At 71.9% G+C, this 42,596-nt stretch carries 35 protein-coding genes and 2 tRNA genes; 22 read left to right on the top strand and 15 right to left on the bottom strand.

Annotated elements, in window-relative coordinates:
• Nucleotides 1–48: 48 nt before the first annotated feature.
• Nucleotides 49–4,740 carry a glutamate synthase large subunit gene (gene gltB / locus A5481_RS06585; protein ID WP_048435308.1) on the bottom strand — a complete coding sequence of 1,564 codons (4,692 nt, stop codon included), beginning with the start codon at nucleotides 4,738–4,740 and terminating at the stop codon, nucleotides 49–51.
• Nucleotides 4,741–5,488: 748 nt separating this feature from the next.
• Here gltB and A5481_RS06580 point away from each other — a divergent pair.
• Nucleotides 5,489–6,550, top strand: coding sequence for a threonine aldolase family protein (locus A5481_RS06580; protein WP_048435323.1), 1,062 nt, complete (start codon nucleotides 5,489–5,491; stop codon nucleotides 6,548–6,550).
• A gap of 229 nt (nucleotides 6,551–6,779) precedes the next feature.
• On the opposite strand, the gene A5481_RS06575 is transcribed toward A5481_RS06580, so the two are convergent.
• The gene (locus A5481_RS06575; RefSeq protein ID WP_048435309.1) at nucleotides 6,780–7,394 is read right to left on the bottom strand and encodes a carboxymuconolactone decarboxylase family protein; all 615 of its coding nucleotides are present in this window, start codon (nucleotides 7,392–7,394) and stop codon (nucleotides 6,780–6,782) included.
• Between the two features lie 219 nt (nucleotides 7,395–7,613).
• Between A5481_RS06575 and A5481_RS06570 the strand changes: the two genes are divergently transcribed.
• The 6 genes from A5481_RS06570 (at nucleotide 7,614) to A5481_RS06545 (ending at nucleotide 14,321) form a co-directional block, all read left to right on the top strand.
• Nucleotides 7,614–8,603 carry a hypothetical protein gene (locus tag A5481_RS06570; protein WP_048435310.1) on the top strand — a complete coding sequence of 330 codons (990 nt, stop codon included), beginning with the start codon at nucleotides 7,614–7,616 and terminating at the stop codon, nucleotides 8,601–8,603.
• Nucleotides 8,604–8,840: 237 nt separating this feature from the next.
• The gene (locus A5481_RS06565; protein ID WP_048435311.1) at nucleotides 8,841–10,055 is read left to right on the top strand and encodes an ABC transporter substrate-binding protein; all 1,215 of its coding nucleotides are present in this window, start codon (nucleotides 8,841–8,843) and stop codon (nucleotides 10,053–10,055) included.
• Nucleotides 10,056–10,117: 62 nt separating this feature from the next.
• Nucleotides 10,118–10,990 (top strand): branched-chain amino acid ABC transporter permease, encoded by an 873-nt coding sequence (locus A5481_RS06560; protein WP_048435312.1) that lies wholly within the window; start codon nucleotides 10,118–10,120, stop codon nucleotides 10,988–10,990.
• A gap of 80 nt (nucleotides 10,991–11,070) precedes the next feature.
• Nucleotides 11,071–13,125 carry a branched-chain amino acid ABC transporter ATP-binding protein/permease gene (locus A5481_RS06555; protein WP_048435313.1) on the top strand — a complete coding sequence of 685 codons (2,055 nt, stop codon included), beginning with the start codon at nucleotides 11,071–11,073 and terminating at the stop codon, nucleotides 13,123–13,125.
• Between the two features lie 4 nt (nucleotides 13,126–13,129).
• Complete coding sequence (locus A5481_RS06550; RefSeq protein WP_048435314.1) at nucleotides 13,130–13,852, top strand: ABC transporter ATP-binding protein; 723 nt, start codon at nucleotides 13,130–13,132, stop codon at nucleotides 13,850–13,852.
• Between the two features lie 88 nt (nucleotides 13,853–13,940).
• Nucleotides 13,941–14,321 carry a putative hemolysin gene (locus A5481_RS06545; RefSeq protein ID WP_064503834.1) on the top strand — a complete coding sequence of 127 codons (381 nt, stop codon included), beginning with the start codon at nucleotides 13,941–13,943 and terminating at the stop codon, nucleotides 14,319–14,321.
• A 60-nt stretch (nucleotides 14,322–14,381) separates the two neighbouring features.
• Here A5481_RS06545 and A5481_RS06540 read toward each other — a convergent pair whose 3' ends face one another.
• Together A5481_RS06540 and A5481_RS06535 are read right to left on the bottom strand one after the other, a co-directional pair.
• On the bottom strand, nucleotides 14,382–15,764 hold the full coding sequence (locus tag A5481_RS06540; protein WP_082173258.1) for an esterase-like activity of phytase family protein: 1,383 nt from the start codon (nucleotides 15,762–15,764) through the stop codon (nucleotides 14,382–14,384).
• A gap of 101 nt (nucleotides 15,765–15,865) precedes the next feature.
• Nucleotides 15,866–17,473 carry a histidine kinase famiy protein gene (locus A5481_RS06535; RefSeq protein ID WP_245238986.1) on the bottom strand — a complete coding sequence of 536 codons (1,608 nt, stop codon included), beginning with the start codon at nucleotides 17,471–17,473 and terminating at the stop codon, nucleotides 15,866–15,868.
• A 323-nt stretch (nucleotides 17,474–17,796) separates the two neighbouring features.
• Here A5481_RS06535 and A5481_RS06530 point away from each other — a divergent pair.
• The 5 genes from A5481_RS06530 to A5481_RS06510 all read left to right on the top strand — a co-directional run bounded on the left by A5481_RS06530 (nucleotide 17,797) and on the right by A5481_RS06510 (nucleotide 22,052).
• A tRNA-Pro gene (locus tag A5481_RS06530) sits at nucleotides 17,797–17,873 on the top strand.
• Nucleotides 17,874–17,958: 85 nt separating this feature from the next.
• A tRNA-Pro gene (locus tag A5481_RS06525) sits at nucleotides 17,959–18,035 on the top strand.
• A gap of 314 nt (nucleotides 18,036–18,349) precedes the next feature.
• On the top strand, nucleotides 18,350–18,844 hold the full coding sequence (locus A5481_RS06520) for a Ros/MucR family transcriptional regulator (protein ID WP_048435328.1): 495 nt from the start codon (nucleotides 18,350–18,352) through the stop codon (nucleotides 18,842–18,844).
• A 109-nt stretch (nucleotides 18,845–18,953) separates the two neighbouring features.
• Nucleotides 18,954–19,784, top strand: coding sequence for a class I SAM-dependent methyltransferase (locus A5481_RS06515; RefSeq protein WP_048435315.1), 831 nt, complete (start codon nucleotides 18,954–18,956; stop codon nucleotides 19,782–19,784).
• Between the two features lie 222 nt (nucleotides 19,785–20,006).
• Nucleotides 20,007–22,052 (top strand): M23 family metallopeptidase, encoded by a 2,046-nt coding sequence (locus A5481_RS06510; protein ID WP_048435316.1) that lies wholly within the window; start codon nucleotides 20,007–20,009, stop codon nucleotides 22,050–22,052.
• 7 nt (nucleotides 22,053–22,059) lie between these two features.
• Here the strand turns inward: A5481_RS06510 and A5481_RS06505 are convergent, their stop codons facing one another.
• Together A5481_RS06505 and gluQRS are read right to left on the bottom strand one after the other, a co-directional pair.
• Nucleotides 22,060–22,728 (bottom strand): DJ-1/PfpI family protein, encoded by a 669-nt coding sequence (locus A5481_RS06505; RefSeq protein ID WP_048435317.1) that lies wholly within the window; start codon nucleotides 22,726–22,728, stop codon nucleotides 22,060–22,062.
• A 59-nt stretch (nucleotides 22,729–22,787) separates the two neighbouring features.
• Nucleotides 22,788–23,630 (bottom strand): tRNA glutamyl-Q(34) synthetase GluQRS, encoded by an 843-nt coding sequence (gene gluQRS / locus A5481_RS06500; RefSeq protein ID WP_048435318.1) that lies wholly within the window; start codon nucleotides 23,628–23,630, stop codon nucleotides 22,788–22,790.
• 6 nt (nucleotides 23,631–23,636) lie between these two features.
• On the opposite strand from gluQRS, the gene A5481_RS06495 reads away from it, so the two are divergent.
• Both A5481_RS06495 and A5481_RS06490 read left to right on the top strand, forming a co-directional pair.
• Nucleotides 23,637–24,335 carry a DNA-3-methyladenine glycosylase family protein gene (locus A5481_RS06495; RefSeq protein WP_048435319.1) on the top strand — a complete coding sequence of 233 codons (699 nt, stop codon included), beginning with the start codon at nucleotides 23,637–23,639 and terminating at the stop codon, nucleotides 24,333–24,335.
• Between the two features lie 53 nt (nucleotides 24,336–24,388).
• Entirely contained in the window at nucleotides 24,389–25,063 is a 675-nt protein-coding gene (locus tag A5481_RS06490) for an alpha/beta hydrolase (RefSeq protein WP_048435320.1), read from the top strand.
• Between the two features lie 97 nt (nucleotides 25,064–25,160).
• On the opposite strand, the gene A5481_RS06485 is transcribed toward A5481_RS06490, so the two are convergent.
• On the bottom strand, nucleotides 25,161–25,943 hold the full coding sequence (locus A5481_RS06485) for an HpcH/HpaI aldolase family protein (protein ID WP_048435329.1): 783 nt from the start codon (nucleotides 25,941–25,943) through the stop codon (nucleotides 25,161–25,163).
• A 378-nt stretch (nucleotides 25,944–26,321) separates the two neighbouring features.
• Here A5481_RS06485 and purC point away from each other — a divergent pair, with 378 nt between their 5' ends.
• On the top strand, nucleotides 26,322–27,116 hold the full coding sequence (purC, locus tag A5481_RS06480; protein ID WP_048429422.1) for a phosphoribosylaminoimidazolesuccinocarboxamide synthase: 795 nt from the start codon (nucleotides 26,322–26,324) through the stop codon (nucleotides 27,114–27,116).
• 296 nt (nucleotides 27,117–27,412) lie between these two features.
• Here purC and A5481_RS06475 read toward each other — a convergent pair whose 3' ends face one another.
• The 4 genes from A5481_RS06475 to A5481_RS06460 are packed head-to-tail and all read right to left on the bottom strand — an operon-like array spanning nucleotide 27,413 to nucleotide 32,155.
• Nucleotides 27,413–29,032, bottom strand: coding sequence for a glycosyltransferase family 2 protein (locus tag A5481_RS06475; protein ID WP_048435321.1), 1,620 nt, complete (start codon nucleotides 29,030–29,032; stop codon nucleotides 27,413–27,415).
• Nucleotides 29,029–31,005, bottom strand: a complete 1,977-nt coding sequence (locus A5481_RS06470) for a glycosyltransferase (RefSeq protein WP_064503833.1) — start codon at nucleotides 31,003–31,005, stop codon at nucleotides 29,029–29,031. Before A5481_RS06470 ends, A5481_RS06475 begins: the two co-directional genes overlap by 4 nt.
• A gap of 2 nt (nucleotides 31,006–31,007) precedes the next feature.
• Entirely contained in the window at nucleotides 31,008–31,619 is a 612-nt protein-coding gene (locus A5481_RS06465; RefSeq protein WP_064503836.1) for a hypothetical protein, read from the bottom strand.
• A gap of 20 nt (nucleotides 31,620–31,639) precedes the next feature.
• Nucleotides 31,640–32,155 carry an invasion associated locus B family protein gene (locus A5481_RS06460; RefSeq protein WP_425350159.1) on the bottom strand — a complete coding sequence of 172 codons (516 nt, stop codon included), beginning with the start codon at nucleotides 32,153–32,155 and terminating at the stop codon, nucleotides 31,640–31,642.
• A 295-nt stretch (nucleotides 32,156–32,450) separates the two neighbouring features.
• Between A5481_RS06460 and A5481_RS06455 the strand changes: the two genes are divergently transcribed.
• Nucleotides 32,451–32,816 carry a hypothetical protein gene (locus A5481_RS06455; RefSeq protein WP_064503832.1) on the top strand — a complete coding sequence of 122 codons (366 nt, stop codon included), beginning with the start codon at nucleotides 32,451–32,453 and terminating at the stop codon, nucleotides 32,814–32,816.
• A 7-nt stretch (nucleotides 32,817–32,823) separates the two neighbouring features.
• On the opposite strand, the gene A5481_RS06450 is transcribed toward A5481_RS06455, so the two are convergent.
• Together A5481_RS06450 and A5481_RS06445 are read right to left on the bottom strand one after the other, a co-directional pair.
• On the bottom strand, nucleotides 32,824–33,567 hold the full coding sequence (locus tag A5481_RS06450; RefSeq protein WP_064503831.1) for a M48 family metallopeptidase: 744 nt from the start codon (nucleotides 33,565–33,567) through the stop codon (nucleotides 32,824–32,826).
• A gap of 155 nt (nucleotides 33,568–33,722) precedes the next feature.
• Nucleotides 33,723–34,994: a polyhydroxyalkanoate depolymerase gene (locus tag A5481_RS06445; protein WP_048436288.1), complete on the bottom strand. Its 1,272-nt coding sequence runs from the start codon at nucleotides 34,992–34,994 to the stop codon at nucleotides 33,723–33,725.
• Between the two features lie 314 nt (nucleotides 34,995–35,308).
• Between A5481_RS06445 and A5481_RS06440 the strand changes: the two genes are divergently transcribed.
• The 4 genes from A5481_RS06440 (at nucleotide 35,309) to A5481_RS35895 (ending at nucleotide 38,162) form a co-directional block, all read left to right on the top strand.
• On the top strand, nucleotides 35,309–36,685 hold the full coding sequence (locus tag A5481_RS06440; protein ID WP_048436289.1) for an ActS/PrrB/RegB family redox-sensitive histidine kinase: 1,377 nt from the start codon (nucleotides 35,309–35,311) through the stop codon (nucleotides 36,683–36,685).
• Between the two features lie 42 nt (nucleotides 36,686–36,727).
• The gene (locus A5481_RS06435; RefSeq protein WP_082173418.1) at nucleotides 36,728–37,327 is read left to right on the top strand and encodes an ActR/PrrA/RegA family redox response regulator transcription factor; all 600 of its coding nucleotides are present in this window, start codon (nucleotides 36,728–36,730) and stop codon (nucleotides 37,325–37,327) included.
• A gap of 219 nt (nucleotides 37,328–37,546) precedes the next feature.
• Nucleotides 37,547–37,846 (top strand): hypothetical protein, encoded by a 300-nt coding sequence (locus A5481_RS06430; protein ID WP_048436291.1) that lies wholly within the window; start codon nucleotides 37,547–37,549, stop codon nucleotides 37,844–37,846.
• Nucleotides 37,815–38,162 (top strand): DUF6883 domain-containing protein, encoded by a 348-nt coding sequence (locus A5481_RS35895; RefSeq protein WP_425339765.1) that lies wholly within the window; start codon nucleotides 37,815–37,817, stop codon nucleotides 38,160–38,162. Before A5481_RS06430 ends, A5481_RS35895 begins: the two co-directional genes overlap by 32 nt.
• Here the strand turns inward: A5481_RS35895 and A5481_RS06425 are convergent.
• Nucleotides 38,150–38,722 (bottom strand): hypothetical protein, encoded by a 573-nt coding sequence (locus tag A5481_RS06425; RefSeq protein WP_048436292.1) that lies wholly within the window; start codon nucleotides 38,720–38,722, stop codon nucleotides 38,150–38,152. The genes A5481_RS35895 and A5481_RS06425 overlap by 13 nt on opposite strands.
• Nucleotides 38,723–38,840: 118 nt before the next feature.
• Nucleotides 38,841–40,439, bottom strand: a complete 1,599-nt coding sequence (locus A5481_RS06420) for a gamma-glutamyltransferase family protein (protein WP_048436293.1) — start codon at nucleotides 40,437–40,439, stop codon at nucleotides 38,841–38,843.
• 221 nt (nucleotides 40,440–40,660) lie between these two features.
• Between A5481_RS06420 and A5481_RS06415 the strand changes: the two genes are divergently transcribed.
• Together A5481_RS06415 and A5481_RS06410 are read left to right on the top strand one after the other, a co-directional pair.
• Nucleotides 40,661–40,840, top strand: coding sequence for a hypothetical protein (locus A5481_RS06415; protein WP_048436295.1), 180 nt, complete (start codon nucleotides 40,661–40,663; stop codon nucleotides 40,838–40,840).
• A 12-nt stretch (nucleotides 40,841–40,852) separates the two neighbouring features.
• Nucleotides 40,853–42,424, top strand: coding sequence for an OpgD/OpgG family glucan biosynthesis protein (locus A5481_RS06410; RefSeq protein WP_048436294.1), 1,572 nt, complete (start codon nucleotides 40,853–40,855; stop codon nucleotides 42,422–42,424).
• The last annotated feature ends 172 nt before the right edge of the window (nucleotides 42,425–42,596 follow it).

The following is a 42,596-nucleotide window of genomic DNA, read 5'->3' as shown; positions in this document are numbered from 1 at the left end:
CCCGCAGAGGGGGGAGGGGTCTGGCGCTCAGCCCTTCGGCCTCCCGGTTTACTCCGCCGCCACCGGCATCCGGGCCCGCTCCATCTCGCGCAAAGCCCGCCGGTACTCGACCGGCATCACCTTCACGAACTTGGTGCGGTAGGTGTCCCAGTTGTCGATGATCGCCTTGGCGCGCACCGAGCCGGTATACTTCAGGTGGTTGTTGATCAGCCCGACGAGGCGCTCCTCGTCGTGGCCCGACATGTCGGCCAGGATGTCGATGCGCCCCTTGGTCTCCAGGTCGCCGTCCTGGTGGAAGCGACGCATGAACTCGTCCTCCTCCTCGACCGGCTCGAGATCGACCATCGACAGGTTGCAGCGCTTGGCGAAGGAGCCGTCCTCGTCGAGCACGTAGGCGATGCCGCCCGACATGCCGGCCGCGAAGTTGCGCCCGGTCTCGCCGATCGACACGACGACGCCGCCGGTCATGTACTCGCAGCCATGGTCGCCCATGCCCTCGACCACCGCGATGGCGCCCGAGTTGCGGACCGCGAACCGCTCGCCGGCCGCGCCCCGGATGTAGGCCTCGCCCGCGATGGCGCCGTACAGCACCGTGTTGCCGACCATGATGGTGCGGTCCGACGGCGAGCCGAGAGCGTCCGAGGGACGGATGATCAGCTTGCCGCCCGACAGGCCCTTGCCGACGTAGTCGTTGGCGTGGCCGGTGAGGCTGAGCGTCACGCCGGCGGCGAGCCAGGCGCCGAAGCTCTGGCCGGCGGTGCCGGTGAGCTTCACCGTCAGGGTGTCGTCCGGCAGCCCCTCGTGGCCGTGCGCCTTGGCAACCATCCCCGAGAGCATCGCGCCCGCAGCCCGGTCGGAGTTGCGGATCACGTCCTCGACGGTCGTCGGCGTGCAGGTCTCGATCGCGTCGCCGATGCCTGCGATGAGGCGACGGTCGAGGACCTGGTCGATCGGGTGCTTCTGGGTCTCGACGTGGCGGAGCGCCACCGTTTCCGGCACGTCCGGCTTGTGGAACAGCCGGGTGAAGTCGAGGCCCTTGGCCTTCCAGTGCGAGATCGCCGCGAGCTTGTCGAGGTACTCGGAGCGCCCGATCAGGTCGTCGAGCTTGGTGACGCCGAGCGACGCCATCAGCTCGCGGACCTCTTCCGCCACGAAGAAGAAGTAGTTGATGACGTGCTCGGGCGTGCCCTTGAAGCGCTTGCGCAGCACCGGGTCCTGGGTCGCGACGCCGACCGGGCAGGTGTTGAGGTGGCACTTGCGCATCATGATGCAGCCGGCCGCGATCAACGGCGCGGTCGAGAAGCCGAACTGGTCGGCGCCGAGCAGGGCCGCGATCAGCACGTCCCGGCCGGTGCGGATGCCGCCGTCGGCCTGGAGCGCGACCCGGCCGCGCAGGTGGTTGAGCACCAGGGTCTGCTGGGTCTCGGCGAGGCCGATCTCCCAGGGACCGCCGGCGTGCTTGATCGAGGTGAGCGGCGCCGCGCCGGTGCCGCCGTCGAAGCCCGAGATCGTGATGTGGTCGGCGCGCGCCTTGGCGACGCCGGCCGCCACCGTGCCGACGCCGACCTCCGCCACCAGCTTGACCGAGACGTCGGCCGCCGGGTTGACGTTCTTGAGGTCGAAGATCAGCTGGGCCAGGTCCTCGATCGAGTAGATGTCGTGGTGCGGCGGCGGCGAGATCAGGCCGACGCCCGGGGTCGAGTGGCGGACCTTGGCGATCTTGGCGTCGACCTTGTGGCCGGGCAGCTGGCCGCCCTCGCCGGGCTTCGCTCCCTGCGCCACCTTGATCTGCATCATGTCGGCGTTGACGAGGTACTCCGCCGTGACGCCGAAGCGGCCCGACGCCACCTGCTTGATCGCCGAGCGCCGCGAGCGGCCGTCCGGCAGCAGCCGGTAGCGCTCGCGCTCCTCGCCGCCCTCGCCCGAGTTCGATCGGCCGCCGAAGGAGTTGACGGCGATCGCCAGGGTCTCGTGCGCCTCCTTGGAGATCGAGCCGTAGGACATCGCACCCGTCGCGAAGCGCTTGACGATCTCGACCGCCGGCTCGACCGCGTCGATCTCGACCGGGGCCCGGCCGATCTCCGCCGCGCTCTTGATCCGGAACAGGCCGCGGATGGTCTTGAGGTGGTTCTCCTGCTCGTTCACCATCTTGGCGTAGGCGCGGTAGCGGTCGGGCAGGTTGAGCCGCACCGCGTGCTGGAGCGTCGCGACGGTGTCGGGCGTCCAGGTATGGGCCTCGCCGCGCAGGCGGTAGGCGTACTCGCCGCCGACGTCGAGGGCGGTGCGGTAGACCGGGGAATCGCCGAAGGCGTCCCGGTGGCGCCGGCCCGTCTCCTCGGCGATCTCGGCCATGCCGATGCCTTCGATGGTCGTCGCCGTGCCGAAGAAGTCGCGCTCGACGAAGGTCGAGTTGAGGCCGATCGCGTCGAAGATCTGCGCGCCGCAATAGGACTGGTAGGTGGAGATGCCCATCTTGGACATCACCTTGAGCAGACCCTTGTCGATCGACTTGATGTAGCGGTAGACGATCTCCTCGTCGGTGAGCTCGGGCGGGAGCTCGTCCTTCATCGCGATCAGCGTCTCGAAGGCGAGGTAGGGGTTGATCGCCTCGGCGCCGTAGCCGGCGAGGCACGCGAAGTGGTGCACCTCGCGCGGCTCACCCGATTCGAGCACGAGGCCGACCGAGGTGCGAAGCCCCTTGCGGATCAGGTAGTTGTGCACCGACGCGGTGGCCAGCAGGGCCGGGATCGGGATCCGGTCCGGGCCGACCGCCCTGTCCGAGAGCACGATGATGTTGTAGCCGCCGCGCACCGCCGCCTCGGCCCGGTCGCAGAGCCGGTCGAGCGCCCCGTCCATCGCCTGGGCGCCGGTCTCGGCCGCGTAGGTGATGTCGAGGGTCTTGGTGTCGAAGCGGTCCTCGAAATGCCCGATGCAGCGGATCTTCTCCAGGTCCGCGTTGGTCAGGATCGGCTGGCGCACCTCGAGGCGCTTCTTGCGCGAGGTGCCCTCGAGGTCGAGGATGTTCGGCCGCGGCCCGATGAACGAGACGAGGCTCATCACGGCCTCCTCGCGGATCGGGTCGATCGGCGGGTTCGTCACCTGCGCGAAGTTCTGCTTGAAGTAGGTGTAGAGGAGCTTCGGCTTGTCGGAGAGCGCCGAGAGCGGCGTGTCCGTGCCCATCGAGCCGACCGCCTCCTGGCCGGTCACGGCCATCGGCTGCATCAGGAGCTTGAGGTCTTCCTGGGTGTAGCCGAAGGCCTGCTGGCGATCGAGCAGCGACACGTCGGTGCGCGACTCGCGCGGCTGCACCGGGCGCAGGTCCTCGAGCACGATCTGGGTGCGCTTCAACCACTCCTTGTAGGGGTGGGCGGCGGCGAGCTCGTTCTTGATCTCCTCGTTGGAGACGATGCGGCCCTTCTCGAGGTCGATGAGCAGCATCCGGCCCGGCTGCAGGCGCCAGGACTCGACGATCTTCTCGTCGGGGATCGGCAGCACGCCCATCTCGGAGGCGAGCACGACGAGCCCGTCGTCGGTGACAAGGTAGCGGGCGGGGCGCAGGCCGTTGCGGTCGAGGGTGGCGCCGATCTGGCGGCCGTCGGTGAAGCAGAGCGCGGCCGGGCCGTCCCACGGCTCCATCAGGGCGGCGTGGTACTCGTAGAAGGCGCGCTGCTCGTCGCTCATCAGCGGGTTGCCGGCCCAGGCCTCGGGCACCAGCATCATCATCGCGTGGGCGAGCGGGTAGCCGCCCTGGACCAGGAACTCGAGCGCGTTGTCGAAGCAGGCGGTGTCGGACTGGCCCTCGTAGGAGATCGGCCAGAGCTTCGAGATGTCGTTGCCGAACAGCTCCGAATCGACGCTGGCCTGGCGCGCCGCCATCCAGTTCACGTTGCCGCGCAGCGTGTTGATCTCGCCGTTATGGGCGACCATCCGGTAGGGGTGCGACAGGCGCCAGGTCGGGAACGTGTTGGTGGCGAAGCGCTGGTGCACCAGCGCGAGCGCCGAGACGAAGCGCTCGTCCTTCAGGTCGAGGTAGTAGTGGCCGAGCTGGTTCACCAGCACCATGCCCTTGTAGACGATGGTGCGCGAGGACAGGGAGACCGGGTAGAACTCCTTCAGCCGCTCGTCCTTGAGCGTGTAGACGGCGTTCGAGATCACCTTGCGGACGAGGAACAGCCGGCGCTCGAAGGCGTCCTGGTCGGCGCTGGAGGCCGGGCGGCCGATGAACACCTGGCGGTGGCGCGGCTCGCTCGCCTTGACGCTCTCGCCGAGGTCGCTCGGGTCGACCGGCACGTCGCGCCAGCCGAGCAGGCCCAACCCCTCGTCGGCGATCGCCTTCTCGACGATCCCCTCGACGAGCTTGAAGCCTTCCTCGTCGCGCGGCATGTAGAGCTGGCCGACGCCGTAATGGCCGGCCTCCGGCAGCTTGATGCCGAGGCGCTCGGCCTCCGCCGCGAAAAAGCCGTGCGGGACCTGCACCAGGATGCCGCAGCCGTCGCCCATCTTCGGGTCGGCGCCGACGGCGCCGCGATGGTCGAGGTTCTCGAGGATCTGCAGGCCCTGCTGGACGATGGCGTGGGTCTGGCGGTTGTGCATGTCGGCGATGAAGCCGACGCCGCAGGCATCCTTCTCGTTGCCCGGGTTGTAGAGGCCCTGGCGCGCCGGCAGGGCCGGGTCGCGCACGACGAGGGCGGGGACCGCCTGCCCGCGGGTGGGGTGCTGGGACTGGTCCGTGCCGCTCATGGTCTGGTCTCCCAAGGTCCGGTCTTCGTCTCGAGGCGCGCGGGCGCGCTCGGTGATGGTCGATAAGGGGCCGGGCGAACCGGCCGCGAAAGGGCAGCCTGCCGCAAGGACAGGCGAACCTGCCTCGGCGGCAGGCTATCCCACCGTCACGGGCGGGCGAAGTGGCGCGGATCGCCGCGAGCGGCGCCGCGGGCGGGCCGAGCCGAGGGCACGGCCGCCGCCTTATCGTTCTTCAGCCGCGGGAGGGTCGGTCGCGTCTCGCGAAGGGAGCGCCCGCACCTCGCGAGCGCCCGGCAGGCCTGGTTTCAGGCCGCGTGCGCCCGCACCGCCCGAATGGCGGCGCGTTTGGTATCTCGTTTGGCCGTCGTGCAAGCCACAAGCCAGCGCCCTTGCGACCCGGGGGCGCGGAGCCCGGCCGGGAAAATGGGACAGCGGTACTGTCCTAACTCGGGGAACCTGCCAGATTTCAATCGGTCCAGCAAGAGGCCATTCCGTCCACCCTTGTGCTTTTCTTGCGTTTCGCCGCAGCCGGCCGCAACGAAATGCCGAATCCGGGTGGGAGCGCGCATCATTCCCCCGCTTCGCCTGCCGCATGATCGTGAGGCGCGGCCGCACGGACAGGGCCGGCGGGATATGACGGGCAAGACATGACGGGCAGGACATGACGGCCATGAGCGGCGACGCCTCGTGCCGACGGCTCCGGCCCGGCACTATGGCCGCACGCCGGATCGAGGAAGCCGAGGGCACGATGAACTTCGCGAGCGACAACGTGGTGGGGGCGAGCGCTCCGGTCCTGGAGGCGATCGTGCGCCACAACGGCGGCGCGATGCCGGCCTACGGCGCCGACCCTCTGACGCTCGGGCTGACCCCGCGCTTCCGGACGCTGTTCGAGCATTCCGACCTCGCGGTCTTCCCGGTCGCGACCGGCACCGCGGCCAACGCGCTCGCCCTCTCCGTGATGGTGCCGCCCTTCGGCCTGTGCCTCTGCCACGAGGAGGCGCACGTGATGGAGGACGAGTGCGGCGCGCCGGAATTCTACACCCACGGCGCCAAGCTGCACGGCCTGCCCGGCCCCGGCGGCAAGATCGCGCCGGACACCCTCGACGGCTTCCTCGGCGGCCTGACCCGGCACGTGAAGCAGATGCCGCCCCGCGCGCTGACCCTGTCGCAGCTCACCGAGAGCGGGCAGGTCTACACGGTCGACGAGATCGCGACCCTGAGCCGGATCGCCCATGCCCACGGCCTCGCCGTCCACATGGACGGGGCGCGCTTCGCCAACGCGCTCCAGGCGCTCGGTTGCGCGCCGGCCGAGATGACCTGGCGGGCCGGCATCGACGTCCTGTCCTTCGGAGCGAGCAAGAACGGCGCGCTCGCGGCGGAGGCGATCCTGGTCTTCCGCCCCGACCTCGCCGAGACGCTGGACTTCCGCCGCAAGCGCGCCGGCCACATCCTGTCGAAGGGCCGCTTCCTCGCCGCGCAGCTCGAGGCCTACCTCGCCGACGACCATTGGCTGGCGAACGCGGCGCATGCCAACCGCATGGCGGCGCGCCTCGCCGCGGGCCTGTCGGAGATCGCCGGCGTGCGCCTGGCCTGGCCGGTCCCGGGCAACGAGCTGTTCCCGATCCTGCCCGCCGGCCTCGACGAGGCCCTGCGCCGGGGCGGCGCGGCCTATTACGACTGGACGAGCCGCAGCCTGCCCGCGGGGGAGAGCGTGTGGGAGGACGAGCGGATGATCCGCCTCATCACCGCCTTCTCGACCACCGAGGCTGAGGTTGAGGCGTTCCTGGGGTTGGCCCGGCGGGCCTCCTGAGAGCTGCCGGCTCGTGACACCTTGCCACGACGAGGGCGACAACCCTCGGCGTCCTCCCGGATCCGCGCAGCGGAACCCGGGAGCGACCACCGCCGACGCACCACGATGAGGCGAGGAGCGCGCCACCCCATCCGGGACCATGAGAGGGCATGGATCCCGGGTTCTCGCCCGCGGCGAGCCCCGGGACGACGGGGAGACCGTGAAGCCGCCGGGTCTGTGCCTGGAAAATCTATTCCGGCAGCCGCGGCAGCGGCGTGCCGTCCTTCGGCAGCGGATAGCGGGCGACGTTCAGCTCCATCGCCAGGAAGGTGTAGTACCCGCTCACCGCCGTGAGATCGACGACGCCCGGCTTGCCGAACAGCTTCTCGGCCCGCGCGAAGGTCGCGTCCGAGACGCGCTTGTTCTGGAGCAGCTCGGCCGTGAAGTCGTAGGCGGTCTCCTGGTCCTCCGGCAGGCCGGTCGGGCGGCGGCCGTCGCGGATCGCCGCGATGACCTCCGGCGCGATGCCGACCTTGGCGGCGATCGGGGCGTGGACGTACCACTCGTAATCCTGCGTCCAGTGGCGGGCGTTGACCAGGATGACGAGCTCGGAGAGCGTGGTGCCGATCTTCGGCTTGTAGCGCAGGTAATCGCCCATCGCGCGCGCCAGGGTCATCACGTCGGGCGAGTACATCAGCGGCTCGAACGGCCCGAAGACCGGGGTCTTGCGGGCGGCCTCGAACGCCTCCGCGGCCTGCTTCTGCTCCGGGCCGTACTGGGCGGGCGGGATCGTCGGCAGCCGGTCCCGGGCGAGGGCGGCGCAGGGCATGAGCGCGACGAGAAGGGCGGGCAGAAGACGCGACATGGGGTTCCTCCGGGACGAGCGACCGCTCGATCGTCCGTCCTTACCCGAAAGGCGATGCCCGCGATGGCCGCGCTCCCGCAATCCCGCCTCAATCGCGCGGTTAACAGACCGTTGTCCAAGCACGAGGGGAATGCGGGGCTGCACAAGCCCGGCCCGACCCCGGAAACAAGGGAATGCGGGACGATGACTGCAAAGCCGTCGAAGACGGGACCGCGGTCCGTGACGGGCGCGGCACTGCTGGCCGCGCTCGCCGCCACGCTGCTGGCGGGGGCGGCCGCGCCCGCGCTGGCGCAAGGCTACCGCGTCGTCATCGAGGACGAGGACGACGCGATCCTGCCGCCGCGGGCGGTGATCTTCCGCCTCGGCCGGGCCGGCTTCACCGGCATGACCCATCCGCGCTTCGACGGCGAGACCTACCGGGTCGAGGCCGACAGCCCGTGGGGCAACCGGGTGCAGCTGGTGGTCGACGCCCGCACCGGCCGCATCCTCGACCGCGAGCGCCTGGAGGCGCCGCTGATCCCCCCCGGCACGGTGCCCGGCGGCCGGCGCGCCGGCTACGGCTGGACCGAGGCCGATATGCGCCCGCCGGCACCCCGCGACGAGATCTTTCGCGAGCGCGGCCCCCGCGGCGATTTTCGCGAGACCGCCCCGCGCGACGGCGGCGTCTACGCCCCGGTGCCGCTCTCCCGGGCCGAGCCGCTGCCGCCGGCCGGCGAGCGCCCGGAGGAGCGCCGCGTCGCCGCTCGCCCGCTGCCGCCGACGGCGCCCGGCCAGGCTCCCGGAATCGAGACCCCCTCCCCGGCCGTCCGCGCCGCGCCGACTCCGCGCGCGCCGGGCGCCGCCGGGCCGAACCCGCTCGGGCTCAATCCCGACAGCCCGGCCGCCCGCACCGGTGCCGCGTCGCGCCGCGAGACCCCGGCCGATGCCGCCCGGCCCGAGGGCGTGAAGCACGAGGCTCCGCGCCGGACCGCGGCCCGGACGAAGCCGCCCGAGAAGATCGAATCGCCGCAGGCCTTCGTCCCGCCCCTGGCGCCGAAGCCCGCGCCGGCCGCCAGGGAGACCCCGGCGACAGCCGCCGAGGCCGCCCCCGCGAAGGCGCCGGAGACGAAGGACGGCGGCTGGAAGACCCCGCCGGACGGCAACCGCCCGGTCCGGGTGATCGGCGGCATCACGCAGGTGCCCGGCAAGGACGAGCCGGCGAAGGACTGACGATCTGCGGCAGGCCGGGCGGGACGCGCGCCCGCCTCGCCTTCAGGATGAAGGCGCGGGCGGGACAGCATCCGCCGTCCGGCCCAAGCACGCGCCCAGCAGTCCCGCCCGCTCCGACCGCGCTTTCTAGATCGAAAGACGCGCTCGACAAGCGCTGCCACTTTCGGTTCTATCCGGCACCCCGATCCCCGGCCGCCTAGGGCGGGACGGCAAGAAACGGTCCCCGGAGGAATCCAGATGCGCTCATCCCTGACCGCTCTCGCGGCGGCGCTCGCCTGCGCGACCGCCTTCGCGGTCCCGGCCCTGGCGGCCGACCCGATCAAGATCGGCGTGACCGGCCCCTATACCGGCGGCTCCTCCTCGATGGGCGTCTCGATGCGCGACGGCGTGCGGCTCGCCGCCGAGGAGATCAACAAGAACGGCGGCGTGCTCGGGCGCCAGATCCAGCTCGTGGAGCGCGACGACGAGGCCAAGAACGAGGTCGGGTCGCAGGTCGCCCAGGAGCTGATCAACAAGGAGAAGGTCGTCGCGACGCTGGGCTTCATCAACACCGGCGTGGCGCTCGCCGCCCAGCGCTTCTACCAGGAGGCCGAGATCCCGGTGATCAACAACGTCGCCACCGGCACCGTGATCACCAACCAGTTCAACCCGCCGGACTACGACAACAACTACGTCTTCCGCACCTCGGCCTACGACGTGCTGCAGGCCGGCATGATGGCCGACGAGGCGATCGCGCAGGGCTTCAAGAAGATCGCGATCCTAGCCGACTCGACCAATTACGGCCAGCTCGGCCGCGAGGACCTCGAGAAGTACCTCAAGGCCAAGGGCGTGAAGCCGGTCGCGGTGGAGAAGTTCAACATCAAGGACGTCGACATGACGCCCCAGTTGCTGAAGTCGCAGGCGGCGGGCGCGGACGTGATCCTCGCCTACGGCATCGGCCCGGAGCTGGCCCAGATCGCCAACGGCATGTCCAAGCTCGGCTGGAAGGTGCCGATGATCGCCTCGTGGCCGGCCTCGATGCAGAGCTTCATCGACATCGCCGGGGCGAACGGCAACGGCGTGATCATGCCCCAGACCTTCATCGAGGATAAGACGCTGCCGAAGCGCAAGTCCTTCCTCGACGGCTACTATGCGAGCTTCAAGGTGAACAAGATCCCGACCCCGGTGGCGGGCGCTCAAGGGTACGACTCGGTCTACCTGCTGGCCGCCGCGATCAAGCAGGCCGGCACCACCGACGGCCCGAAGGTGCGCGCCGCGCTCGAGGACCTGAACAGCAAGGTCGAGGGCGTGGTCACCACCTACGACAAGCCGTTCACCCCTAAGGACCACAACGCCATCAGCCGCAACATGGTGGTGTTCGGGCGTGTCCAGGACGGCAAGATCGTCTACGCCAAGGACGAGGACGCCAAGAATGCCGGCGTCGTCCGCGTCAAGGAGAAGGCCTCGAACTGAGGTCGCAACCGGTCCCCGCGCATGAGGCGCGGGGACCGCCCGTCGAGACGAGCCGCCTCCCCATGCACATCTTCCTTCAGCTCATGGCGAGCGGCGTCGCCGTCGGCATGATCTACGCCGCGATCGCGTTCGGCTACCAGCTCACCTTCGCGACCTCGAAGACCCTGAATTTCGGCCAGGGCGAGGCGCTGATGCTCGGCGCCCTGTTCGGCCTGACGCTGGTGCCGTTCACCGGCTACTGGCTGATGCTGCCGCTCGTGCTCGTCTTCGGCTTCGCGCTCGGCGCGGTGGTCGAGCGGCTCGGCGTGCGCCCGGCGGTGAAGATCAAGTCCGAGTACGGGTGGATCATGGCCACCATCGCGCTCGGCATCATCTTCAAGAACGTCGCCGAGAACATCTGGGGCCGCGACGACCTCAAGTTCCCCTCGCCGCTGCCGGAGACCGCGATCACCCTCGGCGGGGTCCGGGTGCTGCCGATGGAGCTGATGATCGTCGGCGGCGCGCTGCTGATGATGCTCGCGGTCGAGGTGTTCAACCGCCGCTCGATCTGGGGCAAGGCGGTGGTGGCGACCTCGAACGACATCGACGCCGCCGGGCTGATGGGCATCAACACCCAGAAGGTCATCACCCTGTCCTACTCGATCAGCGCCATGACCGCGGCCTTTGCGGGCGTGCTCGTCGCCCCCGTGACGCTGACCGGCGCCACGATGGGCTCGGTGCTGGCGCTCAAGGCCTTCGCGGTCGCCATCATCGGCGGCCTCGAATCCGGCCTCGGCGTGATCGTCGGCGGGCTGATCCTCGGCGTCGCCGAGACCATGACCGGCTTCTACATCTCGACCGGCTACAAGGACGTGCCCGGCCTGATCCTGCTGCTCGCCGTGCTGGCGGTGCGCCCGGTCGGCCTGTTCGGCAAGGCCGTGATCAAGAAGGTCTGACTCCGTTTCCGCCTGGCGCCGCTCCCCGGATCGCGGGAGCGGCCTCGTCGCCCCCGTCTCGTCCAGGGTTCCTCACGATCATGGCGCAGTCCGCCTCCGCGCCGGCGCTGGCCCGGCAAACCGCCCCGCCGGTCCCCCAAGCCGGGCTCGGCCGCTTCGTCGGCCTCCTCGGCGCCGTCTGTCTGGTCGTCTTCCTGGCGGCCTTCCCGCACGTCGTCACCAGCCAGTACTACATCCACCTGCTGGTGGTGATCGCGATCTACGCGATCCTGATCCTCGGCCTCGACATCGTGGTCGGCTATACCGGCCAGGTCTCGCTGGGACATGCCGGCCTGTTCGGCATCGGCGCCTACGCGGCGGCGGTGCTGTTCCTCAAGTTCAAGCTCGGGCTCTGGTTCGGGCTGCTCGCCGGCATCGGCGTCACGGCGGGGTTCGGCCTGCTGCTGGCGATTCCGGCGCTGCGGGTCAGCGGGCCCTACCTCGCGATGGTGACGCTCGCCTTCGGCACCATCATCCAGATCTTCATCAACGAGATGACCGATCTGACCAACGGCCCCCTCGGCATCACCCTGCCGCCGGCCCGCGTCCTCGACTTCTCGCTGATCGGCATGCAGGCGCCCTGGGGGGCGGCCGGCCGCAAGCTCGAATTCTACTACCTCGTCTGCGCCTGCCTGCTGGCCACCATCCTGGTGGTCAACCGGGTGGTGCGCTCGCCCTTCGGCCGCGCCTTCGAGGCCCTGCGCGACTCGCCGATCGCCTGCGACTGCATGGGCGTCAGCGTCTACCGCTACAAGGTCTACGCCTTCGTGATCTCGGCGGCGCTCGCGGGCCTGGCCGGCGCGCTGTTCGCCTGGTCGGAGCGCTACGTCGCGCCGAACTCCTACGGCTTCGAGCTGACGGTGCTGTTCCTGCTCGCCGTCACCATGGGCGGGCGCAAGTCCCGCTCCGGGCCGCTGATCGGCGCCGCGATCATCGTGATGATGCCGAACATCCTGGCCGATATCGGCCTCGTGCGGATCATGGCGGGCATCATCGCGGCCCTGGCCGTCGTCGTGGTCGGCCTCGCCTTCCTGCGCCGCCGCGACGACCGGATGACGCTCCTCATCCCGGGCGCGCTCTGCCTCGCCTTCTTCCCGGCGACGCTGGCGATGGACTCGGTGACGGATTTCCGCCTCACCGTCTTCGGCCTGATGATCCTGTTCGTGGTCTACTACCTGCCGGACGGCATCGTCGGTTTCCTGCGCGAGAAGCTGCCCTTCCTGCGCCCGGCCCATACCGGGGCGACCCAGGCGCTCGCGGCCTCCGGCGAGGCGCTGATCCGCCAGGGCGGCCGCTCCGGCGCCGACCCGCTGCTCAAGGTCGAGCGCGCGGTGATGCAGTTCGGCGGCCTCAAGGCCCTCAACGAGGTCGACCTCGCGGTGCGGCCGGGCACGATCCACGGGCTGATCGGCCCGAACGGCTCGGGCAAGAGCACGATGATGAACGTGCTCACCGGCATCTACCGGCCGACCGCGGGCGGCGTCTCGCTCGCGACCGGCACGGATGCCGCCAAGCGCCTCGACGGCCGCACGCCGTCCGAGATCGCGCTCTCGGGCGTCGCCCGCACCTTCCAGAACGTCCAGCTCTTCCGCGAGATGACCGCGCTGGAGAACGTGCTGGTCGGCCTGCACCACAGCTTCCAGGGCACGCTGTTCGACGCCATCCTCGGCACGCCCCGGCGGAGGCGCGAGGAGCGCGAGGCCCGGGCCCGCGCCATGGCGATCCTCGACTTCGTCGGCCTCGGGCCTCTGGCCCAGATCGAGGCGCGCAACCTGCCCTACGGCAAGCAGCGCCTCCTCGAGATCGGCCGGGCGCTGGCGCTCGATCCGGTCCTCCTCCTCCTCGACGAGCCGGCCGCCGGCCTGACCGCCCCGGACATCGCCGAGCTGACGCTGATCATCCGCAAGATCCGCGACGCCGGCATCACGGTGATCCTGATAGAGCACCACATGGACGTGGTGATGGGGCTGTGCGACCGCGTCAGCGTACTCGATTTCGGCCACAAGATCGCGGAAGGCGGCGCCCGCGAGGTCCAGTCCGACCCCAAGGTCATCGAAGCCTATCTCGGCAGCCCGGTTGCCGACGCCGCGGAGTAACGAGATGCTCGATGTCAGCGGCCTGTCGGCCGGCTACGGCCAGATCGAGGTCCTGCACGGCCTCACCTTCACGGTGCCGAAGGGCCAGGTCGTCACCCTGATCGGCTCGAACGGGGCCGGCAAGACCACCACGATGCGGGCCTTGTCGGGCATGATCAAGCCGCGCGCCGGCTCGATCAAGCTCAACGGCCGCGAGATCGGCGGCCTCGAGAGCCACGACGTCGCCCGCACCGGGCTCGCCCACTCGCCCGAGGGGCGGCGCGTCTTCCCGACCCTCTCGGTCGAGGACAACCTGACGCTCGGCGCCTTCCCGCGCCTCACCGGCTCGCGGCCGAAGGGCGACGTCAACGCCGACCGGGAGCGGGCCTACACGCTGTTCCCGCGGCTGCGCGAGCGCCGCACCCAGCTCGCCGGCACCCTGTCCGGCGGCGAGCAGCAGATGCTCGCCATGGGCCGCGCCCTGATGCTGCGGCCCGAGATCCTGCTCCTCGACGAGCCCTCGATGGGCCTCGCCCCGAAGCTGGTCGAGGAGGTGTTCCGCATCATCCGCCGGCTGAAGGAGGAGCAGGTGACGATGCTCCTCGTCGAGCAGTTCGCCATGGCGGCGCTCGGCGTCGCCGACCACGCCTACGTGCTCGAGAACGGCCGCATCCGCTTCCAGGGCCCGGCGGCGCAATTGCGCACCGATCCGCAGGTGCAGGCGGCGTATCTCGGCGGCGGGCACTGACGAGGAGGGCCGGCGGGACGACCTTGCGTCACCGCCGGTTCATCGGGCTCGCGCTATCCCGTGCCGGACACGGGATCAGGAGAGAGCCGTGAAGTCGTTGTTTGCCGCCATTCTGCTCACCGTCGCCGCCGGTGCGCCCCAGGCCTGGGCCATGGGCAACCCCGCCTCGGCCTATTGCACGTCCGTCGGCGGGCGCCTCGAGATGCGCCAGGGTCCCGGGGGCCAGGCCGGCTTCTGCCACCTGCCCGACGGGCGCGTCGTCGAGGAGTGGCAGCTGTTCCGCGGCGCGAACCGCGCGGCGCCTGTCGGCGGCGGCGGCAACCCGGCCTCGGCCTACTGCGCCTCCGCCGGCGGGCGTCTCGAGCTGCGCCAGGACATCCCGGGTCAGCCTGCCTTCTGCCACCTGCCCGATGGCCGCGTCGTCGAGGAGTGGCAGCTCTTTCGCAGCAGCCGTCAGATGGTGCGCTGACGATCGCGCGCTCACGTCGAGCGCCCCGCATCTCATCCGGGATACGGGGCGCCGTCCCCCTTACTTCGCCTTCAGGAACTCCCCCACCTCCAGCAGCACGAACTCGTTGTCGTCGACCGCATGCGGGTCGCGGCTGGCGGAGAACGGCAGGTTGTTGTCGTTGCCGACGACGATGTGGGTGTCGTCGACCTTGTCGACGTTCTCGATCGTCAAGAACGGCATCGCGAGCGCGCCGTCGGTGAGCGGCTTGCGGGCCTTCTTGTCCGGGTCGGCGATGCGCATCAGGTCGATGAAGCCGATCTTGCGCACCGGACCGCCCTGGTTGGCGTCGGTCATCTCGACCTTGTAGATCCGCTTGAACTTGGCCGGCACCGAGAAACAGTCCGGCCCCTTCTGGCCCTCCGGGCAGGCGCGGTCGGCGGTGCCCTCGCCGTCGTCGCGCTCGATGATCAGGCCGGTCGTCCCGTCGACCAGGTTGAAGTCGCCGATGGCGTTGCCGGCCTGCTCCAGCGGGTAGAGCCACGAGCGGCCGGTCCAGGCCTCGGCCTTGGTGTCGAACTCGAGGATGCGCAGCACCGTGCGGCCGTCATGCGTCTCGAAGGCCTTCGCGTCGGCGTCCCAGAGCGGGCCTTCGAGGAGCGCGTAGAGCCGGCTGCCGTCGGGCGACGCCGCCATGCCCTCGAAGCCCTTCGAGCGGCGAGCGTTGAAGACCACCGCGCCGCCGGGCGCGGCCGGAGTCGTCACTGCCGGGTTGTCGGGAGAGCGGACCGGCTTGGCCGAAGCCAGGGTGTCGAACACCGCCTGGACCCGGCCCTTGCGGTCGGCCTTGATGAGGAACGGGCCGAACTCGTCGCCGATCCAGATCTCGTCGCCGACGAACTGGAAGCTCTCGGGGTCGAAGTCGCTGCCGGTGAGATAGCGGCTCTCCGTCGCCTCGTTGGCGATGCGGAACGGCACCTTCCTGTCCGGATCGCGCAGGTAGATCGTCTCCAGGCGCTCGACGCCGCCGGTCCCGAAGTCGATCCGGTAATGGTTGAGGTACAGCATCGCGTCGGGCGAATTCGCCTTGGTGCCGAAGCCGTTGTCGGTGAGCACCCAGTAGGTGCCGTCCGCCATGTGCTTGATGCCGGAATGGCCCTGGAGCGGCTGCCCCTTGAGCGGCAGCTTCATGCTGGTGGCGCGGCCCATCGACTGCGCCTCGACCGTGCCCACCGCATCGACCCGGCGGCCGGTGGTGAACTTGCCCGGGGTGGCGAGGTCCCCGGGCGCATCCGCCGGCAGCGGCGCGACGCTGTCGGCCGGCAGCACGGCGTGGCCGGCGAGGGTCGCGGGGAAGGATCGGGGCGAGGCCTGCGGGGCTTGCGGGGCCTGAGGGGCTTGCGCCACGGCGGCGGAAGCGCCGGACATCAGGAGCGTGAGGACGAGAAGCGAACGGCGCGGCATGGAGATCCTCGCGGAGAACGGGCGCGGCCGTTCTGGCGCATCACCCATGTCAGCGAGGTGACGACAGGATCCGCCGTGCGGCGATCCCCCGGGCGAGATCCTCAGCCGTGATGCGGTTCGCCGGGGGCCGGCATCGCCCGGGCGCCGCGATCGAGGGCGGAGCGGATCCGGTCGGCGAGCTCGGCCTTGCGGTAGGGCTTGCCGAGGACGTCCATGGTCGGGGTCGCGGGGCCCTCGGCCACCAGGTCCTCGTTGTAGCCGGTGGTCAGCAGCACCGGCAGGGTCGGCCGCAGCGTCCGGGCCCGCTCGGCCAGGACCAGGCCGTTGACGCTGCCCGGCATCACGATGTCGGAGAACAGGAGGTCGATCCGCTCCTCGCACCCCAGGACACCCAGGGCCTCCTCGCCGTTGCGGGCGGCCAGCACCCGGTAGCCCAGGCTCTCGAGATACTCGCGGGCGAGCGCCCGCACGTCGTCGCTGTCCTCGACCACCAGCACGGTCTCGTCGCCGCGCCGCAGGATCGCCTTCTGCTCGGCGGGCTCCTCCTCGGCGGCCGTGCCATGGCCGGCCGGAAACAGCATCGTGATGGTGGTGCCGCCGTCGCCGCCGTCGGTCCTGGGCCGGCTCTCGATCTCGAGCCGGCCGCGGGATTGCTGCACGAAGCCGTGCGCCATGGCCAGCCCGAGGCCGGTGCCCTTGCCGGGGCCCTTGGTCGAGAAGAACGGCTCGGTCGCCCGTTCGGCGACGTGGGGCGGCATCCCCTCCCCCTCGTCGCGCACCCGCAGGGCGACGTAGTCGCCGGGCGGCAGGTTGCGGGCCCGGCCGTTGCCGTTGACGTGGACCGAGGCGGTCGCGATCGTCACCGTGCCGCCCGCCGGCATCGCGTCGCGGGCGTTGATGAGCACGTTGAGCAGCGCCATCTCGAGGTTGGTGCGGTCGAGGGTGACCGCCGGCAGCCGCGGGGTCAGGTCGAGGCGCACCGAGACGGTGCTGCCGAGCGTGCTCTCCGCCACCTCGGCGAGGTTGAGCACCAGGGCGTTGAGGTTGAGCGAGCGCGGCTCGAGCCGCGCCTTGCGGGCGAAGGACAGGAGCTGCTTCGTCAGCTTCGCCCCGCGCTCCGCGGCGCCGGCCGCGTTGGCGAGCTGGCGCTGCGCCCGCTCGCCGGTGACGGCGCCCTGCGCCATCTCGAGGTTGCCCGTGACGACCTGCAGCAGGTTGTTGAAGTCGTGCGCGAGGCCGGCGGTGAGCTGGCCGATCGCCTCCATCTTCTGGGCCTGGCGGAAGGCCTGCTCGGATACCCGCCGCCGGGTCACGTCGAGCTGCGAGGCGAAGAAGTAGACGATCTCCCCGGCCTCGTCGAAGACCGGGCCGATGAAGATGCCGTTCCAGAACGGCGAGCCGTCGCGCTTGTAGTTGAGGATCTCGGTCGCGATCGCCCGCCGCTCCTGGACCGCCTGCCGCAGCTCGGCCACCGTCTCGCGGCTGGTCTCGGGCCCCTGCAGGAAGCGGCAGTTGCGGCCGACGAGCTCAGCCTCCGTGTAGCCGGTGAGGTCCTGGAACGCCCGGTTGGCGAACGCGATCGGATTGTCGGGCTGCCGGGGATCGGTCAGGATCATCGGCATCCGGGTCATCTCGATGGCGGCGAAGAACACGCTGCCGCGGTCGTCGAGACCGGGCTTGCGGATCACCGCCGACTTCAGATGCGCCAACGAGGGAGCGTCCGCGGAGTGGGACGCTCCCGGCTCCGCCATCCCGGCCTGATCGTCCTCGCTCACACCGCCCCCCGGCTCACCATCCGCAACCCCGCCGGGGCCGACCTTGTCCAGGGCGCGAGAATGGGGGGCGGGACGGGATCGCGCAAGGTCTTCCTCCCCTTGCGGCGCCTTGGCGGCGCCCGCGGCCGCAACGCCGGACCGAAGGACCGCCCGCGACCGGAACCCGGCTCCAAGAAACTCGGCCTTGCCGGCACGAACGGCCTTGCGGCTCCCGGGAGGCCTCGCTATAAGCCCCCTCGTCGGCCGGCGGCCGGCTTCGGAGTGTAGCGCAGTCTGGTAGCGCACCACGTTCGGGACGTGGGGGTCGCAGGTTCAAATCCTGCCACTCCGACCAGCGCTCTCACGAGCCTGAGTCTTCCCGAGAGCGCACACATCTTCACAGGATGGTGTGACGCTGCAAGCAACGCCTTCGGGCGCGTCGGAGTGTAGCGCAGTCTGGTAGCGCACCACGTTCGGGACGTGGGGGTCGCAGGTTCAAATCCTGCCACTCCGACCATTCATCCGCCATCCGGGCGGACCTCCTCAGAGATCAAGCACCGTCGCGCCATCCACGCTCGCCGCGTGCGCGCAGCCGATGCGCGTGCCTCGTGGTCGCGGCCGGCCTCGTCGCGATCGCGCCGGCATAGGCCGCACGGCTCCCTACATCCAAGAGCGTAGCCCCTGTCATAAACATAAGCTGGTATCCTGGCGTCAGCCTTGACTGACGAACGGGCGCTACGTCCACAGGACTAACCTCCCTGAACCTCCGTCTGTTTGACGTTCGGTCTTTGTCATGCATTCATTCAAGAGGAATGCAGACGGGGTGGGATGATGAATGTCGAGGAGAACGGCTCTGGTGACCGCGTCGTCGATCTTTGCGCCGCCATCATCACGGCCTACGTGTCCAACAACGCAGTACCTCCGAACGAATTGCCGCCGATGATCGGCGCCGTCCACTCGACCTTGACCCAGCTGATGGCGCCGCCGGCGCCCGAGCCGCCGAAGCCCGAGCCGCCGATCCCGATCCGCCGGACGGTCACGGCGGACCACATCATCAGCCTCGAGGACGGCAAGCCCTACAAGACGCTCAAGCGCCACCTCGCCGGCCGCGGCCTCACGCCCGAGCAGTACCGCGAGAAATGGGGCCTGCCGCGCGACTACCCGATGGTCGCGGCGACCTACGCCTCGCAGCGCTCCGAGCTCGCCAAGAACAGCGGGCTCGGCCGGCGCCGGCTGCGGGGGGCGGAGGGCGGCGACGGCGCGCCGGAGAACAACGGCGGCGGCACGGGCCGGCGCGGCCGCCCGCGGGGCAGCCGCACGACCTGACGCGGCACGGCCTGACGGGCGCGATCGGGAGGCGACGAGCCGCGCCTTGTCTCCGGTTTCGCGCCGGTTGTACGGTCGGGACGACGCGGACGCGACGAAGGACAGGCCGATGCCCGACCCGATCTCCCAGACGGAGTACTGGAACGGCGACGTCGGCGAGCGCTGGGCCGGCATGCAGGCGGAGCTCGACCGGGTCTTCGCGCCGCTCACCGCCGCCCTCCTCGACGGCGCGGGCCTGCGCCCCGGCGAGCGGATGCTCGATATCGGTTGCGGCTGCGGCGAGACCGCCCTGCTGGCCGCCGAGCGCCTCGGCCCGGACGGCGCCGTCACCGCGGTCGACGTGTCGCGGCCGATGCTGGCCCGGGCCCGCGCCCGTCCGGCCGCCGGTGCGCCGATCCGCTGGATCGAGGCCGACGCCCAGACCCGGGCCTTCGCGCCGGAGCACGACCTCGCCCTGTCGCGGTTCGGGGTGATGTTCTTCGAGGAGTCGCGCGCGGCCTTCGCCAATATCCGGCGGGCCCTGCGACCGGGGGGCCGCCTCGTCCTCCTGTGCTGGCGCGCGCTGCCGGAGAACGAGTGGGTGAACCGGCCGCGCGACGCGGTGCTCGGGGTGGTGCCGGCGCCCGCGCCGCCGCCGCCGGGCGGCCCCGGGCCGTTCCGGTTCGCGGACGGCGACGCGCTGGTCGAACTCCTGACGCAGGCCGGCTTCGCGCAGGCCGCGGTCGTTCCGGTCGATCGTCCGGTGGAGATCGGCGCCGATGCCGAGGCGGCGACGCGGTTTGCCGTCACCGTCGGGCCGATCGCCGGTCTGCTGCGCGACCTCGACGATCCGGCCCTGCGCGAGCGCGCCGTGGCCGCCGTGCGGGACGCGATGCCGCCGGCGGGACCGGTGCGCCTCGGGACCGCCTGCTGGCTCGCGACGGCGGTCAATCCGGGCTGAGGCCGCGTCCGGCGCGCCGCCGCGAGCCGGGCCGCCCACGCCTCAATCCTGACATGCTGACGCCGGAGAGACGGAGGACATCCCGGTTCCACCCCTGGGGATGCGGATCCCGGCCGCCGTTGATTTCCCTGCGTGAGCCACGCATGGTCGCGGACGGCGCGGAGCGCTCCCTGCCCCGCCGCGGCTTCGCCGACGGCGCCAGCACAAGGCCAAGGAGACACGGTGAAGCGCGCGCGGCTCGACCCGGTCGGATCCCAGCAGGCGCCCCGCGGCCGTTCCGCCGATCCGGGCCACGAACCGCCGCTCGACCTCTCGGGCGCCGCCTCGCCGCGGGCCGACCGCCGCGAGGTCAACCTGCGCTGGCTCTCCGCCTGCGTGCTCACCGGCATGACCGGCGCCGCGCTGATCGGCTCGGCGATCTGGGTCTCGCTGCAAGGCGAGATCACCTTCGCGGAGCTGCCGCAGGCCGTGACGGTGGCGCCGCGCCCGGTCGCCAGCGAGGGCGGCACCAACCTCTCCCGCAAGGGCGACCGGCTGGTGCGCAACCCGATGGTGGCGCTCGCCAAGCAGAGCTTCAAGGCGCCCGTGACCCTGCGGGCGGGCGAGCGCGAGATCATCAAGGTCCGGCCCTTCGTGCGGATCGCCACCGCGCTCTCGGCCACCGCCGGGATGGCGGCGACCGACATCCCGCCCTTCGACCCGATGCGCTTCTTCGCCGACCCGGGCACCGACCGCGCCCCGGAGGCGCAGGCCGCGACGACGACCGACGCGCCGGATGCCGAGGTCTCCGTGGTCAAGCGCGACCTCGGGGACGTCGCCGTGCAGGCCGGCTCCCCGGCCCTCTCGGACGACGACGTGGCGGCGCAGATCGAGGAGGAGCGGCGGCTCGCCGCCGAGGCCGGCCGGCGCGCGGCCCTGCCGATCGCCCCCCAGCTCATGCTCTCGCGCACCCTGCGCAGCATGGCGACGCTGCCAGGCCTCGACGGCGGCGGCGATTTCGGCGGTGCCTCCGGCCCGTTCAAGTCGATCGAGGTCCGGGTGATGCGCGAGAACGTCACCGATCTCGCCAAGATCGAGCGCGAGCGGGACGCGCCGCTGGTCGAGGAGCGCGACGTCGCGATCAAGCGCGGCGAGACCCTGGAGGGCGTGCTCAAGGCCAATGGCGGCCTCGACGAGCAGGTCCGCCCGATCCTCGCCGCCCTCGGCACCCGGGTCCGGGCCGGCGGGGTCGGCGAGGGCCAGCAGATGCGCCTGCAGATCGGCCCCGGGCCCCGGGCCGGCGACCCGCGCCAGCTCACCCGCGTCATCCTCTACGGCGAGTCCGGCGTCGAGGCGATCGCCGCGATGAACGACCGCGGCGCCTTCGTGTCGGTGGCCCCGCCGGTGCCGGAAGGCGCGGGCCAGAAGCCCGTCGCGAAGCCGGAAGCCGACGAGGACGAGGACGGCACCGGCGCACGCCTCTATGCCAGCCTGTACGAGACCGCGGCGCGCCACGACCTGCCGCGCTCGACCGTCGAGGACCTGGTGCGGATCTTCGGCTACGACGTCGATTTCCAGCGCCGCGTCGCGCCCGGCGACGGCATCGAGCTGTTCTACACCTACGACGAGGAATCCGGCGGCTCGTCCGAGCGGCCCGACATCCTGTTCGCGGCGCTCAACCTCGGCGGCGAGGCGCGACGGATCTACCGCTTCCAGTCGCCCGACGACGGCAGCGTCGACTATCTCGACGAGGCCGGCCGCTCGCTGAAGAAGTTCCTGATCCGCAAGCCGGTGGCCGACGGCAACATGAGCTCCGGCTTCGGCTATCGCCGCCATCCGGTGCTCGGCTACGCCAAGCTCCATACCGGCGTCGACTGGTCGATCCGGATCGGCACCCCGATCTTCGCGGCCGGCAACGGCACGGTCATCAAGGCGGAGTGGGATTCGGGCTACGGCCGCCGGGTCGAGATCCAGCATGCCAACGGCTACGTCACCACCTACAACCACATGTCGCGGTTCGGCCGCGGCGTCAGCGCCGGCGCCAAGGCGCGCCAGGGCCAGATCATCGGCTATGTCGGGTCCACCGGTCTCTCGACCGGCGCGCACCTGCACTACGAGGTGATCATCAACGGCCACTTCGTCGACCCGATGAAGATCCGCGTGCCCCGCGGCCGCGAGCTCGACGGCCGGCTGCTCGCCGAGTTCCGCCGCCAGCGCGACCAGATCGACGGCCTGATCCAGAAATCCGGCGCGTCGACCACGCTGGCGCAGCGCGAGGCGATGCGCTGAGCCGGCCTCAGGTGATCCGGCCGATGATCGCCTCCCGCGCCGCCCGGGAGCCGCCGAGCCGCTTCTTCGCCCGCTCCACCACCGCGGCCGGCGCCTCGGCCGGGGTGCCGGCGGCGAAGGGCGGGGCCGGGGCGTATTCGAGCGCCAGCTGAACCGTCTCGGCCTCCTCGCGGCCCAGAAGCTCCTCCACCACGGTGAGCCCGAAATCGATGCCGGAGGTCACGCCGCCAGCGGTGATGAGGTTGCCGTCGCGCACCACGCGGTCCTGCACCGGCACGGCGCCGAAGCGGGCGAGGAAATCGTGCGCGTACCAGTGCGTCGTCGCCCGCCGGCCCTCCAGCAGCCCGGCCGCGCCGAGGACCAGCGCCCCGGTGCAGACCGAGGTGAGGTAGCGGACCTGACCGGCCCGCGCCCGCACGAAGTCCAGGGTCTCGGCGTCCTCCATCAAGGCGTTCACCCCGGCGCCGCCGGGGATGCACAGCACGTCGAGCGGCGGGCAGGTCGCGAAGGTCGCGGTCGGCACGAAGGGGATCCCGGTCGCCGAGCGCACCGGCTCGCCGTCCTTCCAGACCAGATGCACGGCACTGTCCGGCACCGAGGCGAAGACCTCGTAGGGACCGGTCAGGTCGAGCTGCTGGACCTGCGGAAAGATGAGGATTCCGAAGCTGAGCGACACGAATGTTCCTCCCGTTCGCGCGGCAGGATCGTATGGGGCGGGGTGGGGTGCAAGGGCCGTCAGGCGGTTCCCGTATCCTCGCCGAAGCCCAGCCGCGCCCGCAGCTGCGCGGCGCTCGCCCCCCGCTCCCGCAACGCCGCCAGCGCCTCCGAGCGCAGGCTCTTCGACAGCTTCTCCCCACCGGCGTCCCGGATCAGGTCGTGGTGGTGGTAGCGCGGGGTGGGCAGGCCGAGCAGGCGCTGGAGCAGGACGTGGAGGTCGGTGGCGGCTTCGAGGTCGCGGCCGCGGACCACGTGGGTGATGCCCTGCGCGGCGTCGTCGAGGACCACGGCGAGGTGGTAGCTCGTCGGCACGTCCTTGCGGCCGAGCACCGCGTCGCCCCAGCGGGCCGGGTCGGCCGCGCGCACCACGTCGGGCTCGCCCGGCGCGAACGACGTGTAGGCGTGCGGCCCGGGGCAGGCCGCGAGCGCGCGGGCCATGTCGAGGCGCCAGGCATGCGGCGCCTCCGGGGCGGGCCTGCCGCGGCAGGTGCCGGGATAGAGCGGGCCCCCGTCCGGATCGCGGGCCGCGCCGGCGGCGTCCTGGATCTCCCGCCGGGTGCAGGTGCAGGGATAGATCAGGCCCCGCCCGCGAAGGCCGTCGAGGGCGGCGGCGTAGGTGGACATCCGGGCCGACTGGCGCCAGACCGGCTCCGGAAAGGTCAGGCCGAGCCAGGCGAGGTCGTCGATCAGCGCCTCGGTCAGCTCCGGCCGGCAGCGGACCGGATCGATGTCCTCGATGCGCAGCAGCATCTCGCCCTGCAGCGCCCGGGCGACACGAGCGTTGAGGAGGGCCGAGTAGGCGTGGCCGAGATGCAGGCGCCCGTTCGGGCTCGGGGCGAAGCGCAGGCGGGGAGACGGCACGGCGGGATGCGGACGACGAGGACACCCCACGCCATAAGCCCGCCGGCCGCCGGCGTCACCGGGCCGCCGCTCGATTCCGAGGCCGTCCTGCGCGCGGGCATTGCGGCGCTGGCGGACCTCGATCCGGTCATGGCCCGCATCCTGGCCGAGGGCGCGACGCCCACCCTGCGCAAGCGCGCGCCCGGCTTCGAGGGGCTGGCCGGCATCGTGGTGGGACAGCAGATCTCGACCGCCAGCGCCGCGGCGATCCGGGGCCGGCTCGTCGCCCGCCTGCCGGACCTCACCGCCGCGTCCCTGGACGCGGCCCCGGACGCGATCCTGCGCGAGGCCGGCCTGTCGGCGCCGAAGATCCGCGCCTTGCGGGCGGCGGCGCAGGCCGTCCTCGGCGGCACCCTGCCGCTCGATTCCCTGCACGCGCTGCCGGCCGACGAGGCCCACCGGCTGTTGGTCGCGGTGCACGGCATCGGCCCCTGGACGGCGGACGTCTACCTGCTGTTCTGCCTCGGCCATCCGGACGCCTTCCCGGCCGGCGACCTCGCCCTCCAGGAGGCGGCGCGCCTCGCGGACGGCCTGGAGGCGCGGCCGAGCGCCGCCGCCCTCACCCGGCGGGCCGAGGCCTGGCGCCCGTGGCGCGGGGTCGCCGCCACGATGCTGTGGGCCTATTACCGGGTGGCCAGAGCGCGCGACGGCGCGCCCCTTCCCTGAGGCCGCGCGACGGCGCGCCCGTCCCTGCCCGACCGCCCACGGAGCCCGCCCCGATGCCGATCCTCACCGGCCCGCGCCTGATGCCCCGCTCCGGGACGCCGCCGCGCCAGCTCGTCGTGCTGCTGCACGGCTTCGGCGCCGACGGCAACGACCTGATCGACCTCGCCCAGGAATGGCAGCCGCTCCTGCCCGACGCGGCCTTCGTGGCGCCGCACGCCCCCGAGCCCTGCATCCAGGGCTTCGGCCGGCAATGGTTCGCCCTCACCTTCCGCGATCCGCACGAGCGCTGGCGCGGGGTGAGCCGGGCCGGGCCGACGCTCGACGCCTTCCTCGACGCGGAGCTCGAAGCCCTGGGCCTCGGCCCGCACCAGCTCGCCCTGGTGGGATTCAGCCAGGGCTGCATGATGGCCCTGCACGTCGCCTTGCGCCGCCCGGCCCCGGTGGCGGCGGTGGTCGGGCTGTCCGGCATGCTGGTCATGGAGGAGGGGACGGGACCGGAGAGCCTGTCACCCTCCGCGGTGCCGCCGGTCCTGCTGGCCCACGGCGACCAGGACGAGGTGATCCCGGTCGACGCGCTGTTCCTGTCGGCCGAGGCGCTCGCCGCGGCGAACGTGCCGGCGGAGTGGCACCTCTCCGCCGGGATCGGCCACGGCATCGACGACGGTGCCCTCCACCATGCCGGACAGTTCCTCGCCGCCGGCTTCGCGCGGGCGGCGCGGCGCGGCTAGAGACCTGTCCGACGACGTGGAAACCGGTTCGCCGCAGACACTGCGGCACAACAAAGGCTCGGGGAGCGTCGCGATCGCAACGCGATCGTGACGCTCCCTAGCCCCGCGCTTCCTTCAGCGCGGCGGCGGCGCCGGCCCGCAGCAGGGCCGAGTCTCCCGAGAGCGCGATCAGGTCGAAGCCTTCGGCGATCAGCTCGCGGGTGCGTGGGCCGGACAGGGAATAGATGCCGATGCGCTTGCCCGCGGCGCGGGTGCGCGCCATGGCGTGCTTGAGCGCATCGCGCACCGCCGCACCGTCGGGATCGAGGCCGGCGCCGTTCGACAGCGCGATCGAGAGGTCGGAGGGGCCGATGAAGATGCCGTCGATCCCGTCCACCGCCAGGATGTCGTCGAGGGCGGCGAGCGCCTCGCGGGTCTCGATCATCGCCAGCGTCTGGCAGAAGCCGTTGGCCTCCCGCAGGTAGGTCTCGGGGGCGAGGCCCGACAGCGCGAGCGCCGGGGCCGGGCCCCAGCTGCGCTCGCCGAGCGGCGGGTACTTGGCGAGGGCGGCGAAGCGCCGGGCATCCTCGACCGTGTTGACCATCGGGGCGATCACGCCGGACACGCCGGCATCGAGCAGGCGCGAGACGGTCGCGAAGCCGCCGACCGGCACCCGCGCCAGGGTCGGCTTGCCGCGGGCCGCCACCAGGGCGACGGTGCGGCTGATGCTGTCGAAGTCGTGCGCGCCGTGCTGCATGTCGAGGGTGACGGCGTCGAAGGCCTCCGCCGCCATGAGCCCCGCGACCGACGGCTCGGGAATGCCGCACCAGGCCGTGATCAGCGGCTTGCCCTCGCGGAATCGCGCCGCCAGCGCGGCCACCGCCCCCCCTCGTTCGGCCATCGCCCGTTCCGCCATCGTCGTTCCTCCCGGATCGGCCGCGCGTTCGGCCGCGGCTTCGCACCGGCGGAAGCTTAGGGCAGGCGGGGGAGCGCCGTCGAGGCGCGGAGCCCGCATCCGCGACATGCCGCCCCCTCCCGCCACGCTTGCATCACGGTCGCCCCATGCGCATATCGACGCGACCAACGACCGCAATCCATCGCAGCGGCGGCCGGGCCCAACCCCGGGCGTTCCGGCTATCGCGTTGTGCTGCCTTCGCGGTTCGGGTAATTTGCCCCCGGCCGCCGGGACGCCCCGGATCGACGCGTCCCCCGGCCCGACCTCCTCGTCTCGGAGGTCGCCGCGCCGCGGGTCCCACACGTCGTCAGGAGCCTCGGCCCCATGGACTTCCTCAAACCACGGTACACGCCTATGAATCGCCGCCGTCGCATCTACGAGGGCAAGGCGAAGGTCCTCTACGAGGGTCCCGAGCCCGGCACGCTCATCCAGCATTTCAAGGACGACGCGACCGCCTTCAACGCCAAGAAGCACGAGGTGATCGACGGCAAGGGCGTGCTGAACAACCGGATCTCCGAGTTCGTGTTCCAGCACCTCAACGACATCGGCGTGCCGACGCACTTCATCCGCCGGCTCAACATGCGCGAGCAGCTGATCCGCGAGGTCGAGATCATCCCGCTCGAAGTGGTGGTGCGCAACGTGGCGGCGGGCTCGCTGGCGACGCGGCTCGGCCTCGAGGAGGGCACCCAGCTCCCGCGCTCGATCATCGAGTTCTACTACAAGAACGACCAGCTCAACGACCCGATGGTGTCGGAGGAGCACATCACCGCCTTCGGCTGGGCGACGCCGCAGGAGATCGACGACATCATGGCCCTGGCCATCCGGGTCAACGACTTCATGTCGGGTCTCTTCCTCGGCGTCGGCATCCGCCTCGTCGACTTCAAGATGGAGACCGGCCGGCTCTGGGAGGGCGACATGATGCGCATCGTCGTCGCCGACGAGATCTCCCCGGATTCCTGCCGCCTGTGGGACATCAAGAGCCAGGACAAGCTCGACAAGGACCGCTTCCGCAAGGATCTCGGCGGCCTGATCGAGGCCTATTCCGAGGTGGCCCGCCGCCTCGGCATCCTGGGCGAGAACGAGAAGGTGCAGACCGGCGGACCGCGCCTGGTGCAGTAAGGCCGCCGGCACGACCGCCGGCACGAGATGACGACGGGGCCGCTTCCGGAAGGGGGCGGCCCCGTCGTCGTTCGGCACGGAGCCCGTCGCGGCGGATACCCCGGCCCCGACCTCCTCCGTGCCGTCCCGGGGCTCGGCGCAGCCGAGAATCCGGGGTCAATACCCGCTTGAAGGTCGATGGCCGGGCGGTGTCCGTCCCGCGTCATCCCGCATCGGCGGCGATGGATCGCGGGTCCCGTTGCCCGACCCCGGGACGACGGGGTGCCATCGTCAGGGGTCCCGGCCGGCGACGCGTCTCACCGCGGCCCCGCCCCATCCCACCGCCGCAACCGTACATGCGTCCCCGCTCGCGGGTCGAAGCCCGGATGATACCAGGGATCGGCGTCGAGCCGCGCGCCCCAGCGCGCCCGCAGGCGCGCCACCTCGGCCTCGTGGCGCTCGCGCGCCTCCGGGTTCCAGCGCCGGCTCGCCGCCTCGTGGTGGTGGAGCACGGCGCCCGGCACCATCAGGGTCCGCCAGCCCCCCGCCTCGAGCCGCAGGCAGAGGTCGACGTCGTTGAAATCGACCGCGAAGGCCGCCTCGTCGAAGCCGCCGACCGCCCGGAATTTTTCGGATTCCACGGCGAGGCAGGCCGCCGTCACGGCCGAGACCCTGTGCGTCGCCTGCAGGGAGGCGAGATAGCCCGGCGCCGCGCCGGGGAAATGGCGATGCGCGTGGGTGACGAGGCCGCCGGTGCCGAGCACGATGCCGCCGTGCTGGATCCGCCCGCGCGCATCGAGGAGCTTGGCGCCGACGGCGCCGACCTCCGGCCGCAGCGCCTCCTCGGCCATCCGGCGCAGCCAGTCGTCGCGGAACGCCGCCACGTCGTTGTTGACGAAGACCAGGAGCGCGCCGCGCGCCTGCGCCGCGGCCCGGTTGTTCATCGCCGCGAAGTTGAACGGCCCGGGACAGGGCATCACCCGCACCCCCTCGTCCTCCAGGCGCCGGAGATAGGCGAGGGTGCGCGGGTGGCGGCTGTCGTTGTCGCAGACGATGAGCTCGAGCTCCGGCCAGTCGGTATGGGCCCGGATGCTCTCGATGCAGGCGCGCAGCAGCTCGACCCGGTCGCGGGTCGGGACGATCACGGTGGCGAGGGGCGGCGCCGGCAGGTCGCGGCGCAGCGAGACGATCCCGCCCTGCGCCTCGACGCGGCCCGCCCCGGCGAGACGGCGCTCGGCGAGGGCCCGACGCGACCGGACCCAGGCGTCCGGCGGCGCGGCCTCGACCGGCGCCCAGGTCGAGAGCGGCCGCGGCAGGTGGCGCACGCCTCCCCCCTCGGCGGCGAGCCGCAGCAGCAGGTCGGCGGTCTCCGCGCCGGGGAGCGCCGGGTCGAGCCCGAGCCGGTCGAGCAGCGCCCGCCGGACCGCCACCACCGGGCCGAGATAGTCGGCGGCGAGCAGGTAGTCGGGATCGAAGGCCGGCCGCAGGACCGGCAGAAGCGGCCGCCCCTCCGGCCCGAGCACCACCGCGTCGCCGTAGAGGGCGCCGAGTTCCGCATCCGCCGCGAAGGCGTCGGCGATGGCGGTCGGCGCTCCCGGCAGGAGGCGGTGGCCGGGCGCCGTCAGCACGACGATCCCGGCCGGCCCGGCGCCGTCGCGGCGGATCGCGTCCGGGGTCGCGACGCGCAGGCCCGGCACGGCCTCGGCCTCGCCGGGCGGGATCGGGGGCGGATGCAGGGCGTGGCGGGCGCCCCAGAGGATCGCAGCCCGGTCGCGGGCCCGCACCCGCTTGCCCGCGAGTGCCGCGGCGAGGACGCCCCGGGCCTCGCCCGGGCGCTGGGCCGCGCGCAGCAGGCGGACGAGCCAGCGCAGGACCGGGCCGGGCTCGCCTTCGGCGAAGCGGAGCGTATCGAAGGCCGGGTGAGGCGGCAGCCTCATTCCAGCTCCTCCCCGAAGGTCGTGACCGAGAAGGCGGGGTGGTAATACGGATCGTCGCGGATCACCGCCCGCCAGCGGGTGGCGAAGCGGTCGCCCTCCGCGTCGAACCGGGCCCGGGCCGGGCCGACGCTCGGGCCGCGGCTGACCGATTCGTGGTGGGCGAGCACCGCCCTCGGGGTCCAGACCGAGGTCCAGCCCCGGGCGCCGAGGCGCAGGCAGAGGTCGATGTCGTTGAAATCGACCGGGAAGGCCTCGGCATCGAGCCCGCCGACCGCCGCGAACTTCTCCCGCGCCACCGCCAGGCAGGCGGCGGTGACGCCGGCGACCTCGTGCGCCACGGTGAGACGGCCGAGATGGCCCGGCGTGTCGGCCGGGCGGTTGCGCAGGATGTGCCCGGCCCGGCCGCCGAGCCCGACCACGACGCCGGCATGCTGGATCCGGCCGTTGCCGAACAGGAGCTTGGCCCCGACGGCGCCGACCCCCGGCCGCAGGGCCTGGCGCACCATCGCCGACAGCCAGTCGGGATGCAGCACCTCGACGTCGTTGTTGAGGAGCACCAGCACCGCGCCGCGGCTCGCCGCGACGCCGTCGTTGACGAGGCGCGAGAAGTTGAACGGGCCGGGCCGGTCGAGGATCCGCACCCGCGGATCGGACCGCCACTGGGCGTAGAGCGCCGCGACCGCCGGATCGGTCGAGCCGTTGTCGACGACGACGAGTTCGAGGGCCGGATAGGCGGTGTCGTGCAGGACGCCCCGGACCGCCACCTGCAGCAGTTCCGGCCGGTCCCGGGTCGGGACGACGACCGAGACGAGCGGCGGCGGGTCGGGCAGCGGCCAGTCGAGGTCGAGGACGGCGCCGTTCCGCGCCGGCGCGGCGGGATGCCCGGCTGAGGACAAGGCTGCGGCGAGGTCGACCGCGTGGCCGTCGGGATCGGGCGCCTCAGGCGCCGTGCGGCAGAGGATGCGGGGAATGCGGCGCGCGCGCGCGGGCCCCGCCAGGGTCGCGGCGAGGAGGAGCGCGCGGGCGCCCGTGCCCGGCTCCCAGCCGCACCGGGCCGCCAGCGCCGCCCCGACGAGGAGCGGCCGCCCGGGATAGAGCGTCGTCAAGGCGAGGTCCGGGCTCCAGCCCGGCTTGAGACGCGGGCGCAGGCCCTCGGGCGTCTCCTCCTCGCTGTCGGCATAGGCGAGGTCGGCGGGCTCGGACCCCGCGAAGGCGGCGGCGAGGTGGGCGAGCGCGTCGGGCGCCAATACGTCGCCGGGCCGCAGGTGGCCGATCGCGACACCGTCCGGCCGGTCGTCGCCGGCAATCCGCGGATCGGCGGGCAGGCCGGCGGGGGCCGGGCCGCGCCAGAGCAAGGCGAGGCGCCAGTCGCGATGGCTCTGCGCCAGGAGGGCGGCCAGGGTGCGCCGCACCGCCTCGGCCTCCGCCGGCGCGGCCTCCAGGATCAGGCCGAGGCGCGGCTGGCCGGGCGGCGCCCGGTCGAGGGCGGGCTCGAAGGCGCGGGCGCGCTCGGCCTTCCAGACCGGGTACTGCGCCAGGGGCCTGACGCCGGCGGCGATGCGCAGGGTGTTGCGCAGGCGGCGCGCGTCGCGGCGCAGCCACTGGTAGAGTGCGACCGGCAGCTTGCCCGGCCGGCGGCGGGCGCACAGGGCGAGCATGGAGAAGCGGGAGAGAAGCCGCGCCGCCTCGATCCGGAAGCCCTCGGCCGGCGCGGCGAGCAGGATGTCCGTCGTGCCCGGCGGCACCGGGCCGAGCCAGACGGCGCGCCCGAGCACCGGGCCGGGCAGCAAGGCGTCCTCGTGGGTGCCGTCGGCCCGCACGAACCGCAGCAGCGGCCGCACCGGCTCGGCGAACCGGTCGAGGGCGTAATCGAGGGCGAGCCAGCGCCCGGCGGCCGGTGCGTCCGGAACCAGCGCGCGGGTGAAGTCCGGATCGTCCGTGCGGGGTGCGATGCGGCAGGCGCGGGCCGCCACCGTCACCCGTCGGCCGGTGCGGCGGCGGCCGGCTTGCGCCGCGGCGCCCGCCCGGGCTTCGCGACGCCGCCGAGTCCGACCTCGATCTCGAACTCCCTGGCCTGGGCGGCGGGGACGACGAAGCCCTCGTCGACCACCGTGAAGCTGCCGCTGGCCTGGCCCGCCGGGATCGTCGCGACGCCCTGCTGGGTGCGCCGGCCGATGATCGTGGTGCCGCGCTTCAGCGTGACGGTGACCGGTGCGGTGAAGCGGCCGGGGGCGCCGCCGGGCCCGAGCAGGACCATGCCCTGCACGCCGACGGTCACGACCGTGCTGCCGTCCGGCGCGGGCCGGCACGAGCGGCTGAGCTGGCCGAGGCGGATCTGCGTGCGCACGCTGCCGCCGGCCATGGTCTGCAGCGCGGAGCCGCCCTCGGTGACGTCGATGATCGGGCAGTAGACGTCGTCGAGGCTGGGCGGCGCCTCCGGCGGCTTGGTGGTGCCGCCGTACTTGAAGATGTTGGTGAAGGCGTTGCCCTCGTCCTGCGGCGCGGCGGCGGTCTGGGCCCGTGCGGGGCCGGCGAGCGCCGCCAGCGTCAGGGCGAATCCGAGGGTGCGCAGACTACGAGCCGTCACGGTCCTCTCCCGGTCGTCGATCACTTCAGGCTGTCGAAGCCTTCCTTGAACCCCTTGAGGGAGAGCGGAATCCCGACCCCTTCCTCCGGCGTCTGGAAGACGATGAAGGTGGCCTGCTGGCCGGTCTTGAGCTGGTTGATGAGCTTGTCGTCCATCACGACCTCGGCGACGCAGCCGGTCGAGAGGCAGCGGACGAACTGGGTGCGGCCGATCTCGGCCTGGTCGACCTTGAGGCCGAGCCCCGAGGGCAGCAGGACGCCGAGGGGCGCCACCACCCGCAGCAGCGTGCCGCGGTTGTCGGCGGTCTTGAGCACGATGACGACCAGCGACAGGTTCGGCCGGTCCTCGGCGGCGACGTACTGCACCAGGGCGCATTGCTCGGCCTTGGCGCCGGCCGGCGTCTCGCAGCGCAGCTGCCAGTCGTCGAAGGTCTGCTTGACCGCGCCCTGCGCCAGGGCGCCGGTGACAGGAAGGCCCAAGGCCAGGCCGGCACCGACGACGAGTCCGAGGCTGGCGGCCCGCAGCCGGCGTCCGATCCGTTGCAAGCTCTCTCCCACGCCGCTCACCGCTCCGCTGCCCCGGCCATCCGCCGGTCAGGGGCGTTCCGACCACGGGGCCGGGATGCTGTCAAGCCGAGGCGCCGATCCGGCACCGTCGCGACAGGGAACCCGTGCGGGCGCGCAGGCTTAACCGTAGAGGTCGGGCCGGCCCTCGCCGCCGGCTATCGTTAGTGGTTTCACATGGTTTCCGGTTCATAACGATCCCCTGCGCCGATCCCCGCCGGACGGACCGGTCGCCACCGCCCCTCCCCCTCTCGCGAGAGCCGCCCCGATGAGACGCGCCGCCACCTCCCTCGCCTTCCTGGTCCTCGCCGCCGGTGCGGCCGCGGCCGAGCCGCTGCCGGTCGACGAGACGACCTATATCGAGCGCTCGCTCAACCGGGACGCGACGCTGACGATCGAGCACCCGCCGGTGCCGCGCAACCCGCGCGGGCGCCGCGCCGCGCGCTCGGCCGAGATCGCCGGCTTCTGCCGCGACGGCGGCGTGATCCGGCGCCGGGGCGAGAACGGCGAGATCATCCTGCGCCAGCGCGAGAACTGCGACAGCATCGCGCCGCGCACCCTCTATCCGGGCCACGTCGACCCGCGCCCGGCCTGGCCGGCGGAGCGCATCGTGGTGGTGCGCACCCGGGGCTGAGCCTCGCTCAACCGTAGCGGTGCAGCTCGGTGCCGTGCCGCTTCAGCCAGGCCTCGGGTTCGTCGTAATCCGGGTAGAGGCCGGCGACGACGCGCCAGAACCGGTCCGAGTGGTTCATCTCGGCGAGGTGCGCGACCTCGTGCGCCGCGAGGTAGTCGAGCACCGCGGGCGGCGCCATGACGAGGCGCCAGGAGAAGTTGAGTTGGCCCGCGGCCGAGCACGAGCCCCAGCGGCTGCGGGTGTCGCGCACGGTCAGGCGCTTCGGGGTCCGGCCGAGCGCGCCGGCATGGCGGGCGACCGCCGCCGTCAGGTCGCGGCGGGCCTCGGCCTCGAGGAAATCGCGCACGCGCCGGCCGACATGGGGCAGGCCGCAGGAGACCGCGATCACCGGCGTGCCGTCCGGCGCCGTCGTGGCGACCGTCGCGCCCGACACCGTCGACCAGTGCAGGATCCGGTGCGGCACGCCGCGCAGCGGCACGACCGCGCCCGGCACGAAGGCGACGCGCTCGGGCAGCTTCGCGACCCGGGCGGCGATCCAGGCGCCGTGCGAATCGGCGAAGCGCTGCGCCGCCGCGAGGTCGATGCGCTCCGGCAGGGTCAGGACGATCTCGCCGGTGGCGCTCGACACCCGCAGGGTGATGCGCCGGGCCGCGGAACGACGGCGCACGGCGACCGGGTAGCAGGTGCCGGCGTGGATGACGGTGACGTGGGTGGGTTCGGGCGCCGAACGGCGCAGGAGCGCGACTCGCATGCCACCTTTGTACCCGGGAGACCCCGCGCGTGTCAGCGGCCCGGTTGGTCGCGCGGCGGCGACGAGGTTCAGGAACCAGGCGCGCAGGCGGCTGACCGGCGACATCGCCGGTCAGGCCGGTCCGGCGCCGCGACGGCGGCGCCGGGGCTCGAGGATCAGGAGGCCTCGCGCAGGTCGGCAGCGGCCTGCGTGCCCTGCATCGCGTGCATGAAGGCGGAGATGCGCGGCGCGATGTGGGCGCGGAAGCGCGAGCCGTTGAAGACGCCGTAATGGCCGACGCCCTTCTGCAGGTGATAGAGCTTGCGCCCGGCGTCCAGGTTCGGCGTCAGGTCGAGGGCTGCCAGGGTCTGGCCGACGCCCGAGATGTCGTCGTTCTCGCCCTCCACCGCCATGATGGCGCAGTGGCGGATCGCCTTGGGATCGACGAGCACGCCGTGGTGGCGCATCTCGCCCTTCGGCAGGGCGTGCTCGACGAAGACGGTGTTGACGGTCTGGAGGTAGAATTCCGCCGTCAGGTCCATCACCGACAGGTACTCGTCGTAGAACTCGCGGTGCTTCTCGGCCGAGTCGCCGTCGTGGCGCACGAGGTGCTTGAACATGTCCCAGTGCGCCGTCAGGTGACGGTCGAGGTTCATGCCCATGAAGCCGGAGAGCTGGAAGAAGCCTGGATAGACCTCGCGCCAGGTGCCGGGATAGCCCGGCGGCACCACGGTGATGCAGTTGCGCTTGAACCACTCCGAGCCGCGTTCGGCGGCGAGGCAGTTCACCGCGGTCGGCGAGCGGCGGGTGTCGATCGGGCCGCCCATCAGGGTCATGGAGGTCGGCACGCCGGGCAGGCCGTCGGCCTCCATCCGGGCGACGGCCGCGAAGACCGGCACCGAGGGCTGGCAGACCGCGATCACGTGCAGGTCCGGCCCGAAGGCCTGGAACATGTCGATCAGGTAGTCGATGTAGGTGTCGAGGTCGAAGCGGCCGGCCTCGAGCGGCACCATGCGGGCGTCGATCCAGTCGGTGATCATCACCTCGTGGGCCGGCAGCAGCGCCTCGACGGTGCCGCGCAGGAGCGTGGCGTAGTGGCCCGACATCGGCGCCACCACCAGCACCTTCGGCTGGGCCTCGGCCGGCGGGCGCTTGAAGGCGCGGTCGAACTTGATCACCTGGCAGAACGGCTTCGACCACACGATCCGCTCGCTCACCTCGGCGGGCACGCCCTCCACGGTGGTGCGGGGCAGGTTGAAGGCCGGCTTGCCGTAGCGCCGCGTGGTGCGCTCGAACATCTCGCACGCCGCCGTCACGGTCCGGCCGTAGGGCGTGTAGGTCATCGGGTTGGCGGGGTTCTTGAACGCGAGCTGCGTGGCGTCGGCGGCCACCCGGGCGGGCGTCAGCATCCAGTGCGCCGCTTCATACCAGAAATACGAGAGATCCATGACGCCACCGTCCACGCTTGACCCGGCGACGCGCGCACCCGTCGCCGAGAGACGCCCGACCCGACAGAAGGTCGGACAATAGAGTATCGGTATTCAAGGGCAACATCTAGGGAAAACCAAGCTGTCAAAAAGTGGAACTGTGCCCTTTTTACCTCAACCCCCGCGAGCATTCCGAGATTTCGGAAAACCGGGCCGGGAGGCGGGGAGCCACCCGGGGCCGGCCCTTGCACGGATGGAGAGAACGCGCCGGACCGCGGAGGGTTTCCGCGCCCTGCGCCCTGGGCGGCGGGCGCCGCCGCACTATCGTCTCGGCGATGTTCGAGACCTCGCCGACCGACCTGGTGCGCGACGCCCGCCACCTGCGCCTCGAGACCCTGGTGCGGCTGCGATGGCTCGCCGTCGCCGGCCAGGGCGCTGCCGTCGCCGGCGCCCATCTCGGGCTCGGCCTGCCGCTGCCCTTCGGCTGGTGCTTCCTCGTCATCGCGGCCTCGTCCTGGCTCAACCTCACGCTGCGCATCCGCTACCCGGCGAGCCACCGGCTCAGCGACGACGCCGCGGTGCTGCTGCTGGCCTTCGACATCATCCAGCTCGCCGCCCTGCTCTTCCTCACCGGGGGCCTGCAGAACCCGTTCGCGCTCCTGTTCCTCGCCCCCGTGCTGATCTCCGCCACCGCCCTCCCCCCGGCCCGGACCCTGGCGCTCGGCCTGCTCGCCGTCGGCCTCGCGACGCTGCTCGCCCTGGTCTACCGGCCGCTGCCGTGGTTCGCCGGCGAGACGCTCGAACTGCCGTTCCTGTACGTCTCGGGCGTCTGGACCGCGATCCTGCTCGGGACCGCCTTCACGGGCGTCTACGCCTGGCGCGTCGCCGAGGAGGCGCGCCAGCTCGCCCAGGCGCTCGCCGCGACCGAGCTGGTGCTCGCCCGCGAGCAGCACCTGTCGCAGCTCGACGGGCTGGCGGCGGCCGCCGCCCACGAGCTCGGCACGCCGCTCGCCACCATCACGGTGGTGGCCAAGGAGCTCGACCGCCAGCTCGGCCCCGCCGCGAGCCCGAGCGTCGCCGAGGACCTGGCGCTCCTGCGCGACCAGGTCGAGCGCTGCCGCGGCATCCTCGCCAAGCTCACCTCGCTCGACGCCGACCAGGGCGGCTTCATCGAGACGATCTCGCTCAGCCACCTCGTCGAGGAACTGGTGGCGCCCCAGCGCGCGCTCGGCATCGTGCTCGACGTGACGACGAAGGGCGACGGGCCGGAGCCGGCCTGCCGGCGCAATCCCGGGGTGATGTTCGGCCTGGGCAACATCGTCGACAACGCGGTCGACTTCGCCGAGAGCTGCGTGTCGATCGAGGCGCGCTGGAGCGCCGACCGGGTCGCGCTCGAGATCCGCGACGACGGGCCGGGCTTCGCGACGGAGGTGCTGCTGCGGGTCGGCGAGCCCTATGTCAGCACCCGCAGCGCCGCCAGGGCGGGCTCGGACGGCGGCACGGGCCTCGGCCTCGGGCTGTTCATCGCCAAGACGCTGATCGAGCGCTCGGGCGCGCAGCTCAACCTCGCCAACGCGGTCGATCCCTCGACCGGCGCGGTGGTGCGGATCGTCTGGCCGCGTCACGTTTTCGAGAGGGAGGCGAAAGGCCGGCGAAACCCGGGCACGGGGGGTGCCGCACCCCTGACGCAGGGCCGCGACGCTCCTATATAACGCTCTGAACTTGCTGATTGAAAGCTGGAGGAGCGTCGTTTGATGACGCAGTACGGAACACTCAGCCCGGAGGCCTCGGCCGGCACCATCCCGGAGGGCGACGCCCTCCTCAACCACGCCGACCGCAGCCTGCTGATCGTGGACGACGACAAGCCGTTCTCGACCCGGCTGGCCCGGGCCATGGAGGCGCGCGGCTACCGGGTGCACGTGGCGGAAAGCGTGGCCGAGGGCGTCTCGGCGGTCGACGCGCAGCCGCCGGCCTTCGCGGTCATCGATATGCGCCTGGCCGACGGCAACGGCCTCGACGTGATCGCCCGCCTGAAGGAGCGCCGGCCCGAGGCCCGCGGCGTGATCCTGACCGGCTACGGCAACATCGCCACCGCCGTCACCGCGGTGAAGCTCGGCGCCTTCGACTACCTCGCCAAGCCCGCCGACGCCGACGAGATCCACGGTACCCTGATGGCCGAGCCCGGCGAGCGGGCCGACCCGCCCGAGAACCCGATGTCGGCCGACCGGGTGCGCTGGGAGCACATCCAGCGCGTCTACGAACTCTGCGGCCGCAACGTCTCGGAGACGGCGCGCCGGCTCAACATGCACCGGCGCACGCTGCAGCGGATCCTCGCCAAGCGCGCGCCGCGCTGAAGCCGTGATGTCCGAATCGCGAAGGGCCCGGCGCCGGGAAGCGTCGGGCCCTTCGCATGTCGGGGATGTCGCAGAAGTCCGCGAAGAGTTCGCGGGTGCGACCGGGTCCGACGGCTCCGATCGAAGCGGGAATGCGATCGACGCGCATGCCTCTTGTCCGTGATGCGACGTGCGGACTACCCTCGCACCCGCATCTCCTCGAACCCCGGGAGTGTCGCCGTGGCCGCGCACCTCGCCTACACCTCGCTTCCCGTTACATCCACCTGCATCCACGAACTCGATCAGGTCGTGGTTCGCACCGACGTGGAAGGCGACGAGGGAGAGACCATTCGCGAAGGCTCGCGCGGGACGGTCCTGTCCGTTCTCGGCGATGGTGCCGCATATCTGGTCGAGTTCGGGAGTCAGAGAGTGTCAGACGCGGGCCACCCGATTCCGGTCTTCGCGACGATCGAATTGGCGAAGCTGAAGCCGATACCGGGGGCGGCGCGTGCAGATCTCGCATCCAGCTTCTCCCACTAGCTTCGCGATCGACGCTCTCAAGATCTCCGGTTACCTTCTGAATCCCGCCCATCCGAGTGGTGGGCCGAAAGCACGATATTTCATCAGCTACGGCTTCGATCCCTCCGAGCCCGGCATGTTGGCGGCAGCACTTCTGGCGCACCCCGCGTGTCCGAGCAGCGTCTCGCAGCCACCGAAGGTCACACCCTACGATGTGCGCTTCATGTTCGAAGGGCCGATCGCGTCACCGACAGGTCTCACGGGGCGCGTGAGATCCGTGTGGCAAGTCCTGGGGTCGGATCTCGTCGGACGGCTCATCACCGCCTACCCGTTCTGACCCCGTACCAACCGGCAGGACGATGGCCCGTCGAAGCTGTAGCCGGTCTCGATCACGACCGATCGTCTGATCCGCCCGAAAAACTTGCCGTCCACCGCCGGGTGAGTCGCGGACTCGCTCACGCTGATCTCATGATCGCCGAAGTCGTACAGTCGGAAGGAGATGCCATCGGTCTCCCGGATTCCCTGGAGTCTCGGCTCCTGAACGCCCTCGACGAGGACCGGCCGCGCATCCACCAACGAATGCGACTGCCGCAGGGCGGTCGAATGATAGACCAGGGCGACGAGATGTCCGTCCTCTCCAGGCACGGTCGCGACGAGATGCGCCGAGCCGGGACGGCTCGCGGGGAGCCGCATCAGGACCGGCGGCGCAGTGCTTCCCCGATGACGGGCGATCGACCGGACGCGATCGAGGGTCGATCGGGCCGCGTCCCGCTCCGCCACCGGCAGATCGGCGACCGTCACGGGGGCTAGCATGCCGAGCGGGCTGCATCGCTCCGGCGTGTCGGCCTGGGCCGAGGCCGCGACCATCGTGATCAGCGTTGCGACAGCGAGCTTCATCGGGAAGAGCCCTTGCGCCGAAAGGTCGACGCCGCAATGCGCGGCGCCGCTTCGTGCAGTCCGCGTTGCAGACCGACGATGCGGCTGTCGCAAGGTCATGATGAGCGGATCTGGAGCCTCACACCCCCGCCGCCCCGCCATCCGAGCGCGGATCGTGCGTCGCCTCGACCCGCCCGTTGCCCGGATGGCGCACGAGCAGACCGGCATGGCCGAGCGAGTCGATGTACGAGCCGCCCAGTTCCTCGACCTCGTGGCCCATCCGCGACAGCGCCGCGATGCAGGAGGACTCGAACCGGTCCTCGACCTTCACGGTCATCGACTCGGCGCCCCAGGTGCGGCCGAACAGGAAGCGCGGGGCATCGACCGCCTCGGCGACGCCCATGCCGTAGGTGGCGTAGCGGGTGAAGAGCTGGGCCTGGAATTGCGGCTGCCCGTCGCCGCCCATGCTGCCGTAGGACATCACCCGCCCGTCGGCCAGCACGGCGAGCGCCGGGTTGAGGGTGTGGAACGGACGGCGCCCCGGCTCCAGCGGGTTGACCGCGTTCGGATCCAGCGAGAAGGCCACGCCGCGATTCTGCCAGGTGAGGCCGGTGCGCGGCAGGACGACCCCCGACCCGAACTCCCAGTAGACCGACTGGATGTACGAGACCGCGACGCCGTTGCCGTCGATCGCCCCCATCCACACCGTGTCGCCGTCGCCGACCGGGCGCACCGGGGTCGGCGCGGCCCGGTCCATCCGGATCGCCGCGGCTTCCGCCTCCAGGCGCTTCGGCGTCAGGACGCTCGCGGGGTCGTGGCGCAGGCGGTCGAAGTCGGTCACCACCGCGTCGCGGATCGCGAAGGCCCGCTTCGTCGCCTCGATCAGGCCGTGGTAATGCGCCGCCGTCTCGGGCCGGATGCTGCCCAGACGCTCGTAGAGGCCGAGGATGATCAGCGCCGCGAGGCCCTGGCTCGGCGGCGGGCAATTGTAGACCGTCGCGCCCGCCAGCTTCAGCGACAGCGGCGCCCGCGACACCGCCCGGTAGCGCTCGATGTCGCCGCGGGTGACCGGGCTGCCGGCCCGCTCCAGGTCGGCGGCGATCTCGCGGCCGACATCGCCGCGGTAGAAATCCTCCAGCCCGGCATGGCCGAGCTGCTCCAGGGTGGCGGCGAGGGCCGGCAGCTTGCGCATCGCTCCGGCCTTCGGGATCCGGCCGTCGACGAGGAAGGTGTCGCGAAAGCCCGGCTGGTCGTGGAGGGTGTCGAGCTCCTTCGGCACGTAGCGCGCCTCGGAGGCCGAGACCGCGACGCCCTCGCGGGCGTGCCGGACCGCGTCGGAGAGGAGGAGGTCGAGGGGCAGGCGTCCGCCGAGGTCGCGGGCGATCCCGTGGGCGAGCGCCCAGCCGCCGACGGCGCCGGCCACGGTCAGGGCGGCGTCGGGCCCGCGCTCGGGGATCGCGTCGTAGCCCTTGTCGCGGTAGCGCCGGATGGTGGCCTGGCTGCCGGCCGGCCCGCAGGCCTCGATCGCCCGTACCACGCCGGTCGGCCCGCGGATCAGCCAGAAGCCGTCGCCGCCGAGGCCGTTCATGTGGGGATAGACCACCGCGATGGTTGCCGCCATGGCGAGCATCGCCTCGACGGCGTTGCCGCCCTCCTCGAGGATCGCCCGGCCGGCCTCGGCCGCCAGGTGGTGGGGGGCCGCGCAGGCCGCGCGGGAGAAGACGGGGGTTTCGGGCATCTCGCCTTTGTCGTGACTCGGCGCTTAACGCGCCATGACGATACGGTCATGCGGGGGCCCGCGCGGTTGCGCCGGCCCCGCTCTTCAGGCTAGTCCCCGGAGCCATGAAACGATAGGCGCGCCCGCGCGTCCGTCGCCCCGCCACTTACGGACAAGGGTCAGGCCGCGTGCCCGCATCAGGTTCCCTCAAGCCCCGCAGCCTCGTCACCATCCTCAGCATCATGGTGCTGGTCGGCGTCGAGGTGTTCGCGGTGGCGATCGCGGCGGGCTGGGCGCTCGCCGGCATCTTCGAGCTCGGCGACACCGTCGGCCACGTGCTGATGGTGCTGTTCAGCCTGTTCGCGCTCTACATCATGGTCCAGCTCTGGCGCCGGGCCACCAGCATCGAGCCGATCCGCTAAGGCGCGACCTCCATGATCGACCGTCGTACGCTGCTCGCCGGCGCCGCGCTCCTGCTCGGCTCCGGCCCGCAAGGGGCGAGCCAAGCGTTGAGCGCCGAGCTGCCCCTCGGCAAGCCCGAGGCCTTCAGCTTCGAGGCCCTGAAGGCGCGGGCGCGGGAGATGGCCGCCCGGCCCTACGCCGCCCCGGCCGTGCCCGACCGCGACGTCCTGCAGGCGATCGACTACGACGCCCACGGCAAGCTGAAGTACAAGCCGGACCACGCCCTGTGGGCCGACGGCCCGAGCACCTTCCCGGTCACGTTCTTCCATCTCGGCCGCTACTTCCAGAAGCCGGTGCGGATGCACGTGGTCGAGGGCGGCCAGGCGCGCGAGATCATCTACGATCCGGCCGCCTTCGAGATGCCGGCGGATTCGCCGGCCCGTCGGCTGCCGCCGAATCCGGGTTTCGCGGGCTTCCGCTTCCAGGAGCGCCGCGACGGCCCCCTCGACTGGCGCCGCAACGACTGGGTGGCGTTCCTCGGCGCTTCGTATTTCCGGGCGATCGGCGAGCTCTACCAGTACGGCCTCTCGGCCCGGGGGCTGGCCCTCGACACCGTGATGGCGGATCGGCCGGAGGAATTCCCGGACTTCACCCATGTCTGGTTCGAGACCCCGGCCGCCGATTCGGACACCGTCACGGTGCTCACACTGCTCGACGGCCCCTCGGCCGCCGGCGCCTACCGCTTCAGGATGCGCCGCACCAAGACTGTGGTGATGGACATCGAGGCGAGCCTGCACCTGCGCAAGGATGTCGGTCGCTTCGGTCTGGCGCCGCTCACCTCGATGTACTGGTTCTCCGAGACCGCCAAGCCCACCGCGGTCGACTGGCGGCCCGAGGTGCACGATTCGGACGGGCTGGCGCTCTGGACCGGCACCGGCGAGCGGATCTGGCGGCCCCTGCGCAACCCGCCCCGCACCATGGTCTCGGCCTTCTCCGACGAGCGCCCGCGCGGCTTCGGCCTGATGCAGCGCGACCGCCTGTTCGACCACTACCAGGACGGCGTCTACTACGACCGCCGGCCCTCGCTCTGGGTCGAGCCCCTCGGCGACTGGGGCAAGGGCAGCGTCCAGCTGGTCGAGAACGCGACCGACGACGAGATCCACGACAACGTGGTGGCGATGTGGGTGCCCGCCGAGCCGGCCAGCGCCGGTTCCTCGCACGACCTCGCCTACCGCCTGCACTGGGTCGCGGGCGAGCCCTATCCGAGCAACCTCGCCCGCGTCGTCGCGACCCGCGAGGGCAATGGCGGCCAGGCCGGTACCGACCGGCCGAAGGGCGTGCGCAAGTTCGTGGTCGAGTTCCTGGGCGAGCCCTTGGGCAGGCTGCCGGCCGGGGTGAAGCCGGAACCCGTTCTCACCGCCTCCCGCGGCACCTTCCCGCTCGCCCGCACCGAGGCGGTGCCGGACGACGTGCCGGGCCACTGGCGGGCCGAGTTCGACCTCGCGGTAAGCGGGGCGGATCCGGTCGAGCTGCGGCTGTTCCTGCGCCGCGGGCAGGAGACGCTGAGCGAGACCTGGACCTACCAGTACATCCCGGCGGCGTGAAACAGGTTCGAGTTGATCGAACCGAAGGAAGATTGAGCGCGTCTCCCCTCTCCCGAGTGGGAGAGGGGCCGGGGGTGAGGGTGCTACGGTTCTGAGTCTAGCTCCGACCGTTCCGCTGCCAGCACGACGGTCCGAGCTTTACACGGAAGCGCGCCACCCTCACCCCTACCCC

Source organism: Methylobacterium platani (assembly GCF_001653715.1).
Lineage (GTDB): Bacteria > Pseudomonadota > Alphaproteobacteria > Rhizobiales > Beijerinckiaceae > Methylobacterium > Methylobacterium platani.
This window is presented reverse-complemented; position numbering and strand designations above follow the sequence as displayed.

What these genes read in the sequence shown, in the direction of transcription:
- A5481_RS06555 (WP_048435313.1), top strand. Translation starts at nt 11,071, where the DNA reads ATGGCGCAGTCCGCCTCCGCGCCGGCGCTGGCCCGGCAAACCGCCCCG.
- A5481_RS06520 (WP_048435328.1), top strand. Translation starts at nt 18,350, where the DNA reads ATGAATGTCGAGGAGAACGGCTCTGGTGACCGCGTCGTCGATCTTTGC.
- A5481_RS06490 (WP_048435320.1), top strand. Translation starts at nt 24,389, where the DNA reads ATGCCGATCCTCACCGGCCCGCGCCTGATGCCCCGCTCCGGGACGCCG.
- A5481_RS06560 (WP_048435312.1), top strand. Translation starts at nt 10,118, where the DNA reads ATGCACATCTTCCTTCAGCTCATGGCGAGCGGCGTCGCCGTCGGCATG.
- gltB (WP_048435308.1), bottom strand. Translation starts at nt 4,740, where the DNA reads ATGAGCGGCACGGACCAGTCCCAGCACCCCACCCGCGGGCAGGCGGTC.
- A5481_RS06425 (WP_048436292.1), bottom strand. Translation starts at nt 38,722, where the DNA reads ATGAAGCTCGCTGTCGCAACGCTGATCACGATGGTCGCGGCCTCGGCC.
- A5481_RS06445 (WP_048436288.1), bottom strand. Translation starts at nt 34,994, where the DNA reads ATGGATCTCTCGTATTTCTGGTATGAAGCGGCGCACTGGATGCTGACG.
- A5481_RS06485 (WP_048435329.1), bottom strand. Translation starts at nt 25,943, where the DNA reads ATGGCCGAACGAGGGGGGGCGGTGGCCGCGCTGGCGGCGCGATTCCGC.
- A5481_RS06455 (WP_064503832.1), top strand. Translation starts at nt 32,451, where the DNA reads ATGAGACGCGCCGCCACCTCCCTCGCCTTCCTGGTCCTCGCCGCCGGT.
- A5481_RS06515 (WP_048435315.1), top strand. Translation starts at nt 18,954, where the DNA reads ATGCCCGACCCGATCTCCCAGACGGAGTACTGGAACGGCGACGTCGGC.
- A5481_RS06420 (WP_048436293.1), bottom strand. Translation starts at nt 40,439, where the DNA reads ATGCCCGAAACCCCCGTCTTCTCCCGCGCGGCCTGCGCGGCCCCCCAC.
- A5481_RS06435 (WP_082173418.1), top strand. Translation starts at nt 36,728, where the DNA reads ATGACGCAGTACGGAACACTCAGCCCGGAGGCCTCGGCCGGCACCATC.
- purC (WP_048429422.1), top strand. Translation starts at nt 26,322, where the DNA reads ATGGACTTCCTCAAACCACGGTACACGCCTATGAATCGCCGCCGTCGC.
- A5481_RS06495 (WP_048435319.1), top strand. Translation starts at nt 23,637, where the DNA reads ATGCGGACGACGAGGACACCCCACGCCATAAGCCCGCCGGCCGCCGGC.
- A5481_RS06450 (WP_064503831.1), bottom strand. Translation starts at nt 33,567, where the DNA reads ATGCGAGTCGCGCTCCTGCGCCGTTCGGCGCCCGAACCCACCCACGTC.
- A5481_RS06410 (WP_048436294.1), top strand. Translation starts at nt 40,853, where the DNA reads ATGATCGACCGTCGTACGCTGCTCGCCGGCGCCGCGCTCCTGCTCGGC.
- A5481_RS06415 (WP_048436295.1), top strand. Translation starts at nt 40,661, where the DNA reads ATGGTGCTGGTCGGCGTCGAGGTGTTCGCGGTGGCGATCGCGGCGGGC.
- A5481_RS06540 (WP_082173258.1), bottom strand. Translation starts at nt 15,764, where the DNA reads ATGCCGCGCCGTTCGCTTCTCGTCCTCACGCTCCTGATGTCCGGCGCT.
- A5481_RS06440 (WP_048436289.1), top strand. Translation starts at nt 35,309, where the DNA reads ATGTTCGAGACCTCGCCGACCGACCTGGTGCGCGACGCCCGCCACCTG.
- A5481_RS06565 (WP_048435311.1), top strand. Translation starts at nt 8,841, where the DNA reads ATGCGCTCATCCCTGACCGCTCTCGCGGCGGCGCTCGCCTGCGCGACC.
- A5481_RS06575 (WP_048435309.1), bottom strand. Translation starts at nt 7,394, where the DNA reads ATGTCGCGTCTTCTGCCCGCCCTTCTCGTCGCGCTCATGCCCTGCGCC.
- A5481_RS06475 (WP_048435321.1), bottom strand. Translation starts at nt 29,032, where the DNA reads ATGAGGCTGCCGCCTCACCCGGCCTTCGATACGCTCCGCTTCGCCGAA.
- A5481_RS06580 (WP_048435323.1), top strand. Translation starts at nt 5,489, where the DNA reads ATGAACTTCGCGAGCGACAACGTGGTGGGGGCGAGCGCTCCGGTCCTG.
- A5481_RS06550 (WP_048435314.1), top strand. Translation starts at nt 13,130, where the DNA reads ATGCTCGATGTCAGCGGCCTGTCGGCCGGCTACGGCCAGATCGAGGTC.